Here is a 56,755-nt window from a genome sequence, read left to right as displayed (position 1 = left end):
AAATGACCGGAAATACATAAGCGCTCCCATCCGGAAGAACCGGTCTGGAGCACTTGAAGTTTCGGGAACCACAACTGCAACTGAGATCGACAGTAGCACACGGGAACAGCCCGTGCGCGTTATGCAATTCCGCTCTGTTCAGTGCGGCAAAAACTCTCACTACGCGGTCCGCCAAAGCCTCACCTCGCGAGCACAGATATTGTTCCACTCGGAGTGCCAAGTTTCAGGAAGAGCGCCCACGACTGAACGGATGTGACGGGGTTCATCCGACTCCACGGGCAGGCCCTGCGGACGACGCGGCGCCCTTGCGGCGCCTGGGCGCGTCAGCGGAAGTTTATCGTGGACACGACATAGACCACGGGGTGGTCAGGGTTGGAGAAGTCGACCGTGATGTTGTGGTCCGGCTTGTCACCGTGCTGCTTGAGCCGGAGGCCGGCCCATTTGCGGTCCGTGCCGAAGGTCCAGCGCACCGTGCGGGCCTGCTTCGGGCTCACGGTCACGTCGCCGTCCTTGAGGGCCGCGCGGCTCCGGCCGTACTGGGCGAGGAAGGTGTCCAGGCCGCCCTGGTTGGTGCGGAACTGCACGTAGAAGGAACTGGCCGCCCAGTTGTTGGTCTCCAGGTACGCCACCGGCGTCGAACCGGACGGGATCATCACCTCGTAGATGCGCCGCTGCACCTTGGTGGGCCACAGGTAGGTGAGGGTGGTGGCGGCCGCCTGTTCCTGCTTCTCCTCGCCGCTGTCGCGGCTCTGCTCCGCCGAGATGATCACATAGCCGATGGGCACCAGGATCAGCAGCGGGACGACCGTCCACTGAACCCAGCGCGGCGGCTTCCTCGGGGGCATGGCACTCACTTGCCGACAACCTTCGCGTAGCGCTCGTAGCGCTCGACCCGCCGCCGGTTGGCCCGCCGGAAGCGGCGCGCGACCAGCCGCGCCAGGTCCGCGGCGCCGACCATCCCGGCCTCGGGGCCGAGCTGCGCCTTGACGATACGCGCCTCCGGCCGGTAGCCGCGCCCGGTCAGATGGCGCCGGAAGGCGTCGCGGGCCGGAGCGATCAGCAGGTCGTCGGCCGCGCTGACGCCGCCGCCGATGACGAAGCAGGAAGGATCCAGGGCGGCGGCGAGGTTGGCGATGCCGACGCCCAGCCACTGGCCGATGTCCTGGAAGAGCTCGACGCACATCGCGTCACCCTCACGGGCGAGCTCCGTGATGAGCGGACCGGTGATCTCCTGCACCTGGCCGTCGACCCGGTCGATGATCCCGTACGCCACCGGGGACTCGGCGGCCGCCAGTTCGCGGGCCTCGCGCACCAGGGCGTTGCCCGAGCTGTACTGCTCCCAGCAGCCGCGGTTGCCGCAGGGGCAGCGGTGCCCGCCGGGCACCACCTGCATGTGGCCGAACTCGCCCGCGACGCCGTAGCGGCCCCGCTTGACCTGGCCGTCCTCCAGGATGGCGCCACCGATGCCGGTGCCGAGCGTGATCATGACGAGGTCGTTCTCGCCGCGGCCGGCGCCGAAGCGCCATTCCGCCCAGGCGGCGGTGTTCGCGTCGTTGTCCACCATGACGGGGACCCGCAGGCGCTCGGTGAGGCGGGCCTTCAGTGGCTCGTCACGCCAGGACAGATGGGGGGCGAAGAGCACCCGGGAGCGGTCCGCGTCGACCCAGCCGGCCGCGCCGATGCCGACGGCGTGCACGTCGTGTCGCTCGGACAGGTCGAGGACGAGCTCGGTGATGGTGTCCTCGACCACCTTCGGGCTCTTGCTCTTGTCCGGCGTCTCGGTGCGCAGCTTCTCCAGGATGTTGCCGTCCGCGTCCACGACGCCGGCCATCACCTTGGTGCCGCCGATGTCGATTCCGACGGTGGGGACACGGGGCGCGGTGAGGTGCGAGCGGCGCTCGCGGCGGCCCACCGTGCTCAGGAGTGTGGAGCTGCTGGAGGAGCGGGCGGCACCCCGGTACATGCTCATCGGTTCACCCCCGTGGATCCGATCCCGGACTCGGTCCCGAACTGCTGCTCGGTCGTCGCTCGCAAGGCTCGTCTCTCCGGGGTCGGGGGCGTTTCTCCGAGTGATTCTAAGTGCCGGGGATCTCGGGGGGTGTGGCCCCGGGCCCGCGGCGGGAACCGGACGGTGCGGGGCGGGCGGCCGGGGCCGCCCGTCCGCCGTCACTGTGCCGGGCGACGCAGCTCGTGGGCGAGGGTCTCGAGGTCCGTGCCGCCGGCCATCTCCCGGGTGAGCTCGTCCACCGTGATCGCGTCCCTGGTGTAGGTGCCGGTCATCGTGCCGCGGCGCAGCAGGACGAAGCGGTCGCCGACGAGGTGGGCGTGATGGGGGTTGTGCGTGATGAGGACCACGCCGAGCCCAGCGTCCCGCGCGGCGGCGACGTACTTGAGGACGACGCCGGACTGCCGGACGCCGAGCGCCGCCGTGGGCTCGTCGAGGATCAGCACCTTGGCCCCGAAGTGCACCGCCCGGGCGATGGCGACGCACTGCCGCTGCCCGCCCGACAGGGTGCCGATGGGCTGGTCCACGTCGCCCAGGTCGATGCCCATGTCGCGCAGTGCCGTACGCGTCGTCTCCCGCATCATGGCGACGTCCAGGCGCTTGAAGGGGCCGCGGCCCTTCCTCGGCTCGGAGCCGAGGAAGAAGTTCCGCCACACCGGCATCAGCGGGACGACGGCCAGGTCCTGGTAGACCGTGGCGATGCCATGGTCGAGCGCCTCGCGGGGGGACGCGTGGCGCACCGGCACACCGTCGATCTCGTAGCCGCCCCCGTCGTGCTGGTGCAGCCCAGCGATGATCTTGATCAGAGTGGACTTCCCGGCGCCGTTGTCACCGAGGACGCAGGTGATCTCCCCCGCGTGCACCTCCAGGGAGACGCCCTCCAGGGCGCGCACGTGCCCGTACGACTTGCTGACGTCGGTCAGCTTCACCAGGGCCGTCACTTCGCCGCCTCCGCCCGCTTGCGCACCCAGGCGTTCAGCAGCGTCGCCAGCAGCAGCATGGCGCCCAGGAAGAACTTGAACCAGTCCGGGTTCCACTCGGCGTACACGATGCCCTTGCTGGTCATGCCGAAGATGAACGCGCCGACCGCCGAGCCGATGGCCGAGCCGTAGCCACCGGTCATCAGGCAGCCGCCGATCACGGCGGCGATGATGTACAGGAACTCGTTGCCGATGCCCTCTCCCGACTGCACGACGTCGAAGGAGAACAGCAGGTGCTGCCCGGAGATCCACGCGCAGAAGGCGACGGCCATGTAGAGGCCCGTCTTCGTACGGGTGACGGGAACGCCGACCGCGCGGGCCGCGTCGGGGCCGCCGCCGGAGGCGAAGATCCAGTTTCCGGCCCGGGTGCGCAGCAGCACCCAGGTGGCGACGGCGACCAGGGCGACCCACCACAGGATGGTGACCTGGAGGTCGACGTCGCCGATGGTCAGGTGCGAGGCGAACAGTGCCCGCGCCGAAGGAAAGCCCTCCATGTCGGAGATCGACTTGGTGCTGACCGTGCCGTCGATGAGCTTGGTGAAGCCCAGGTTGAGCCCGGTGAGCATCAGGAAGGTGCCCAGCGTGATGATGAAGCTCGGCAGCTTCGTGCGGGCCAGCATGATGCCGTTGAAGAAGCCGAAGGCGAGGGTGACCAGCAGCGAGACGCCGACGCCGACCCAGACGTTCGCCGTCAACTGGTAGCTGAACATCGACGACACCAGGGCGGAGGACGTGACCAGCACGCCCGCCGACAGGTCGAACTCGCCGCCGATCATCAGCAGCGCCACCGGCACCGCCATGATCCCGATGGTGGACGCCGCGTACAGGACGGTGCCCAGGCTCGCCGGCCGCAGGAAGGAGTCCGCCGTCACGGAGAAGAAGACGAAGACGGCCACGGCGCCGACTGCCGCGCCCAGCTCGGGGCGGCTGAACAGGCGGTGCCCGAGCCGCCGCGGCGGCGCGAGGCTGTCCGCGGTCATCGGGTGCCCCGCTTCGCGTAGTCCTTCAGCGCGGCCGCGTCGTCCTTGGTGACGATCTGCGGGCCGGTGAGCACGGGCTTGCCGCCGCCGAGCACGTCGGCGTTGTAGCGGTGGAGCCACAGCAGGTCGACGGCCTCGTAGCCCTGCAGGTACGGCTGCTGGTCGACGGCGAAGCCGATGGTGCCGGCCTCCAGCGCACTCGCGACCTGGCCGTTGAGGTCGAAGGTGTCGACCTCGGCCTGGCTGCCCGCCTGCTCCTTCGCCTTGGCGGCGGTGGCGGCGTAGGGCGCGCCGAGGGTCACGACGGCGTCGATGGAGCGGTTGGCGGCCAGCTTGGCCTGGAGGGCGGACTGGACGTCGGGCATGTTGGTGCCGTTGACGTAGAGGTTCTCCGTCGTGCCCTTGAAGGTGTTCTTCACGCCCGCGCAGCGCTGCTCGTGGCCGACGTTGCCCTGCTCGTGGAGCACACACAGGGTGTGCTTCTTGCCGCGCGCCGTGAGTTCGTCGCCGACGGCCTCGCCGGCGATGGTCTCGTCCTGGCCGATGTGCGCCAGGGCGCCGTACTCCTCGGACTGGGCGGACCCGGAGTTGATGGTGATGACCGGGATGCCCGCCTTCTCCGCCTTCAGGACGACGTCCTTCATGGCCTCGGGCTTGGCGAGCGTGACGACCAGGCCGTCGACCTTCTGATCGATGGCCGTCTGCACCAGCTGCGCCTGGTCCTTGCCCTGGTCGCTGTTGGAGTACAGGAACTTGATGTTGTCCTTGGCGGCAGCCTGCCGGGCGCCCTTCTGGACGATGTCCCAGAAGCTGTCGCCGGCGCCGGCGTGGGTGACCATGGCGACCGTCCACCTCGGTGTGTCGACGGCCGAACCGTTGGCCTGCGCCTCCTTGGCCCGCTGCTCCGCTCGCAGGCCCCCGGTGCTGCTGCAGCCCGCCAGCGCCACACCGATGACCACTGTCAGTAGCGCACCGAGCGCACGCTTTCCCCTGGTCGCGCTCTCCACGTCGTGCCTTTCCCTGCAGGTCTTGGAACCGACCAAGTATCCGTCACAGGGTGCGATGCTTGCGGAAGGGGGGGTTCCGTAGCCGTTCAGGCCCGTACGAGCAGCTGGAACTCGAAGGCGTAGCGGGAGGCGCGGTAGATGTGCGTGCCGTACTCGACGGCCCGTCCCGTGTCGTCGTAGGTCGTCCGGCTCATGGTGAGCAGGGCGGCCCCGGGGTCCTCGGCGAGCAGTTCGCCCTCCGCCTCGGTGGCGCAGCGGGCGCCGACCGACTGACGGGCGCTGTGCAGGGTGATCCCGGCGGCGCGCATCATGCGGTACAGGCCGGTGGACTCGAGCTTGGCGTTGTCCAGGGAGAGCAGTCCCGGCGGCAGATAGTTGCACATGTGGGCCATCGGCTCGCCGTGGGTGAAGCGCAGGCGTTGCAGGACGACGACGTCGCTGCCCTCGGCGATGCCCAGCGCGGCGGCGACCTGGGCGGAGGCCGGCTCGGTCTCGTTGCGCAGCACCCGGGTGGCGGGGCTCTGCCCGGCGGCCTGGAGGTCGTCGAAGAGGCTGCTCAGCTCCAGGGGCCGCTTGACCTGGCTGTGCACGACCTGGGTGCCCACACCGCGACGGCGCACCAGCAGCCCCTTGTCCACGAGGGACTGGATGGCCTGCCGGACGGTCGGCCGGGAGAGCCCGAGCCGTCCGGCGAGTTCGATCTCGTTGCCCAGGAGGCTGCCGGGGGCGAGCCTGCCGTGCTCGATGGCACCCTCCAGCTGCTGGGCGAGCTGGTAGTACAGCGGCACCGGGCTGGAGCGGTCCACCTCGAACTCGAGCGGCGCGGACTCTGCTTTGGACACAGGGGGAGCGTATCCGCCGGTCTCGATCTCAGGAAACTCTGACATCACATTGTCCGAACATTTGGGTCCATGACTTCTCGAGGGCCCGCGGACGGGCCGGTGCGGTCGATGGTGCCGGGTTCCGGGAGCGGGATACGAGGAGCCTCCTCACAGGTGGCGGCGGCGGTCGCCCAGGTGCCGCTCGTAGGACTTACGGGCCTCGACGGCCGCCTCTCGGGAGGCGGTCTCGGCAACCGGAACGTCCCACCAGGCCTGGGCGGCGGGGGCCGTCGGCGTGGGGTCGGTCTCCACGTACACACAGGTCGGACGCTCGGAGGTACGGGCGGCGGCCAGCGCCTCGCGCAGCCCGCGCACCGTTTCGGCGCGCAGCACGTCCATCCCGAGGCTGGCGGCGTTGGCGGCGAGGTCCACCGGGAGCGGGTCGCCGGTGAAGGAGCCGTCGGCGGCCCGGTAGCGGTAGGCGGTGCCGAAGCGCTCGCCGCCGACCTCGGAGGACAGGCCGCCGATGGAGGCGTAACCGTGGTTCTGGATCAGGAGGAGGTTGACCTTCACGCCCTCCTGGACGGCGGTCACGATCTCCGTCGGCATCATCAAGTAGGTGCCGTCCCCGACGAGCGCCCACACGGGCCGGTCGGGCGCCGCCATCCGCACGCCGATGGAGGCCGGGATCTCGTATCCCATGCAGGAGTAGCCGTACTCCAGGTGGTACTGGCGCGGGGAGCGGGCGCGCCACAGCTTGTGCAGGTCACCAGGGAGGGAGCCGGCGGCGTTGATGACCACGTCGTCGTCGCCGACCACCGAGTCGAGCGCGCCCAGCACCTGGGTCTGAGTGGGGCGCTCCGCGTCGTCCGCGGCGTACGCGGCCTCGACGACGCGCTCCCAGCGCTCCTTGCCGGCGCGGTACTCGGCCTCGTACTCCGCGGCGACGCGGTGTCCCGCCACGGCCTGGGCGAGGGCTTCGAGGCTCGCGCGGGCGTCGCCTACCAGGGTGCGGGCGCCGAACTTGTGGGCGTCGAAGCCGGTGATGTTGAGGTTGAGGAAACGCACCCCGGGGGCGGCGAAAAGCGTGGAGGAGGCGGTGGTGAAGTCGGTGTAGCGGGTGCCCACGCCGATGACCAGGTCGGCGGTCCGCGCGATGTCGTCGGCGACGGCGGTGCCGGTGTGGCCGACGCCACCGAGGTCGGCCGGGTGGTCGTGGCGCAGCGAGCCCTTGCCTGCCTGGGTGGAGGCCACGGGAATGCCGGTCGCCTCGGCCAGTGCGCGGAGGGCGGGCTCGGCCTCGCTGTGGTGGACGCCGCCGCCCGCGATGATCACCGGGCGCCGCGCGGCACGCACCGCGTCGGCGGCGGCGGCGAGTTCGGCGGCCTCGGGAGCCGGGCGGCGTACGTGCCACACGCGTTCGGTGAAGAACTCCTCCGGCCAGTCGCACGCCTCGGCCTGGACGTCCTGGGGCAGGGCGAGCGTGACGGCGCCGGTCTCGGCCGGGTCGGCGAGCACCCGCATCGCCTGGAGCGCGGACGGGATCAGTGCCTCGGGCCGGGTGACCCGGTCGAACCAGCGGGAGACCGGGCGCAGCGCGTCGTTGACGGTGACGTCGCCGTACTGGCTGTGCTCCAGCTGCTGGAGCACCGGGTCGGGCACGCGGTTGGCGAAGGAGTCGCCGGGGAGCAGCAGCACCGGCAGCCGGTTGACGGTCGCGAGCGCGGCGCCGGTCACGAGGTTGGTGGCGCCGGGGCCGATGGAGGTGGTGACGGCCTGTGCGGACAGCCGGTTGAGCTGGCGGGCGTACCCGACCGCGGCGTGCACCATGGCCTGCTCGTTGCGGCCCTGGTGGTAGGGCATCTCCCGCCGGTACTCCACCAGCGCCTGGCCGATGCCGGCGACGTTGCCGTGGCCGAAGATGCCCCACGTCCCGGCGACGAGACGGCGGCGGACCCCGTCGCGCTCGGTGTACTGCGCGGACAGGAACCGCACCAGCGCCTGGGCGACCGTGAGGCGGCGTACGGACTGGCTGCTCATCAGGACCTCGCGGGGGCTTCGTCGGTGGCGGCGGGGGCGGTGTACAGGGGCAGGCGCGGGTCGACCGGCTGGTCCGGCCAGGTGTCGCGGACCCAGGCGTGGTCGGGGTGGTCGCGGATCAGCCAGGCACGCTCTGGCCCCGGGCCCGCCATGACGTTGAGGTAGTACATGTCGTGGCCGGGGACGGCCATCGAGGGGCCGTGCCAGCCGTCGGGGATGAGGACGACGTCGCCTTGCCGGACCTCGGCGAGGACGTCGGTGTTGCGGCCGTTGCCGGAGGGCGAGACGCGCTGGTAGCCGATGCCCTCCTTGCCGTGCGCCGCGGCGATCTCGAAGTAGTAGATCTCCTCGAGGCGCGACTCGCCCTCGCGGTCCTCGTCGTGCTTGTGCGGCGGGAAGGACGACCAGTTGCCCGCCGGGGTGAGCACCTCGACCGCGATCAGGCGGTCGCACTCGAAGACCCCGGCGGCGCCGAAGTTGTTGACCTGACGGCTGCAGTTGCCGCTGCCCCGCAGCTCGACGGGAACGGCGGAGGCCGGTCCGTACCGCGCGGCCAGCCGCCGTTCGCAGCGGGCACCGGTCAGGGCGAAGCGACCGCCAAAGGCGCTGGTGACAGTGACGGATTCGTCGCGCGGGACGTACGCGAAGTCGCTGACCCCCGCGAACACGCTCTCGCGCCCGGCGAGCCGGAACGTCAGGCCCGCGGCGGAGACCTCGCAGCCGCCGGCCAGCGGGAGCACGATCCACTCGCTGTCGCCCGCGGCGAACTCGTGCCGTCCGCCGGGCGGCAGTTCCAGGATCCGCAGGGAGGAGTGGTCCCAGCCGGCCCGTCCGGGGTCGACGTCGACGGCGTACGGGCCGGCGGCGGCCTTCCCTGCGGCCAGGTGGTTCTCGGTGCTGGTCATGGCGTGAGCCTCGCACTTCTCGCGGTTCGACCGGGACTTCACAGCAGCCCGACGGCGGTGTCGACGGCGGTCTCCACGCTGCCCTCGGCGGGATAGAGCAGGGTGCGGCCGACGACCAGCCCCTGGACGGTGGGCAGGCGCAGCGCCTTGCGCCACTTCTCGTAGACCGCCTCCTGTTCCCCGCCCACCTCTCCCCCGAGCAGGACGGCCGGGAGGGTGGAGGTCTCCATGACGGTGGCCATGTCGTCGACGTCCTCGGTGACGGGCACCTTGAGCCAGGTGTAGGCGGAGGTCCCGGCGAGCCCGGAGGCGATGGCGATGGACTTGGTGACGGCCTCCGCGCTGAGGTCGTTGCGCACCCTGCCGTCGACGCGGCGGGATATGAAGGGCTCGACGAAGACCGGAAGCCGGCGCTCGGCCATCTCGTCGATGGTGCGGGCGGTGGCGACCATGGTGCTCAGCGAGCCGCTGTCCTCGTAGCTGATGCGCAGCAGCAGCTTGCCCGCGTCGAAGCCGAGCCGGGCTATGTCCTGGGCGCGGTGGCCGGTGAAGCGGTCGTCGAGCTCGAAGGAGGCGCCGGCCAGACCGCCGCGGTTCATGGACCCCATGACGACCTTGCCCTCGAGCGCGCCGAGCAGCAGCAGGTCCTCCAGGATGTCCGCGGTGCCGAGGACCCCGTCCACTCCGGGGCGGGAGAGCGCGGTGCACAGCCGCTCCAGCAGGTCGACGCGGTTGGCCATGGCGAACTCGCGGTCACCCACGGCGAAGGCGCCCCGCGCGGGGTGGTCCGCGGCGACGATCATCAGCCGGCCGCTGTCACCGACGAGCGGGCGGCGGGCGCGGCGCGCGGCGGCCTCGGCGATCGCCTCGGGGTGGTGGGTCCGCACCTTCACCAGGTCGGAGATGCTGATGCTCAAGAGGAGCTCGCTTTCGGGCAGAGGACGGACCGTCAGCCGCGGCCGAGGAGGTCCCGGACCTCCGACGCGGTGGGCATCGCGGAGGAGCAGGCGAGACGGGAGGCCACGATCGCGCCGGCGGCGTTGGCGTGGCGCATGATCCGCTCCAGGTCCCAGCCGGCGAGCAGACCGTGGCAGAGGGAGCCGCCGAAGGCGTCACCCGCGCCGAGTCCGTTGACCACCTCGACGGGAACCGGCGGGACCTCGGCGGTGGTGCCGTCGCGGTGGACGGCCAGGACGCCCTTGGGGCCCTGCTTGACGACGGCCAGTTCGACGCCCGCGGCGAGCAGCGCCTCGGCGGCTGCGCGCGGTTCACGTACCCCGGTGGCGATCTCGCACTCGTCGAGGTTGCCGACGGCGACGGTGGCCGAGGCCAGCGCCCGTGCGTAGTAGGGGCGGGCCTCGAAGGGGTCCTTCCAGAACATGGGGCGCCAGTCGAGGTCGAAGACGGTGGTGCCGCGCCGCGCCCTGGCCTCGAGCGCCACCAGGGTGGCGGTGCGGCTGGGCTCCGCGCACAGGCCGGTCCCGGTCATCCAGAAGATGCGGGCGCTCCGGATCGCCTCGAGGTCCAGCTCGTCGGCGTGGATCTCCAGGTCGGGGGCCTTGGGGAGCCGGTAGAAGTAGAGCGGGAAGTCGTCCGGAGGGAAGATCTCGCAGAAGGTGACCGGCGTCGGGTACGCGGCGACCGGGGTGACGTAGCGGTCGTCGACCCCGAACTCCTTGAGCGCCTGGTGGCAGTAGCTGCCGAAGGGGTCGTCGCCGGTGCGGGTGATGACCGCGGTGCCGCGGCCGAGGCGGGCCGCGGCGACGGCCACGTTGGTGGCGGAGCCGCCGAGGAACTTGCCGAACGTCTCGACCTGGGGCAGCGGCACACCGGTCTGCAGGGGGTAGAGGTCCACCCCGATCCGGCCCATCGTGATCAGGTCGTACGGCTCGGTCATGGGCGTGACTCCTCGTCGTGCGTCACCGGGGGCCGCTCTGCGGCCCTGTCAGGTCTAGCCCGCCCGGTCGCGCGATGTCAACGCTATGTCCTTACATACGAACGTACCGCCCCGCCCAGAGCCCGGCTCGTTACCTTGTCGTTACGTAGATATGAATTGATGTCTTGACAAAGTCTTGACAGGGACCCCCGGGAGGGGTTTGCTCCCGTGCAGCACCCGGCCATGTGAACACGTCCGTCCCCTTCTCCCTCCCACCGCAGTGAGGTGCAGGAACATGGAACGCTCTCGCAGAAACCCTCGGATCTTCGCCGTCGCCGCGCTCTCCACCGCCGCGGTCCTCCTCGCAGCCGGCTGTTCCAGCAGCTCAGGCGGGAAGAAGGCCGAGGAGTCGGCGGACACCGCCGCCGCGGGCAAGGCCGGTACACCGCAGATGAAGATCGCGATGGTCACCCACGCTCCCCCCGGCGACACCTTCTGGGACCTGATCCGCAAGGGCGCCGAGGCCGCCGCCGCCAAGGACAACGTGAAGCTGGTCTACTCCAACGACCCCAACGCCGCCACCCAGGCCAACCTGATCCAGAACGCGATCGACCAGAAGGTCGACGGGATAGCCGTCACCCTGGCCAAGCCGGACGCCATGAAGGACGCCGTCGCCAAGGCCGAGGCCGCGGGCATCCCGGTGGTCGGCTTCAACGCGGGTCTGGACGACTGGAAGGACCAGGGGCTGCTGGAGTACTTCGGGCAGGACGAGAGCGTCGCCGGCGAGGCACTGGGGAACAAGCTCAACGACCTGGGTGCCAAGCACAACATCTGCGTGATCCACGAACAGGGCCACGTCGCCCTGGAGGCCCGCTGCGCCGGCGTGAAGAAGACGTTCAAGGGGAAGACCGAGAACCTCTACGTCAACGGCACGGACATGCCGTCGGTGAAGTCCACGATCACGGCGAAGCTCAAGCAGGACTCCGGCATCGACTATGTCGTCACCCTGGGCGCGCCCTTCGCGCTCACGGCCGTCCAGTCGGTCGCGGACGCCGGCAGCAAGGCCGAGGTCGGCACGTTCGACCTCAACAAGGACCTGGTCAAGGCCGTCCAGGACGGTGGGGTGCAGTTCGCCGTCGACCAGCAGCCGTACCTGCAGGGCTATCTCTCCGTCGACTCCCTGTGGCTGTACAAGACCAACGGCAACGTCAGCGGCGGCGGAGTGGCCCCGATCCTGACCGGTCCGGCCTTCGTCGACAAGGACAACGTGGAGTCCGTGGCCTCGTTCGCCGCGAAGGGCACCCGGTGATCCCAGTGTCCCAGGCAGCCGCCCCCGCGGCGTCCCCCTCACCACCTGCGGCACCGGCGTCCGAGGCGGACGGCCGCACCGCCGAGCGCTCGCTCCTGCGCAGGACACTGGCCCGCCCGGAGATCGGGGCGCTCATCGCCGCCGTCGCGGTGTACCTCTTCTTCTTCGCGGTGGCGCCGTCCTTCCGCGAGGCGGGCTCGCTGGCGACCGTGCTCTACCAGGCGTCGGTCATGGGCATCATGGCGCTGCCCGTGGCCCTGCTGATGATCGGCGGCGAGTTCGACCTCTCGGCCGGCGTCGCGGTCACCGCGTCGGCCCTGACCGCGAGCATGTTCAGTTTCCAGCTGAGCATGAACGTGTGGACCGGTGTGGCCGTCGCCCTGGTGGTGTCCCTGGGCATCGGGGCGCTCAACGGCTACATGCTGGTGAAGACCGGACTGCCCAGCTTCCTCATCACCCTGGCCACCTTCCTGATGCTGCAGGGCCTCAACCTGGCGGTCACCAAGATCTTCACCGGCAACGTCGCGACCGACTCCATCAGCGACATGGACGGCTTCGACCAGGCCCGTGCGCTGTTCGCCTCGGAGATCGGCATCGGCGGGGTCCGGCTCAAGGTGACCGTGCTGTGGTGGCTCGGCTTCGCGGCCCTGGCCACCTGGGTGCTGCTGCGCACCAGGTTCGGCAACTGGACCTTCGCGGTCGGCGGCAACAAGGACAGCGCGCGGGCGGTCGGCGTTCCGGTGGCTTTCACCAAGATCGCGCTGTTCATGGCCGTGGGCCTCGGTGCCTGGTTCACCGGCATGCACCTGCTGTTCTCGTTCAACGCGGTGCAGTCCGGCGAGGGTGTCGGCAACGAGTTCCTGTACATCATCGCGGCGGTCATCGGCGGCTGCCTGCTCACCGGCGGCTACGGTTCGGCGATCGGCTCGGTGATCGGCGCCTTCATCTTCGGGATGGTCTCGCAGGGCATCGTGTACGCCAACTGGAACCCCGACTGGTTCAAGTTCTTCCTCGGCGTGATGCTGCTGATCGCGACCCTCGTCAATCTGTGGGTCCGCCGCACGGCGACCCGGAGGTGAGCCCGATGACCACCGCCACCACCACCCCCGGCGGCACCACCGCCGTCCCCGAGCCCGTCGTCGAACTCGACCGGGTGGGCAAGAGCTACGGCAACGTCCGCGCCCTGCACGGGGTCGGCCTGGCCGTCCGCCCTGGGCAGGTCAGCTGCGTCCTCGGCGACAACGGCGCGGGCAAGTCCACCCTGATCAAGATCATCTCTGGGCTGCACCAGCACACCGAGGGCGAGTTCCGCATCGACGGCACACCCGTACGGCTGAACACCCCGCGGGAGGCCCTGGACCGCGGTATCGCCGCCGTCTACCAGGACCTGGCGACCGTTCCGCTGATGCCGGTCTGGCGGAACTTCTTCCTGGGCTCCGAGCTGACCCGCGGGCCCTGGCCCGTACGCCGCCTGGACATCGCCCGGATGAAACGGACCGCGGACGAGGAACTGCGGGCGATGGGCATCGTCCTGGACGACCTGGAACAGCCCATCGGCACCCTCTCCGGCGGCCAGCGGCAGTCCGTGGCCATCGCCCGCGCGGTCCACTTCGGCGCGCGGGTGCTGATCCTGGACGAGCCGACCGCGGCGCTGGGCGTCAAGCAGTCGGGAGTCGTCCTGAAGTACATCGCGGCCGCGCGCGACCGGGGTCTGGGCGTCGTCTTCATCACCCACAATCCGCACCACGCGTTCATGGTGGGTGACCACTTCTCGGTGCTGCGGCTGGGCACCCTGGAGCTGAGCGCGGGCCGGGAGGAGGTCTCCCTGGAGGAGCTCACCCACCACATGGCCGGCGGCGCAGAGCTGGCCGCGCTCAAGCACGAACTGGCCCAGGTCCGCGGTGTCGACGTGGAGGAACTGCCCGAACCAAACGGCCCGGGCGAAGGCTGCCCCGCCTCATGAGGGCCGGCCCTGCCCCCACTCTGACATGACGTCCGTATGTCAGGACCAACTCTTGACGGCTGCCCGGCCGGACGGCGAAGCTTCCAGCGGGACCACGGAGCTTCGCGGGCATCCGTACCACCGCCCTGACGGGCCGCCCTACCGAACCACGACCGGTCCGCGGCGACCGGTGAGAGGAGCCCTCCTCATGACTGCCCCCTCCCCCGTTCTGGACCGGATCCGGATCGGCTCCGCGCCCGACTCCTGGGGTGTCTGGTTCCCCGACGACCCTCAACAGGTGCCCTGGCAGCGGTTCCTCGACGAGGTCTCCCAGTCCGGCTACGAGTGGATCGAGCTCGGCCCGCACGGCTACCTGCCGACCGACCCGGCCCGGCTCACCGAGGAGACCGCGCGCCGGGGTCTGAAGGTCTCCGCGGGCACCGTCTTCACCTCCCTGCACCGCGGCCCGTCGGTGTGGGACGCCACCTGGGAGCACGTCGGCCAGGTCGCCGCGCTCGCCCAGGCGATGGACGCCCGGCATCTGGTGGTCATCCCGTCCTTCTGGCGCGACGACAAGACCGCCGAGATCATCGAGCCGCGCGAACTCACCGCCGAGCAGTGGGGGCACCTCGCCACCGGCATGGAGCGGCTGGGCCGCCAGGTCCGTGACACGTACGGCCTGGACATCGTGGTCCACCCGCACGCCGACACCCACATCGACACCGAGGAGCACGTCGAGCGCTTCCTCGACGCCACCGACCCCGCACTCGTCAGCCTCTGCCTGGACACCGGCCACTACGCCTACTGCGGCGGCGACAGCGTAAAGCTCATCGAGACCTACGGCGAGCGGATCGGCTACCTGCACCTGAAGCAGGTCGACCCGGAGATCCTCGCCGACGTCGTCAAGAAAGCGATCCCCTTCGGCCCGGCCGTGCAGCGCGGGGTCATGTGCGAGCCGCCCGCCGGGGTGCCCGCCCTGGAGCCGGTGCTGGCCGCGGCGCAGGGCCTGGGCGTCGACCTGTTCGCCATCGTCGAGCAGGACATGTACCCCTGCGAGCCGGAGCGGCCGCTGCCCATCGCGCAGCGCACCCGGAAGTTCCTACGCTCCTGCGGTGCCTGACGCACCGCCCACGAAAGGGAAGACACGCATCATGACGCAGCACGGACCGCTCGGGGTCGCCGTCATCGGGACCGGCAAGATGGGTGCCGACCACGTACGCCGTATCAACGACGTCGTCAGCGGCGCCCGGGTGACCGCCGTCGCCGACGTCGACGCCGAGCGGGTGAAGGCGGTCGCCGACGGCGTCGAGGGCTGCACCGCGTACACCGATCCGGCGGCGGCGATGGCCGCGGCCGACGTGGACGCCGTCCTCATCGCCTCCCCCGGCCCCGCCCACGAGGCGGCGCTGCTCACCGCCTTCGAGCACGACCTGCCGGTGCTGTGCGAGAAGCCGCTCACGCCGGACGCGGCCTCCGCGCTGCGCGTGATGGAGGCCGAGCAGCGACTGGGGCACCGGCGGGTGCAGGTCGGCTTCATGCGGCGCTACGACGCGGAGTACGTGAAGCTCAAGGCCCTGCTGGACAGCGGTGAGCTGGGCCGGACGCTGATGCTGCACAACAGGCACCGCAACGCGAGCATCCCGCCCGGCTTCACCAACGCCAACCTCGTCAACGACTCGCTCGTGCACGAGATGGACGTGACCCGCTGGCTGCTCGGCCAGGAGATCACCGCCGTCACCGTGCTCCGCCCGCGTCCGTCGGCGAACGCGCCGCAGGGCCTGGACGACCCGCAGTTCGTGGTGTTCGAGACCGACGGCGGGGCGGTCGTCGACGTCGAGGTCTTCCTCAACTGCGGCTTCGGCTACCAGGTGCAGGCCGAGGCGGTCTGCGAGCGCGGCAGCGCCCGCATCGGCGACGCGCACGACCTGCTCGTCAACGCCGCGGGCCGCTGGGGCGGCACGATCGCCCAGGACTTCGTGGAGCGCTTCGCCGACGCCTACGACCGTGAGGTCCAGGCATGGGTCGACGCCACCCGGCGCGGCGAGGTCACCGGCCCCAGCGTCTGGGACGGCTACGCCGCGGCAGCCGTCTGCGAGGCGGGAGTCCGCTCGCAGGAGGCGGGCGGACGCGTCGAGGTCGAGCTGGTCGGCCGCCCGGCGTTCTACCGCTGAGGGACGCACGTCCCCGGTCACCCCGGATCCGGCGCGGGCGGGGCGGTTACTCCCTGGCCGTCTCGCCCGCGCCTTCACCGCACCCGTGAGAAAGGCACCCCGTACATGCGCGTTGTCCTCTTCGGCGTCGGGCGCCTCGGTTCCTTCCACGCGGCCACCCTGCACGCCCACCCCGAGGTCTCGGAGCTGGTCCTCGCGGACGCCGACGCCGCGCGGGCCGCCGAGGCCGCCGCGCGGCTCGGTGCCGGGGCACGGGCGGCGGCCTCGGTCGACGCGGCGTTCACGGACGGCGCGGACGCGGTCGTCATCGCCTCGACGACCTCCGCCCACGCCGGGCTGATCTCGCGCGCCGTGCGGGCCGGGCTCCCCGCGTACTGCGAGAAGCCCGTCGCCCTCGACCTGGAGTCGACGGTCACCGCCCTGCGGGAGGTCGAGGAGGCCGGCACCGTCCTCCAGATGGGCTTCCAGCGCCGCTTCGACCCCGGCTACCGCGCCGCCCGCGAGGCCGTGCGGGCCGGCCGGCTCGGACGGCTGCACACCGTACGGGCCCTGACCTCCGACATGGCGCCCCCGCCGCCGGAGTTCGTCCCCCTGTCGGGCGGCCTGTACCGGGACTGCCTGATCCACGACTTCGACGCGGTGCGTTGGGTGACCGGCCGTGAGGTCACCGAGGTGTATGCCATGGGCGCCAACGGCGGGGCCGGATTCTTCCGCGAGGCGGGCGACGTGGACACCGCGGCGGCCCTGCTCACCCTCGACGACGGCACCCTCGCGACCGCCACCTCCACCCGCTACAACGGCGCCGGTTACGACATCCGCATGGAACTCGCCGGATCGCTGGACCAGATCGCGGTCGGCGTCGGCCCCCGTACGCCGGTCACGTCGGTGGAACCGGGCGCGGCGCCCGGCGTGCCGGACCCGTGGACCGGGTTCGTGGACCGCTTCGGGGACGCGTACCGTGCGGAGATCGACGCCTTCCTGCGGGTGGTGTCGGGCCGGTCGCAGAACCCCTGCGACGGGCGCGAGGCTCTCGACGCGCTGCTCGTGGCGGAGGCGTGCGAGGTCTCCCGCAGGGAGCGGCGGCCGGTCACGATCGCCGAGATGGCCGAGGTCGCGGAGCGCGCCGCGAAGCGCGCGGAGTGACCTCACGGGGCGACGCGGGCACGTCACCCCCGCGGTCCGCCCCGGGTGGCGTGAACAGGTACGCCGGTGCTTCCTGGGATGAGTCGGTCCGGGCTGTCCACGAGGAAGGACCTTTCATGGCGATGAAGGTCCAGGCGCTGCGCACGCCCCGAGCGGCGGGACTGGCGGGAATCGCGTTCGCGGTGCTGATCGGCGCCGCCATCGTCCTGGTCCGGGCCTCCATCCCCAGCGGTGAGGGCGCGCTGACCGGCTCGTCCCTCACCGTCTCCTCGCGCGGCGGGGTGCAGACGGCGCTGGCCCTCATCCCCTTCGCCGGCATCTTCTTCCTGTGGTTCATCGGCGCGGTGCGCGCGCACGTCGGCCCGGGCGAGGACAAGTTCCTCTCGACGGTGTTCCTCGGCAGCGGCCTGGTGTTCGTCGCGACGCTCTTCGGCGCCGCCGCCGCGGCCGGCAGCCTGCTGGCCACGACGGAGGTCGCCTCGCCCGGCACGCCCAGGGCCGAACTGTCCTACTTCGGGCAGCACCTCACCTACAGCCTGCTGACGACGTACTCGATGCGGATGGCCGCGGTGTTCGTGCTGTCGGCCTCCACCGTCGCCCTGCTGCTGGGGTCGTTCCCGCGCTGGCTGGTGCTGCTGGGCTACCTCGTGGGTGTCACCCTGCTGTTCGTGGTGCCGAACGTGCGGTTGGCCGAACTGGTCTTTCCCCTGTGGGCGCTGGTCGTCAGCCTCCACATCGTGGTGGCGAGCTTCCGTTCCCGGCCGGCGGGACCGGAGACCACCTGAGCGGTCGCGGTCAGGCCGTCAGGCGGTCGTGCGGCGCAGCAGCAGCGTGACGAAGCCGAACGTGCCGCGGTAGCCGTGCAGCCACTCGGCACGGTGGACGGCGGCGGCTTCGAGGGCGGCGCCGCTGTCGGGGTCGGCGGGGTGGTCCAAGGCCCATTCGGCGAGCGAGCCGGTCCAGGACCACTCGTATTCGTCCCACTCCCGGATGGAGCTGACGTGGGCCAGGACCGGGGTCCAGCCGTCCGCGACGATCCGGTCCACGGTGCTCGCCAGGTCCTCGTACTCCCCCAGCACGTCGACGAGTTCCGGGGTCGGTTCGCGCTCCCAGAAGCCGTCGCCGACGAGCACGGTGCCCCCGGGAGCGAGGTGGGCGCGGGCCGCGGCGAGGGTCGGCAGGAGGCCTCCGAAGGCGTGCGCGGCGCCGACGCTGAGGACGACGTCGAATGGGTGCGGCGAGGTGAAGTCGCCCGCGTCGCGTTCGTGGAGCGTCAGCCGGTCGCCGACGCCGAGCGCGGCGGCCTCGTGGGCCGCCTTCTCCAGCGCCCCGGTGTCCAGGTCGACGCCGTCCGCGGTGACGCCCGGGTGGTCGCCCAGGGCCCGCAGAAGCCAGGCACCCTCCCCGCAGCCGAGGTCGAGGACGCGTTCGTCGCCACGGCGCAGCGACCTGCCGAGCAGACGGCGAACGGTGGCGTCGTCGAGCGGTGCGGCGACGGGGTGGTGGGTGTGCGCGATGCGCGAGATACGGCGTCGGTCCATGCGCGCAGCTTCGCAGGGCCGGCGGTTCACCGCATCCGGTTAATTCGGCGCGGGCGTGCAACACGAACCGCGGCGGTGGCGGTTTCCCGGTGAGAAGGGCCGTCAGGGAGCACGGCCATCGCGGCCTCGGGGCCGTCACGGAGAGAGGACGACCGGCATGGACAGGAAGATCGTCACGACGGCGGGCCGGTGCGCTCAGCCGCCACTACATGCCCCACTCCTCGCGGAGCGCGCCGAACACCTCGTGGAATTCGGGGAAGGTCTTCTTCACACAGCCGGGCTCGTCGAAGGTCACCCCCTCCGTGCGGAGCGCGGCGACGGCGAAGCTCATCGCGATGCGGTGGTCGCCGTGGCAGGCGATCTCGACCGGGGCGGCTCGCGTCGAGGTCGAGCGCGCCGCCCTCGATGCCGTCCGCGGTGACGGTCAGCGGCAGGTGGCCCTCCGCCTCCTCGTGGCGCAGGTCGACACCGAGCGTCCGCAGGGCGGTGGTGAGCGGGGCGACGGGACGCCGGCGCATCTGGGCGGAGGCGTCGAAGCGGTAGGATCCGTGCCCGGCCGCGGCGAGCGCGGGCAGGAAGCGGGCCGCGGTGGCGGCGTCGCGGCAGTGGAGGTCGGCCTCGGGGACCGCGGGCCCGGCGGGGCGTCCTTCGACGCGCCACACGTCCGGACCGCGGTCCACGCGGTAGCCGAGCCTGAGCAGGCCCTCGGCGAAGCCGTCGGTGTCGTCGGAGAGCAGCGGCCGCCGCAGTGTGGTCGTCCCCTCGGCCGCCGCCGCCAGGAACAGCGCCCGGGCGGTGACGGACTTCGAACCGGGGACGGCGACGACGGTCACGGTGCTCTCCTGTGCTGCCTGACGTTCGGGAACGCCCTGGTGAGGGGCACCGTCATTCTAGGCGCCGGGGGTACCGGGGCCGGTGGGCGCGAAGCGCACGGGGAGCTGGCGCACACCGCGCATGAGCAATCCGGGCAGCCAGTCCAGCTTCGCCGGATCGACGTCGAGGGCGAGGTCGGGGCAGCGCCCCAGGAGGGCGCGGATGGCGACGCGGCCTTCGAGCCGGGCGAGCGGGGCGCCGAGGCAGTAGTGCAGGCCGTGCCCGAAGGCCACATGGCCACGGGTGTCCCGGCGGATGTCGAAGCGATCGGCCTCGGCGAAACGGCCCGGGTCGCGGTCGGCGGAGGCAAGGGCGACGAGGACGGGTTCGCGGGCGGGGATGACCGTGCCGGCGACGTCGACCGGTTCCGTCGTGAAACGGAAGGTGGCGGTCTCCACCGGGCCGTCGTAGCGGAGCATCTCCTCCACCGCGCCGTCGATCAGGCCCATGTCGGCCCGCAGGAGCGCGAGTTGGTCCGGGTGGGTGAGCAACGCGCGGACACCGTTGGAGATCAGGTTGACCGTCGTCTCGTGTCCGGCGATCAGCAGCAGGAAGGCCATGCCGCTGAGCTCGGAGCGCGAGAGCCGGTCGCCGTCCTCGGAAGTGGTACGGATGAGCGCGCTCATCAGGTCGTCGCCGGGCGCGCAGCGCTTGTCCTCGATCAGCTCGTGGAGGTAGGCGGCCAGTTCCTCGAAGGCCCTGCGTTCGGCCTCCGCTCCGGTCGGTGCGACGACCTCGTTCGACCAGGCGCGGAAGGCCGCCCGGTCCAGGTCGGGCACTCCGAGCAGCTCGCAGATGACCGTGATGGGCAGCGGGTAGGCGAGCGCCTCGACGAGGTCGGCGGTGCCGTCCGGGCGGGCCAGCATCGTGTCGAGCAGGGCGGCCGTGATCTCCTCCACGCGCGGCGCCAGCTCCTCGACCCGGCGGCCGGTGAACTCCCGGGCCACCAGCTTGCGCAGCCGGGTGTGCTCCGGCGGATCGGAGACGAGCATGTGGCGGCCGAGGAGTTCCTCGTCGTAGGAGGTCCAGCCGAGTGCTCGGGAGTCCTTGGCGAACCGGGTGTCGGCGAGCGCGGCCCGGGCCTGGTCGTAGCCGACGATCAGCCACAGCTCCCCGACGTCGGCTGTGCGTACGCGGTGCACGGGCCCCTTCTCGCGGAGCCTGGCGTAGACGGGATAGGGATCGGCGGTGAACTCCTCGCCGTAGACCGTGAGATCGACCGTGTCCATGTACCGCACGTTAACCCGGCGGCCCGCCGCGACACGTCACCCTGCGGGACGAGACACCCCGGAAGGTCTCATCCGAAGGACTCACCCCAACGTGGCGGCACGCCAGGTCTCCTCGTCGGCCTCCAGCAGCGCGGCGACGACGGAGGGGTCCGGCAGCGGTCCGTGGTCGGCGGCGACGCGCAGGGCCGAGGCCGCGGTCAGATGGCCGAGCCGCAGGGCGCGCTCCATGGGCAGGTCCCGCAGCAGACCGCTGAGGAAGCCGGCGGCGAAGGCGTCCCCGGCGCCGACCGGTTCGGCCACCCGGACCGTGAGGGCGGGCACGCTGTGCGCGTCGGAACCGGTGAAGGCCGTGGCGGCCCGGGATCCGTCCTTGACCACGAGGACGCCGGGCCCGGGCAGCAGCTCGCGGACCGAGCGTGCGTCGGTGATCCCCGCGCCCCACAGCACCTGGGCCTCGTCGAGGCCCACGAGGACGATGTCGGCCCGGTCGGCGAGCGGCCGCAGGACGTCGGCGGCGGAACGACCGGTCCACAGCGCGGGGCGGTGGTTGACGTCGAAGCTGACGGGCCACGGGCGGTCGGGGCGCAGCGCCCGTTCGACGAGGGCGTGGCAGCCGGGCGACAGCGCGGGCGTGATGCCGCTGAGGTGGACGAGCGCGGCCCCGTCCAGGGCCGGGTCGTCGAGCACGTCGGGGGTGAGCGCCGAGGTCGCGGACCCCGTGCGGTGGTAGTGGACCCGGGTGCCGTGCGCGCCCGGGTCCTTGAGCAGGAGTCCGGTGGGCCGGGTGGGGTCGGTGCGCACCCCGCCGATGTCGACGCCGCCCGCGGCGATCCGCTCGCGGACCCGCCGGCCGAAGGGGTCGTCGCCGACCGCGGACACCCATCGGGCGGGGATGCCGTGGTCGGCGAGGTAGAGCGCGACGTTGGACTCGGCGCCCGCGATGTCGACACGCAGCAGGTCCGCGTCGTCCAGCGGCCCGAGCGGGTCGGGGGCGAGGGCGGCCATGGTCTCGCCGACGCAGACGACGGGCCCGGGTCGCAGCGGCCGGGGGGTGCTCATGGTGGCTTCCTAGGGGGTGTCGGCGCGGCCGGGGAGGCGCGTCGGGCGGTACGGGGCGGCCGGTGTGCCGGGCACGTCCACCCGGATTGCGAAGACGGCGCCGTCGAGCGGCCCGGGCACGGAGAGGCCGATGTGGGCGCTGGTGACGAGGAGGGTGCGGCCGTCCGGACCGCCGAGGCAGAGTCCGGCGGGCTGCCCGGCCGGCAGGTCGACGATCCGGTCGAGGCTGCCGTCCGGGAGGTAGCGGTGGACCTGTCCGGTGCCCCAGACGGCGGTCCACAGCCCGCCCTCGCTGTCGGTGGTCATGCCGTCGGGGCTGCCGTCGGCGAGGGTGGCGAAGGTCTCGGGCGTGCCGGGGTCGCCGCTCGCGGGGTCGACCGGGTAACGCCGGATGATGCCCCGGGCGCTGTCGGCGAGGTACATGACGGCGCCGTCGGCGCTGAAGGCCGGGCCGTTGGGGATCGTGATGTCGCGCAGCACGCGGGTGAGGCGGCCGTCGCGGTCCAGTCGGTACAGCGAACCGGCGTCCTCGGTGGTGTCGTACGCCATGCTGCCCGCCCAGAATCGGCCGTGCGGGTCGGCGACGCCGTCGTTCATCCGGATCGCCATCGGGGCGTCGTCCTCGGGGCGGGCGATCCAGTCGACGCCCCCCGAGGGGTCGATGCGGCAGATGCCGGTGCCCGCCGCCGCGACCCAGTGGCCGGGGTGCCCCTCGACCGGGGCCACCGCGCCTAGCGGGCAGGGCAGTTGCGCGATCAGCCGGTGCGGGTCGGCGGGGCCGTCGGAAGCGGCGAGCAGCCGGCCGCTGAGGATGTCGGTGAGCACGGCGCGGCCGTCCGTCCAGCGGATGCCCTCGCCGAGTTCGAGGCGGTCGGTCCCGAGGACCGCGGGGGGCACGGTGCCGGTCATGGACGGGCCTGCGCGCGGACGACGTCCAGGAAGCCGCGGGCGCGTTCGCGCAGGGCGGTGATGCTGCCGCCCTCGGCGGCGTCCCCGATCAGGGGAGATCCGACGCCGACGGCGATGGCGCCGCCCCGCAGATATGTCATGGCGGCCGGCGCGTCCACTCCCCCGACGGGCACGAAGGGCAGGTCGGGGAAGGGGCCACGCAGGTCCCGCAGGTAGCCGGGGCCGCCCGCGCTGCCGGCCGGGAAGAGCTTGAGGGCGTCGGCGCCGAGCCGCAGTGCCTGGAGGATGTCGGTGGGGGTCATCACCCCGGCGAGCACAGGGAGTCCGAGCTCCCGGCCGGTGGCGACGCCGTCGCTGACCGCGGGGGTGACGAGGAAGGCGGCGCCGGCCTTGTGGGCGGCCCGTGCGTCCTCGGCACTGAGCACGGTTCCGGCACCGAGGGTCGCGTCCGGACCGAGCGCGGCGCGCGCCCGGGCGATGACGCCGAGCGCGTCACGTCCGCTGAGGGACACCTCGATGAGGGTGATCCCCTCCTCGACGAGGGTGAGCACGGTGGTCAGGGCGGCGTCCGGGTCACTGCCGCGGACGATGGCGAGCAGCCGGTGGGCACGCAGCGCGGCGAGCAGGTCCATCCGACATCCCTTCTGGTGATGGGCGTTCAGGGGCGGCGGGTCGCGGCGACCGTGAGCCGCCAGGCGACCTCGCCGGAGGGCGGGACGACGGCCGTGTCGCCGTCGTCGGCCCCGGTGCGGTCGAAGACACGGCCGAGCATCGGCTCGACGCCGATCGAGCGGTACGGCGCGTCCTGGGGGAAGCCGCCAAGATTGCGCCACAGCGCGACCGCGACCGGCTGTCCGCCGGCCTCGACGGACAGGTGCAGCGCGTCGGGGCCGTCGTGCACGGTCACCCGCGGGGTGAGGACGACCGCCCCTACGGCGGTCCCGTCATCCGGGCCGAGCCGGTCGAGGGGGATGCCCTCGACGCGCGGCCACTGACCGGTGATCCAGCCGGCGCCCTCGTCCGGATAGAGCCGGGTCTGCGCGCCCGCGTCGATGCCGATCCACGCGTCCGGGGAGAGCTCCAGCAGGGCGTGGGCGGCCCAGACGAAGCGGTAGCCGGGCTCGGCGGTGAGCGTGTAGTCGGCGACGGCGTCCCCCGCCTCCGCGCTCAGGCGCCGGGTCAGCCGGAAGTCGGGGCAGTCCACGACCTCCGCGTCCCCCTCCCGGTGCCAGGGCCGTGACCAGGCGTCACCGTGGTCGGGCAGCCCGCGCACGGTGGGTACGCACTCCTCCAGGCCGCCGGCGTCGGCGAAGGGGTCGCCGGGCCGGACCAGGATGCGGCGGGGCTCGTCGCGGTGCCAGAGCCATTGGCGGCCGCCCGCGGTCAGCGAGGTCCAGCAGCCGCCGTGGTCGAGGTCGGTGACCACGGCGACCGGGACCCGGTCGCCGCTCACCATTCGGCGAAGGAGCCGTCGGCGTGCCGCCACACCGGGTTCCGCCAGGCATGGCCGGAACGGTCCGCGGCGCGGACCGCGTCCTCGTCGATCACGACGCCGAGCCCGGGCAGCTCGGTGCGGCGCGCCTGGCCGTCGACGAACCGGAACGGTTCGGTGTCGACCAGGTAGGACAGCAGGTCGGCGTCCTTGTTGTAGTGGATGCCACGGCTCTGCTCCTGGATCAGGAAGTTCGGCGTGGCGAAGGCGACCTGCAGGCTGGCGGCCAGCGCGATCGGTCCGAGCGGGCAGTGCGGCGCCAGGTGCGCGCCGAAGGTCTCGGCGAGCGAGGCGATCCGGGTGACCTCCGAGATCCCGCCGGCGTGCGACAGGTCCGGCTGGGCCACGGCGATGCCCGCCGTCAGGGCCGGGAGGAAGTCGGCGCGTCCGTAGAGCCGTTCGCCGGTGGCGAGCGGCACGGACGAGGCGGCGACCAGGCCCGGCAGCAGGTGCGCCTGCTCGGGCAGGACGGGCTCCTCGACGAACAGCGGGTGCAGCGGGGCTATCTCGTGCAGCACGCGCCGCGCGTTGGCAGCGGTGAACCGGCCGTGGAAGTCGACGGCGACGTCCCGGTGCGGGCCGAGTGCCTCGCGGGCGGCCGCGACGCGCTCCACGACGGCGGCCGTCTCGGCGGGGCTGCCGAGCGGCGGGGTGCGCCCGGCGGCGTTCATCTTGACGGCCGTGAAGCCCGCCTCCACCTGGGCGGTGATCTCCTCCTTGAGCCGGTCCGGCTCGTCGCCGCCGACCCAGGCGTACACCCGGACCGAGTCGCGGACGGGGCCGCCGAGCAGGGTGTGCACCGGCACTGCGAGGGCCTTGCCCGCGATGTCCCACAGGGCCTGGTCGATGCCGGCCACGGCGCTGGAGAGGACGGGCCCGCCCCGGTAGAAGCCGCCCTTGCTGAGCACCTGCCAGTGGTCCTGGATCCGCAGGGGGTCCTGGCCCACGAGGTGTTCGGCGAGCACCTCCACGGCGGTCCGCACCACCTCGGCCCGGCCCTCCACCACCGGCTCGCCCCAGCCGACGACGCCGTCGTCGGTCTCGATGCGGCAGAACAGCCAGCGGGGCGGGACGAGGAAGGTCTCGACGCGCGCGATCTTCACTGTGCCTGGCCGTCCTTCTGCTCGGCGGAGCCGTCCGCGCCCTCGGGCGCCTGCGGGCCGCTGACCTTGTCGAGGTCGCGCGTCGCCTGGTCGAGCAGGGCGCGCATGGCGTGTTCCGCGGCGTCCGGGTCCCGGTCGCGCACGGCGTCGAGGACCGCGCGGTGGCTGGGCACCGGGTCCTCGCTGTGCGGGGCGCTGTGCACCAGCTGGTCACGCTGGGCCAGGCCCGACTCGATGACCACCTCCATGCGCTCCAGCAGTTCGTTGTGGGTGGCCGCGAGCAGCGCCCGGTGGAAGGCGAGGTCGGCCGCGACGGCGTGGTTCGCGCCGCCCTCCTCGCCCATGGCCCTCAGGGCCGTCTCCAGCGCTTCCAGGTCGGCGTCGGTGCGGCGCGCCGCGGCCAGCCGTACGGCGGCGGGTTCGATGATGCCGCGGACCTCACCGAGGTTGTGCAGCAGCGCCGAGTCGGCGCCGGTGCCGCTGTTCTCGGAGAACTGCCAGCGCAGCACGTCGGCGTCGAGCAGGTTCCAGTCCGAGCGGGGCCGGACGAAGGTGCCGCGCTTCTGCCGGGCGTCGACCATGCCCTTGGCCGCGAGCACCTTCAGCGATTCACGCAGGGCCGTCAGGCTGACGTCCAGCTCGCTCTGCAGGGCCGCCATGTCGAGCGTCGCTCCCTCGGGGATCTCGCCGCTGAGCACTCGGCGGGCGAGGGTCTCCACGGTCTGGCCGTGCACTCCGCGGCGCGCGTATGGCGTCATGTGTTTGCCTTTCTTGCTGTTCGGTGGTGGCCGGTGCGTCCGGTGCCGTCAGGCCGAGGCCTTGGTGACGCTCCAGCCACCGTCCACGAGCAGGCTCGATCCGGTGATGTAGGAGGCTTCGTCGGCGGCGAGGAAGGCGACGGCGGCGGCGACCTCCTCAGGGGTGCCGAAGCGGCGGGCCGCGGTCTCGGCGACGCTCGACGCACGGTCGGCCTGCGGGACGCGGTCCCAGGCGGCGGTCAGGATCGGCCCCGGCAGCACCGCGTTCACGCGGACGTCCGGACCGTACTCGACGGCGAGCTGACCGCACAGCGACAGCAGGGCGCCCTTGCTGGCAGCGTACGCCGGGTGGCCGGGGATGCCCCGGTGGGCGTGGACAGAGGAGACGAGCACCACGGCCCCCCGTTGCTCGCGCAGGTCGGGCAGTGTCGCCTTCACGCCCAGGAAGGCGCCGGTGAGGTTGACGGACAGCTGCCGTTCCCACGAAGCGAGGCTGGTCTCGTGGGCCGGCGCGACGGCCACTGTGTACGCGTTGCTGACCAGGACGCCCACGGGCCCGAAACCGTGGGCGGCGGTGACCACCCGCTGCCAGTCGTCCTCGTCCGCGACGTCGGCGGCGACGAACAGGGCCCGGGCCCCGTCCTCCCGCAGCCGCTCGGCGGTCCCCTCGCCGCGGTCGGCGGCGATGTCGACGAGGACGACGGCCGCGCCCTCCACGGCGAGACGGGCCGCGGTCGCCGCGCCGATGCCCGACGCGGCGCCGGTGACGACGGCGACGCGGTTGGTGAAGCGGGCCGCTGGGTTCATGGGGTGGGTCGTCTCCTGTTCGAGGGGGCGGGTGGGTGCAGATTCTTCCGCTGTCGTCACTGACGGGAAAGGACGGTCAACTCCGCGTCGTGATCCGCGGTCCAGGCGTACGGCAGTCCCGAGTGGAGGAGGTACGCGCCGCTGTAGCGGGTGCCGGTGGCCGTGTCGGTGTAGACGGCGTCCGGTCGCAGCCCGCGCAGTCGCAGCCGGGCGGCGCGGCCGGGCACCAGGGGCGCGCCGTCGAGGAGGCCGGTGTTCCAGGCCGTCACCACCAGGCGGTCACCGCCCGGTTCCTCGTACTGGACGCCGCAGGTCGGGTCGGCGGGGCTGCCCAGCAGGTGGACCTCGCCGTGGTGGACGACGTCGCGGATCTCCTTGTAGCGGGCGATCCACCGGGCGGCCTCGGCCCGCTGCCCGGGCGTCCAGTGGCGGATGTCGGCGCCGATGCCGAGCACGCCCGCCATGGAGCTGACGAAGCGGAAGGCGAGCGAGCGCGGCCGCGGGTCGAAGACGCCGGGGGCGTCGGTGACCCAGGAGCTCATGGTGTGCGGGGCGTGCGCGTGCAGATAGCCGTACTGGATGCGCAGCCGGTCCATGGGCGCGGTGTTGTCGCTGGGCCACACCACGTCGGTGCGCGCGATGGTGGCGTGCTCGACGCGGCCGCCGCCGCCCGCGCAGCCCTCGACGGTGACGTGCGGGTGGGCGGTGCGCAGGTGGTCCAGGACGCGGAGGTAGCCGGCGACGTGCGCGGCGTCGAGGTCCTGGCGCTCGGGATCGGCGCCCGACGCGTGCCCGGGGCGGCCCCGCTCGGTGGGCGGACGGTTCATGTCCCACTTGAGGTAGCTGATGGCGTGGGAACCGAGCAACCGGTCCAGGGTGCCGATGACGAATTCCTGGACGTCCTCGCGGCCGAGGTCGAGCAGCAACTGGTTGCGCACGAGCGTGGCGGGCCGGCCGTCGATGCGGTACACCCACTCGGGGTGCTCGGCGTAGAGCCTGGAGCGGGGGCTGATGCCCTCGGGTTCGACCCACAGGCCGAAGTCCAGGCCGAGGGAGCGGACGTCCTCGACGAACCGGTCGAATCCGGCGGGGAACTCGGCGGGGTCCGGGTCCCAGTCACCGAGGCCGCCGGTGTCGTCGGGCCGTCCGGTGAACCAGCCGTCGTCGACGACGAAGAGTTCGGCGCCGAGTTCGGCGGCGACCTTGGCGAGCTCCAGCTGGCCCTCGGCGTCGACGTCGAAGCCGGTGGCCTCCCACGAGTTGTAGAGCACCTTGCGGGGCCGGTCGATGCGCTCGCCGGTCAGGTGCCGCTCGTAGCGGTGCCAGACGCGGGCCAGGCCGTCGAGGCCGTCGGCACTGAAGGCGCAGGCCAGCCGCGGCGTGACGAGGGTGGTCCCGGGGGCGAGGCGGACGGCGCCCTCGTGGGGCACGCGGCCGGCCCGTACGCGCACCGCCCCGCCGGGCTCGGCCTCGGCGGTGATCCGCCAGTTGCCGGACCACTCCAGTGCGATGCCGTAGGTGGGCGTGGCGCCCTCGGCGGGGGTGGCCGCGTCCTGGATCGCGAGCCACGGGTGGTACGCGTGCCCGGCGGAGCCCTGTGTGCTCTCCATCTCGAAGCGTCCGCGCTCCAGCGCCACCTCCTTGAGCTGGAACTCCTGGGACCACTGGCCGGCCAGGTAGGTCAGCCGCGCGCCGCCCTGGACGGGCACGTTGACGGCGGCGGAGTCGAAGCGCTCCAGCCGCACCTCGTCCCCGCCCGTGCAGGTCAGCTCCGTCCAGCGCAGCACGACGTCGGTGCCGGGCACCGTCTGGTAGTGCAGCGCGGTGCGCAGCCCGAGGAGGTCGTCGGCGAAGTCCAGGCGCAGGGTCCGGTCGCCGTCCTGTGTGGCGCCGTCGAACCGCCACCAGCTGCCGCGGTCCCCGCCGGGGCGGGAGGCGACCAGGTCGGCGCCGGTGAACGGCCGCAGCCCGTAGGGGATGTACTCGGCCGGGGCGGCGTCGGCGGGGGTGATGAAGTGAGTGCGGCGCGACCAGTCCAGGGGCGACGGGCCGTCCTCGGCGCCGTGCGGCCCCCAGGCGGCGAGTTCGGCCCAGCGGCCGTCGCCACCGAGGGTGACGGCGTAGGTGGTGGTGTCGGTGCGCAGCAGCCACCGGTCGTGCGCGGTCACTTGACGGCTCCGAGGTTGAGTCCCGCCACGAAGTGGCGCTGGAAGCGGAGGAAGACGGCCACCGTCGGGGCGGCGGCGATCACCGAACCCGCCGCGATGACGTTCCACATGGAGACGTACTGGCCCTGCAGTCCGATGAGGGACGCGGTGATGGGCATCTGGGTGTCGGTGCGCAACACCGTGATGGCCCACAGCAGGTCGTTGAAGATCCAGGTGAACGACAGCGCGCTCAGCGCGGCCAGCGCCGGGCGGGCCAGCGGCAGGATGATCCGCCAGTAGATCTGCCAGGGGCCCGCGCCGTCGATGACGGCGGCCTGCTGGATCTCGCCGGGGATCGACCGCATGAATCCGTGCAGCACGAAGACGTAGAAGCCGACGCCGAAGCCGACCTGCACCCCGATCAGGGCGTACAGCTGGTCGTAGATGCCGAGCACTTCGCTGAGCTTGGAGACCGGGATCAGCAGGATCTGCGGGGGCAGCAGGTTGCCGCCGAGCATGAGCAGCAGCAGGACGCGCCGGAAGGGCAGGTCGTAGCGGCTGAGCGCGAAGGCGGCCATGGAGGCCAGGCCCAGCGACAGCAGCACGGTGGGGATCGTGACCAGCAGGCTGTTGATGAGGGCGCGCTGCTGGCCGCCGTCCACCCACGCCTGACGGAAGCTGTCGAAGGTGAAGGAGTGCGGCCAGCTGCCGACGCCGTGCGCGGCGATGTCGTCGAAGGTCCGGGTGCTGGTGACCAGGACGAGGACGATCGGCAGCAGCCACAGCGCGGACAGCACGGCCGCGGTGAGGTGGAAGCCCGTGGTGCGCAGGGCGCGGCCGCTCAGGAGGGGCCGGCGGGGCGCCGCGGCCGGGACCTTGGCGGCCTTGCCGTCACGGCCGGCCGGGTCCTCGACGCGCGCGGTGGCGTGGGTGGCTGTCATCAGTCGGCCTCCCGGAAGGCGCGCACGAGGTAGCTCGCGATGACGCCGAAGGCCAGCACGAAGATGACGACGGCGAGCGCGGAGCCGTATCCCAGGCGCAGGGACTGGAACGCGGTGGAGTACATGTAGGTGCTCAGCAGTTCGGAGGAGTGGTACGGGCCGCCGCGGGTGAGCGCCCACACCACGTCGAACGAGCGCAGCGAGTCGATGATGATCACCGACAGGACGACCGCGTTGACGCTGCGCAGCTGCGGCAGCGTGATGTGCCGGAACTGCTGCCGGCGGGTGGCGCCGTCGACCTTGGCCGCCTCGTACAGGGCGGGGTCGATGCCCTTGAGGCCGGCCAGGTACAGCACCATCACGTAGCCGACCTGGCGCCACAGCGCGGGCACGATCACCGCGTACAAGGCGGTGTCCTGGTCGGCGAGCCAGGCGTGCTTCCAGCCGCCGAGGCCGACGCCCTCCAGCACGTTGTTGATCAGGCCGTCCGGCTGGTACATGGCCTGCCACACCAGCGCGGTGGCGACCAGCGAGAAGACCACCGGCAGGAAGAGCGCCGCCCGGTAGAACCCGACACCGCGCCGCTCCTGCTGGAGCAGCAGCGCGGCGCCGAGTCCCAGGGCGGCGGAGAGCCCGCCGAAGAGCAGCAGCCACAGCACCGTGTTGATCGCGGCGGTGCGGAAGACCGCGTCGTGCAGCATCTCGCTGAAGTTGCCGAGGCCCACGAACTTCGGGGCCGCCAGGCCGTCCCAGGAGGTCAGGGAGAGGTAGAAACCCTGGAGGGCCGGCCAGAAGACCCAGAAGGCCTCGGCGAGCAGCGGGACGAGAACGAAGGCCAGGACCACCGGGGGCACCCGAGTGGCCCTGGACCGACGTGTGGAGCCGAGCAGCGCCATCGTCACTGGCTCCAGATCTTCTGCGCGCTGCGCTGCCAGGTGGTGAGGATGGAGCCGATCTCCTTGGGCTTCGCCAGGTAGTGCACCAGGGCGGTGTCGGCGGTCGGCTGGAGGGCGTCGCTGGAGTCGCGGTTGAAGAACTGCGTCACGTCGGCGGCGCTATCGATGAGCTTGCGGCCCTTGACCACCAGCGGGGTGCCGGCGTCCTTGGCGTCCGGGTGGGTGGGAAGCGCGGTGCCGGAGGAGTTCTTGAGGTAGAGCTCCTGCGCCTCGGCGGTGGCCAGGTAGCTCAGCAGCTCCTTGACGCCGTCGGTGCGCTTGCTGCGGGCGCTGGCGAAGTAGCCGTCGGTGGGCGCCTCCTCGGCGACCGGCACCTTGGGGTCGATGATCGGGAACTGGAAGAAGTCCAGGTCGCCCAGGGCGTCCTTCGGCGCGGCGTCGGCGAAGAAGGTGCCGATGAGCATCATGCCGGTGCGGCCCTGAAGGAGGGCGGTGGTGGCGTCCTGGAACGGTATCGCCGTGCCGTTCGGGTCGAAGAACGGCCGGGCCTGGTCCCAGGTGTCGAAGACCTTGCGGACCTCGGGGTCGTCGAAGCGGTGCTTGCCCGCCAGCAGTTCGCGGTGGTAGGCGGCACCGTTGACGCGGATGTTGAGGTAGTCGAACCACGCGGAGGCGACCCACGGGGTGTCGCCGCCGGCGCCGAGGCCGACCGGGGCGACGCCCTTGCTCTTGAGCTTGTCGCACAGGTCGAGGAACTCGTCCCAGTTCTTAGGCTCCTGGACGCCCCACTTGGCGAAGTTGGACTTCCGGTAGAACATGCCCCACCAGTAGTAGCTGGTGGGCACGAAGACCTTCTTGCCGCTGGAGGCGGAGGTGCACAGTTTCTTCAGGGCGTCGGTGTAGCCGGACAGCTCGGGCTTGCCCCAGATGTCGTCCAGGTCGAGGAGCAGGTCCTTCTTGGCGTACGACTCGGCGACGGAGCCCGGGTACCAGGTGTAGATGTCCGGCGGGTTGGCCGAGGTGAGGTACGTCGGCAACTGCGTGCGGAAGGTCTCCGACGCGACGGTGTTGAGCTTCGCCTCGGCGCCGCCACGCTTGTTGAAGGCGGCCACGAGCTGCTGCATCGAGGTCTTCGCCTGCGGGGAGGAGAGGTTGGACTGCAGGGTCACCGGGCCGCCGGACTTTCCTCCGGAGGCGGACGGGCTCTGGGTGACGCAGCTGCTGAGCAGCGCGCCGGCGCCGACGGCGCCGGACACGGCGAGGAACCGGCGGCGGCTGGCGTTGAAGGCGGTCATCTGTGCACTCCCTTAGTGCCCACGGAACGGAGCTGAGGCCCCCTGACGGCCCGGCTCTGGGTGCGGCAGGCACAGCCTGTCGCAGGGGTCAGCATCCCGTCAAGATTAATTACTAATTTATTTTCCGGGCGGTGCACCCCTCACCGAACAAGGCCTGGAGGCACGCCCGTTGGCGCCGTATGAGGCGGGTTGACGCCGGTGGAACGCAGGTGGAACGAGGTGGAGCGGGGTGCCGCGAGACGCGGCGAACGGGTCGCGCGCGGCCCGGAGCGCGTCCTGATGGACGCGGCCGTCCACCCTGCGGAAGACGGCGTGCCGGGCGCCGGTGCCACGGCGGAAACTGTGTCCGGACCCCCGAAGTCTGTCAATATTAATTGCTAATTAACTTAAAAACGCGATCTTTCGGTGACCTGAGTCCGTCACGGCACCGCGCTCCGCGGGGTTCCGTAGAATGCGGCGATGCCCCGCCCCCACCTGGTCGCCACCGATCTCGACGGCACGCTCCTGCGGAAGGACGGCACGCTCTCCGCCCGCACGCTGGACGCCCTGCGCGCCACGGCCGACGCGGGCGCGGAAATCGTCCTCGTGACCGCCCGGCCGCCCCGCTACCTCGACACGCTCGCCGCGGCCACCGGGCTCACCGGCACCGCGGTGTGCTCCAACGGCGCGATCGTGTACGACATCGGCCGCCGCACCGTCATGGGAACCAGCCCGCTCGCCGCCCCCGTCGCACGAAGGGTGGCCGCCGCCCTGCGGGACGCGGCGCCGGGCGTCGGCTTCGCCGTGGAGACGGGCCACCGGCTGCGCTGGGCCCCGGGATACGGACATCGCCTGCCCGAGGACGCCGGCGCCGAGGTCCCCGTACCCTCGCTCGCGGAACTGTGGGCGACACCGGACCCGTTCGTGAAACTGCTCGCCTGGTCGCCCGCGCTCGACGCGGACGCCCTGCTCGCCGTCGCGGAGCACGCCGCCGGCGGCCGGGCCCAGTTCACCCACTCCGGCGGCCACGGCCTGCTGGAGGTCAGCGCCCGGGGCGTCACCAAGGCGGCCGCGCTGGCGGCGCTGTGCGCGTCCCGCGGCATCGCGGCCGAGCAGGTCATCGCCTTCGGCGACATGCCCAATGACCTGCCCGTCCTGACCTGGGCGGGCACCGGCTGCGCCGTCGCCAACGCGCACCCGGCCGTGCTCACCGAGGTCGCCCACCGCACCGCCTCCAACGAGGACGACGGCGTGGCCCGCGTCCTGGAGCGGCTCTACGGGACGGGGACGGGGGAGCGCTGACACGCCAAGGGGCGGCGTCCGCCCGCACGCACCCGAGCCTTGAGAACTGGGTCCGGCAGGACACACCTCCACCAACCGGACGCGCCGCTCAGGATTCCCCGTCCCGGACTCCGCGATGAAGATGGATCTCGTCACGCGCTATCAGCGGATCAGCCACGTCATGCGTTCCCTTACTGTCTGGTGCTAACCTGTCGCAGGCGCACGTGCGCCCATCGGTCGACAGGCCAGAAGACATTTTTCCGCAATACACAACTAATGCTGGACCAGATAGTTGTAGCTCACTCAGTTCTGCTCAATGCGGGTGACCGTTCTCTTGACCCGCAAAAAGCTACAACGGGGAGGTCGGATCTGGTCGACTGGAAGGTGTGGCGCACGTGTCAGAATCCGCACGCGGTTTGCTCTCGGAGCTCATCGACCTGTCTGACTTCCGCTTGGACGATCTCGGAGGCATGACCGGTCTGGAGCATGCATGGGGAGCGCTGCGGAGCGGCTTGATGCGCGCATCGGCCCCGTTGTGCGAAGGCAGCATCGCGCCCGGATACGAGACGACTTACGGGGCCATGACGAGCGTGACCACCATTGACCTCGGCTGAACCATACCTGGTCGCTCGCGAAACACTGATCGGCGTGGCCCGCGGAGACGTCGGCCAAGCCGATATCGCGTTATTGGCATCGGCTCAGCGCAGCCGACTGCTCTTGGCGCTCACAGCACTCCTGCGTACCGCCGAGGCCTCCGCTGCTTCAGCGCCGGAACCCGGCCCATCACCCACCGGCCCGCGCGAGGTCTGGGCGACGCTTTGTGCGGTGCAGCGCGTCGCTCCCGAAGCCGTCGAGACCGTGCTGCGCGACCCGGCCGTCGGTGCCTGGGCGTTCGCGCTGGTGCGTCGACTAGCACGGCCGACGGCTGAATCAGTTTCCGATTCACCCAGATGGGCGGCGAGCGCGGTTCTCGGAACCCTCGCAGCGGCAGCCGCCATTCGTGCCGGAGTCCCCTGCTCCCTTCGCGTTCCGGTCCGGGACGGCCGGCTGTGGCTCCCGTCCCTGGGCATCACGGCAAGCGTGGGCCCTGCGCCGTGGGCCGTGGTGAGCGTGGAGGCCGGGCCGGACGGAGGCCTGGTCTCCGGCGAATGCGGGTCCGTACACGTGCCCAAAGATCCGACGGCGCCCGCCGAAGGCTGGTCGCCGCTACAGACGGTAAGCCCAGCGGGCCGGGACGGGACACAGGCAGCGGTACTCGATCACCTTTCTCCCTATCGCGACTTCCGGGCGTTGCGCGGCCCCACCGACCTGGGTCCGACGGCCGTATCAAGCTGGCGCTCACTACTGACCAAGGCGTACGAGCTCCTCCGCGAGAGCAACCCGGCCGCCCACCGCATGGTGTCGGGGACGGTACGCTCGGTCGTTCCGGTCGAGGGTGCGGGACCATTACGAGTCGTCAGCGCGTCCATCCCTGACGCCTTCGGCGCATTGACCATGTCGCTGCCCGAGGACGCACAGTCATTGGCCGCCACGCTCGTCCATGAGTCCCAGCATCAGTTGCTCACCGCTCTGGACCATCTGGTGCCCCTTCTGAAACCGACGGAGCATACGGAGCAAGGAGCCGAGGCCCTGTACTTCGCACCCTGGCGTGCCGATGCGCGCCCGCTGCGTGGTCTGCTCTTCGGAGCTCACGCCTTCGCCGGGGTCGCTGCGTTCTGGAGAGGCCGCCGCGAGGCCGATGGGGAGCGTGCGGACTTCGAGTTCGCCGTGCACAGGTGGCAGGTACGGTCGGCACTGGCCGCTCTGCGCAGTGCCGAGGGCCTCACCTACGCCGGTAACGTCGTCGTCCAGGCTGTGGCCGAGTTGGTCGGCGACTGGAGTCAGGAGTCGGTGAACAAGCCGGCGGGCTCCCTTGCCGAGCTGTGTTGCCGGGACCAGTGGGCGTCGTGGCGAGCGGCACATCTGGCAGTGGATGCCGCCGACGCAGACGAGCTCGCTCGTCGCTGGCACGCCGGCCAGCCCGCACCTCGCCACCTGCCCCCCGCCCGTATGGTCCACTCCGCCACAGCTCCAGAGGCCGGCGCCAGGACCTGGCTGGCAAGACTGTGGGTGACGCGCCCCGATGCCTTCAAACAAGTGTGGGCCGCTGCGGAGACCAGCGACGCAGACATGCTGGGGATCACGGGAGCGACCGCGGCGGACGTCGCACTGATCACCGGAGACACGGAGGGGGCGCTGGCGGCGTACCGCGAAGCGACCCCTGCACCGGCCACCTGGATTGGCCTCGGCCTGGCGTCCCCAGGAGTGTCGCTGCTTGCCGAGCGTCCTGACCTCGTCCTGGCCGTTCATGCCGCCCTGGAACGGCTGGACAGACGATCCCCAGGACCCGAACCCCTTGCCGTCTGGCTCGGTACCGGTCTCGCAGGAACCGCTCGGCCATCAGACACCCAGTAGGTCGATGTCAACGTTGGCCCGGCGATTGCGCTCCGCATCGATGCTCGCCGGATGTTGCGGGCCGTGCACCTGCCGGATGGCCGCCAGCGCTCGCTCGTACAACGTGCGCGCCGCCGCGACCTGGCCCAGGGCTTTCAGGTCGTACGACAGGTTGAGCATGACCGCCAGCGTCGCGGGATGGTTCGCTCCTCGAACCGAGGTGCTCACGTCGAGCAGCACGGTGTCCAGATCATGAGCCTCCTGGAAGTGGTTCTGGGCCCAGAGGTCGCTGGCGAGCCCGGTTCGCGACACCAAGGTGCGGGGGTGATCCGCACTGAGCACGTTGCTCAGCCCGTGCACTGCCGCTTGGTCCAGCTCCCGGGCTTCATCGACGCGGCCCAACAGGCGGAGCGTGACGGCCAAGTTGTTGGCCGTCGCATAGGTGTGCGGGTGCTCACGGCCCAGCAGAGCCGTACACCGCTCCATGGTGGCCCGGCCGAGCTGGGCCGCCCCTTCGAGGTCTCCTGTCTGCCGGAGGTCCGTCGCGTGGTTCTGGGATGCGCGGACGGTCTCCAGCGAGTCCTCTCCGAACTGCGCCCTGAGAACGGACAGCACCATGAAGGACAGTTCCCGCGCGCCCGCATGGTCGCCCAGCTTGCGCAGGGTCACGGACAGTTCACGGGTGGCCCGGATCGCGAGATCGTGCTTCGGGCCGAGCATCGAGTGCGTCAGGTCCCTGAGGGACGAGAACACCTGCCTCGCCTCGTCCAGTCGGCCCAGTTCCTGAAGGTCCAGACCCATCTGATAGCGGCTGCTCAGGGTTCGCGTGTTGTAGTCCCCCAGGACCTCGACACGGCGCTCGTACGTCTCCTCGTCGATCCGAAGCGCCTCCTGGAAGTCACCGGCCAAACGCAGGCTGACGGTGTAGTTGTGGGCGGCATGCAACGTGCCGGTGTCGTACGAACCGAGTTCCAGCCGCGTCGTTTGGTATGCCTGCTGGTCCAATTCCCGTGCTCCGTAGAAGTCACCTCGCAGTCGCAGGAGAATCGCCATCACACTGACGGCTCGCTGGGTGAGTTCATGGCGTTCTCCCAGGACCCGTCGGCACCGCTCCAGCAATTCGGCCTGCAACTCATACGCCGCGTCGTACTGGTTCAGCCAGCGCAAGGTCAGGGCACGGGCCTGGTCGGCGGCGATGATGTGCTCGTGGTCCTCCCCCAGAAGGCGGCGCCAGATGTCACATGCCTCCTCCGCGAGTTTCAAGCCTTCCTGGTAGTCACTGCGCTCCCGCAGGAAGACTGCCTCGTTCAGCACCAGCTGACGGGCCCATCCGTCCTCGCACTCCACCAGCCTCGTGGCCCTCACATGCGGCAGGAGCGCCGAGTAGCGAGCCCACTCGTCCGGCTGCCCGGGATTCCTGGGGTCGGCGTTCGCGAGGATCTCATGTGCGCAGTGACGCATCTCGATGCGTTCCGCCGTATCCATCTGCTCGACGAGGACCCGCTGCACGAGACGGTGGACCTGGATGGTGGAGTTCCGGTGGTCGATGCGGGCCAGTGCGTAGCGCCCGATCTCACGGATGGCCTGGGACAGCTTGATCGGGTCGTCGAGCGCAGCCCGTAGGGCGGAAGGGGCGGTGACGCCGCGCACCGCTTCGAAGAACCCGCGTGAGATCGGCTCCGGCGCGAAGAACGCGCAGATCTGCAGCAGTTGGAGCGCAGCCGGGTGGTCCTCGCGCAGGCGGTCGAGCGACACGTTCCACGCCGCCGCCACGGGAAGGTCGTAGTCGGGGGGAGGAGATACCTCCAGGAGTTCGGCGCACTTCGTCTCGAACAGTTCCAGGTACTGTTGCGCCGGCATCCCCGTCTCGGCGAGCCACACGGCCGCCTGCTCCACGGCCAGCGGCAGGTCACCGAGCGCGTCCGCCAGTCGGTCCGCAGCCTCATCCGGGATCTGCGGACTGCGTCGCTTGATCAGCTCGACGCTTTCCGGACGGGTGAAGACATCCACTTCGAGCGAACTCGCCAGGGTGGACCACTGGGAGTTGCGGGACGTCACCAGGACTCGGCCCGGCCCGTTGCGGGGGAAGAACTGGAGGACCTCGTGCGGGTTCTCCGCGTTGTCGAAGACCAGTAACCAGTTCTTGTACGGCCGGCCCCGCCGCAGCGCCTCGAGGACGGTCGGAACGGCGCTGCGGTTGGCACCCGCGTCCAGCCCCATGTGCTCCCCCAGCTCGATGAGGGACTGCACGACGAGGTTGATCTGCTCGGCGGGTATCCACCAGATGAGTTCATACTCCTTCCCGTAGCGGTAGACGTACTCGATCGCTATCTGGGATTTCCCGACCCCGCCCATTCCGTGCAGGGCCTCGGGCAGGACCGCGGTAGTGACTCCGCTGGCAAGTCGTTGACGTAGCACGGCGAGGAGTTCTTCACGCCCTGTGAAATTGCGATTTCGCAGTGGAAGATTGCCGCCGAATTGCGGCTGAGGCGGCAGGAACTGCCGCGAGCTTTCCGTTCCTGAATTGGACATGGCTTCTCCCCGAACGGCTCGAGAACGTGGCTCCGTCTCCGTGGACTCGCTTGCTTTTCCTGGCCCGAAAGGACTTTCCTGCGCTCCCGCTCGACCGCCGCCGCCGTACCGCTCCGCGCCCTCCCCGTCGTCCAGGAGGCCGTCGAGCCGCGCCGCCCTCGCGAGGTAAGGACCCGAAAGAGCCTTGAAGACAGCCCGCAGAGGACGGACGAAGGGCAGCGTGTCGGGAGTCACCGGCAGGTCGACGTGATCCGCCCGCCATGACAGGGGGTCGTCGTCCTGCACGCCGGAAGCAGCCACCCGGGGACCCAGGACTTCCGACACCTGGCGCAGTACGTGCAACGTCTCGAAACGTGTGCCGAGGGCCAGCAACTCCTCCCTGACGCCCTCCACGAAATCAAAGGAAACGCGCTCGGCGTCCTCCACGTCCGCACCGTTTTCGATTCGGCGCAACAATCCGAACATCATGATTTCGGCGGTATTCCAGTTCTGCGCTCCGGGCACGGAATCCTGGATGATGCGCATCACAGGCAGGTTGAGGGGTGCGGCAGCCAGCCGGCAGGCAAGCCGGAATGCCGTCGGGGACGCCTTCGCCATGAAATTCTGCACGGATTCACGGGCGGAGTCACGCGTACGGTTCGGGTCGTTCGCCGGACGCCTGGAGCCGGAGCCCGCCGGCGCGTCGTTCCCGGCCGATTGGAGGGACGTGTGGGCCCCCAGGTCTCCTCGTCTGCCGGTGAGCAGGACCGCGGATGTGTGACGGCCGCCCGGGGACGCCACCAGGCGGGCCCAACGACCGAGCGACCCGGGGGTCATCTCCACCAGAGGTATGGGGACCGCCTGCCCTGAGCGCGACGGCAGCAGTCCACCAGGCCGTGACGGGGAGGAGGCCGACCGCATCACCGAGCACATGCGGTTCGCGGCGGCGGTGTGCGGGACCTTCAACTGGACGCGAAAGGCACTGGGAACGGTGAACTCCCACAACTCCTGCGGCAGCAGGCTGAGCACCGCCGTGGGAGAGATCCTGCCCTTGGCGTTGAGGAAGGCCGCTGCTTCACCGTTCCGCCATGTCTCGGCCACCGCGTCGGTGATGACCAGCACGGGGCAGTCCGTTCCTGACCGGAGTTCTCGAGGGCGATGCAGGGAGTGCCCGTCGCGGCGGGCACGTGGTCCCGCCTCGGACAGGTCGACTCGGGTCGTGCTGACGGTGCGGAAGAGAGCCGCGCTCTCCACCATGTCCACGAACACCGGAACGACGTCCTGCCACAGGGCCATCGACGCACTCGCGTCCACGATCAACCACAGATCATGACGGCGCTCCATGACCGGACGACGGACCGGCAGCCACCACCCCTCCGAGGCCGCGCGCTCCGCCGTTGCGTCCTCGTCCATGTCCCAGGCGTGAGGGGAGGCGCGAAACAGCCCGAGCGGCTTGAGGGACCGCGCCAGCGCGAGTGCGCCCGGCAAGCGCACGGAGGTACGCCGCCCGCGCCGGTCCGACTCGCCTTCCGGACGGTGGTGGCCCCCGCCCGGACCCCGCCGCCGGTTCTCCCCGTCCGGCTGGACGTCGTTGCCGGGGTGGTACTCGACGAGGTGGGTGGGCGACGAGCGCACCCCCTGTGGGCCGCGGCCCGAACTCGCCGGGGTCGTCGACAGGCCCTCCACATCACGTGCGCCCGGAGCCGCCGACACGGAATCCGCGTACGCTGCGAGATAGATCGCGTCCCGGACCTCCGGCCCGGTGGGCATGGACCGCTGTTCGTCCCCCGCGGCCGCCATCAGAACTTCGTCCCGGGTCCCGACCCGTTGAGACGGTGCCACACCGCTTCGACGATCTCGTACAGCGAGCCGTCCTGGCCGCCGATCCCCCCGGACGTCGCCAGGTAGAGCGAGTTGAGGAGCTGGTCCTTGGACAGTCCGCCGCGTTCCCGGCTGCGTTCGAGGAACCTGGCGATGAGGTCACCTCCCCACTGCCGTGCCGTCTCCTCCCCGAAGTGTGCGGTGAGCATGTCGGCCAGGTCGTCCTGGCCCGGTTCCGGCATGTCGAGCAGCAGGCAGCGCCGCAGGAAGGCCGGCGGGAACTCCCGCTCGCTGTTGGAGGTCATCACGATCAGCGGGAAGGCGTGGCAGGTGACCGTTCCGTCGCGCACCTCGGCCTCACCTCCGGGGTCGCTGGTCAGGACACGCACCACCGGGTGCCGGCGCCGGGCCCGCAACAACTCGGGGATGGCGAAACTGCCCTCCTCGAAGATGCTCAGCAGATCGTTGGCGAGATCGAGGTCGCTCTTGTCGAGCTCGTCGATGAGCAGGACCCGCGGTTCCGCGAACGGGAGCAGTGCCGTACCCAGCGGCCCCAGCTGGATGTACTCACCGATCCCCAGCGGTGCTGGGTCCGATGCCTCGGAGGGATCACCGTCACGGGCCGCCCGGGCAGCCGCGGTGTCCTGGACACGGCCGATCGCGTCGTAGTCGTACAACCCGCGCTGCAAAGTGGTGCGACTGGTGATGTGCCACCGCAGGACCCGCCCCAAGCGCAGTTCACGACTGATGCGGTACGCCAAGCTCGACTTCCCGGTGCCGGGTCGCCCGCTGACCAGCAAGGGCCGGCGCAGCAGCAGGGCCGCGTTCACCATGTTCGCCTCTTGTTCGGCGAACCGGGACACGGCGCCGTTGGGCAGGTGGGTTCCCAGCCGCCGGACGGTTTCGGTGTCGTCGGGCGGCGGAGGCGGGAGGACCGGGCCACCGCCGAAGGTCCGCCACGGCGGCGGTGGTGGAAGGTGCTCGGCCAGGGAGAACTCGGTGGGGGCCGGTCCAGTGCCCCGGTATATCCACCAGCGGGGCAGTGGGCCGTCCCCGGGTAATGCCGCGCTGTCGCTAGACCGTGTCATGAGTCTGTTTCTCCTCCCAACCGTCCCTGACCGATGGCGAAGAGTCCGTCGCTGCCACAGGTAGCCGATAGGGGTCGTCCCAGAGCAGGGCGACATGACGACCGACCACGGGCGCACCTTCAGAATCGCCGTCTCTCGATGTGATGCGCAAGGACTTCACCAGGGCCGGCAGCCGCCGGGGATCCCCGTCGTCCAGCACCGCGCGGATCGCCGCGCGGAACTCGGGACCGGTTCGCCCCCTTCTGTCCCACAGCACCACGGGTATCCCGGCCCTCAGGGCTTCTCCCAGCTCGTCGGGGGTGTGGCGGGACTCCTCCCCCGCGGTGGAACCGCTCCCCGGAGCGGAACTCAGCACCGCGACGGCAGGGGGTGGGTCGGACAACAGGTGGGGCAGGCCGTCATCGGCGAACCAGTGGGCACGCCCCGCCCGTCCCTCCGCGAACGCGTCCCAGCGCCTCCCCCAGCGGCCGTGCAGGTCGCGCCTGTCGAGCCGTTCCAGGCTGCGGATGACGACAGGATGGTCCTCGCCCAGCACGGCGCCGATCCCCCGGAACGACGACTTCTCCCATCGCTCCACGGGAAGGTGCAGGAGGTCCCAGGGAAGCACGAACTCGATGGCGAGTTCTCCTTTGAGGAAGTAGGCCCAGTCGCTCTCGGCCTGGTGGATCAGGGTCCTCACCTCCCGCTCCAGGTCTTGGAGGGCGATGCGCCGGTCCTCGCCGCGGACTTGGCCACCGGGGTGCACCCGGCGCCAGTAGGAGAGGATCGTCATGCCCTCCGTCTCGCCGTCGAGCAAGGGCCGAAGCCTGATGATGAGGTAGTCCGACGGCCTCCACACGCCGGTCTCGGTCTGCGAACTCCGGTACGCCGGCTCCGCCGGCCCGGCATCGTCCGGCACCGTGGGGTGCGGGTCATGCGCGTCGGCCCACTCCATGAGGGCCAACTGCCGTTCGCCTTCGGCCGCGAAGGCGAGTCGCCGCAGGAGCTGGAGACACGGCAGCGGCTGGCCGTTCCGGGCGTTGAGCGTCGATGCGTGGAGGAAGACCGCCCAAGGTTCGGTGCAGTGGACCGGCGCGGAGAATCTCCCCTGCTCCCGCAGGAAGTCTGCGTACCGCCTGCCGAGGTCCGGCACCCTGAGTCCGTCGAGGAGCCGGAAGAGCTCCTCCCACTCCTCGACGGCGAAGAGATCGACCTCCCAGGCGGCAAGGGCGATCTTGAGGTTCAGTACCGCGACCGTACTGCCCTCCCACACTTCCAGGGTCTGGACCATCGAGGTCAGTCCCCCGGGCGTCCGGGACACGCCCTCCATCAACCGCACCAACTGGGCGCGCTGCCCTCCGCCGAGTGCGGCCGGTTCCGGGTTGAACCTGTTCACCAGACGCCGGAAGGTCATCGGATCTTCCAGGCAGGTCAATTGCTGCACCGCGTCGACGAGGTACCTGGGAAGTTCGCGGCGGACGCTGTTCGCGAGGGACCCCGGATCGATCATGCATCGCCCCCCGAACCACCTTCGCCACGCCGGCAGATGCGGTCAAGGATGCCCACTGCTCGCACAACTGACACCGCATCACCGCCGAGCTGCGACACGGCGGTGCGCAACGCGGCGCAGCCGTCCCGGTGATCCGCGCACGCCTGGACGACGGAGAGGAGCTGCTGGCGTGGCCAGGGGTGGTCCCGGATGTTGCGACGAACCACCGGGGGAAGGGCTTCCCGCAGCATGCGCCCGGAGTCGTGGGCGATCTGGGGCACCTCCAGGAGCGCGTCAGCGAGTTCGTACAACTCCTCGGTGGTGGGGGAAGCGGTGGTCCGGGGCGCTGCGACACGGAGTGCGGCGCCGAGTGGAGGCCAGAGCCGGACGGCGGCCTCCGTCGGCAGCATCCAGGCGATCCTGGACGCGCGATCGGTGTAGGCGGCAGTGACGATGCCGATGACGCGGCCTCGCAGTGGATCCCACACGGCCGCACCGCTGAAGCCCCGTGTGACGGCGGCGCCCGTGGCACGGAGTCCGTCGAGTTGTACCCAGTCGGGGCAGGGGCCGCCGGTACCTGCCAGCCGTGCTGTGGCGATCAGGCCCGCCGACGCGCCGTCCGGGTAGCCGATCACCGCGACACGGCGGTCCTGCGGGGAACCGCACGCCATCAGGGGCAGGGGACCGCACCCCCCGGGAAGACGTGGGTGTCCCGCGTCGAGGGTGAGCACGGCGAAGTCGGCTCGGTCGGCGCAGGACGCACCCGCCGGCGCGTGAACGAGGTCGGGAACCTCGGACCACGCGCCCGGCACCGGACGCGCATGAGCCGACCATCCGCGCCCGGGGAGGTCTACGACGAGCGACCCCTTCGAGGCCTCGGCCATCGCGTCCGCGACGACATGCGCGCAGGTGAGGACATGTGTGCCCATTCCACCGAGGGACACCAGAATCCCGGCTCCCCACAACGCGCCGTCCCGGGACTGCACCCTCACCTGGCCACGTTCCGGTCCCACGGTGATCAGGAAGCCGGGTTCCGCCACACCACTACGACTTTCAGATGTCCCTCCCCCTCCGTGTGCGCGATGACCGCACCCGCCTTGGCATTGAACCGGACGCCGAACTCCAGGGTTATCTCCTCCGGCGGCCGGGGCAGGGTGATCAGCCGGTCCAACGCGGTCTGGGCCACCGAGCGCACGCGGTCGAAACCCGCCTCCAGCGAGCCGGTCGCCCGGGCGATGGTGTCTCCCCGCCGCGAGACCGAGACGATTCCGGGCTCGTCGTCCGCGATCTCGACCACCGCTTCACCGCCGTCCGCGGTGCGGAAACTGATCAACTGCACGGTCGCCTCCCCCTAGCGAGTACCGGATACAGGCACGTGTGCTCCATACCCATACGGACCCGCCACGGAGCATGACGTGGACGACTGATCGCTCGTGCGTCCCGGAGAGCCGGTCCCTCCGGCTCGGCCCCGGTCGAACGGAAGCCGCGCGTACGACTGCCGTCACCTGCGCCGTACCATCCGACTACCGGTGGAACCCCTGCCCGAGGTCCGCTGCGGCCCAGCCCCCGGTCCCCCGGCGAGCCGGCGTCACTCCGCCCCGCCCGCGCCCTCCGCCGCGTCGCGCAGGGCGTCCAGGACCGGGCGGAGCAGGGGGTGGTCCTCGGCGCCGCGGCGGACGGCGGCGAAGACGCGGCGGGTGGCGACGACGTCGTCGACGGGGCGGACGGCGACACCGGACAGGTCCATGTCGCGCAACGCGCTGCGCGGGACGAGGGCCACGCCCGCGCCCGCCGCCGCGAGGGCGACGACCGCGCGGAAGTCGTCGGAGGAGTGCTCAAGGCGCGGCTGGAACCCGGCGTACTCGCAGGAGAGGACCACCACGTCGTGGCAGGGGTTGCCGGGGTAGGGGCCGATCCAGGTCTCGCCGGCGAGGCCGGCGATCCGGACGGTGCCGGTCCCGGCATCGGCGAGGGGGTGGCCCGCCGGGAGGACGGCGTCGAAGGGCTCGGCGTACAGGGGGACGCGGGAGAGCCGCTGGTCGTCGGCGCGAGGGGCGCCGCGGTACTCGACGGCGACGGCGATCTCGGCGCGGCCGTCGAGCACCATGGGCAGCGACTCGTCGCCTTCGGCATCCCGGACCCGGACCCGGATGCCCGGGGCGGTGCCGCCGAGCGCGGCGATGGCCGGGGCGAGCACGAGCGCGATGCCCGTGGCGAAGGAGGCCACGGTCACCTCGCCGGCGGCGCCGGAGGTGTAGGCGGCCAGCTCGGCCTCGGCGCGTTCGAGCTGGGCGAGGACGGTGTTGGCGTGGGCGAGCAGGATCTCACCGACGGGGGTGAGCTGGACGCCGCGGCCGCCGCGCTCCAGCAGCCGGTGGCCGGTCTCGTTCTCCAGGGCCGCGAGTTGCTGGGAGACCGCGGAGGGGGTCAGATACAGCGCGGCGGCCGCGGCGGTCACCGTACGGTGGTCCGCCACGGCCCGCAGGGTCCGCAGCCGTCGTGCGTCAATCACCCATTCATCCTGCCAGGGCATCGCGCGCGGCGATGAACGCGTCCACCGCCTTCTCGACGTCCGCGGTGGAGTGCGCGGCCGACAGCTGGACCCGGATGCGGGCCTTGCCGTGCGGCACGACGGGGTACGAGAAGCCGATGACGTAGACGCCGCGCTCCAGCAGCAGCTCCGCCATGCGGCCCGCCTTCGCCGCGTCGCCGATCATGACCGGGGCGATGGGGTGCTCGCCGGGCAGGATCTCGAAGCCGGCCTCGGTCATCCGGGAGCGGAAGAGGGCGGTGTTCTCCGCGAGGCGGGTGCGCAGGTCCTCGGAGTCCTCGATCAGGTCGAGGACCTTGAGGGAGGCGGCGGCGATGACCGGCGCGAGGGAGTTGGAGAACAGGTACGGGCGCGAGCGCTGGCGCAGCAGCGCGACGATCTCCGCGCGGGCCGCGACGTAGCCGCCGGAGGCGCCGCCGAGGGCCTTGCCGAGGGTGCCGGTGATGATGTCGACCCGGTCCATCACGCCGTGCAGGGCGTGGGTGCCGCGGCCGCCGGGGCCGGTGAAGCCGACGGCGTGGGAGTCGTCGACCATGACCATGGCGTCGTAGCGGTCGGCGAGGTCGCAGATCTCGTCCAGCGGGGCGATGTAGCCGTCCATGGAGAAGACACCGTCGGTGACGACGAGGCGGCGGCGGGCGTCGGACGCCTCCTTCAGGCGCGCCTCGAGCTCGGCCATGTCGCGGTTGGCGTAGCGCAGGCGGCGGGCCTTGGACAGCCGGATGCCGTCGATGATGCTGGCGTGGTTGAGCGCGTCGGAGATGACGGCGTCGTTCTCGTCCAGGAGGGTCTCGAAGACGCCGCCGTTGGCGTCGAAGCAGGAGCTGTAGAGGATCGTGTCCTCGGTGCCGAGGAAGGCGGAAAGGCGCGCCTCGAGCTCCTTGTGGACCTCCTGGGTGCCGCAGATGAAGCGGACGGACGCCATGCCGTAGCCCCAGCGGTCCAGGGCCTCCTTGGCGGCGGCGGTGACCTCGGGGTGGTCGGCGAGACCGAGGTAGTTGTTGGCGCAGAAGTTCAGCACGTCGCCGGGGGCGCCGCCGCCGGTGACCGAGACGGAGGCGTTCTGCGGGGTGCCGATCACGCGCTCGGGCTTGAAGAGCCCGGCCTCGCGGATCTCGTCGAGGGTGCCGCGCAGGTCGTCGCGGACGGAGTCGAACATCGGGGTTCTCCCTGGAAAGCTGCGGGTGCGGGTGGGTCGTGCCTCGGGGCCGGCCCGGACGGCTCAGGAGGTCCAGTCGAGGACGATCTTGCCGCAGCGGCCGCTCGCGGCCTCGTCGAAGGCGGCGTCGAAGTCGCGGTAGGAGTAGCGGCCGGTGACCACGGGGGCGATGTCGAGGCCGCCTTCCAGCAGCACGGACATGGCGTACCAGGTCTCGTACATCTCGCGTCCGTAGATGCCCTTGATGGTGATCATCGACGTGACGATCTTCGCCCAGTCGACCGAGTAGTCCTGCGAGGGCAGGCCGAGCATCGCGATGCGGCCGCCGTTGGTCATGTTGGCGATCATGTCGCGCATGGCCTCGGGGCGGCCGGACATCTCCAGGCCGATGTCGAAGCCCTCGCGCAGGCCGAGCTCGCGCTGCCCTTCGGCGATGGTGGTCTCGGCGACGTTGAGCGCGAGGCTGACGCCGACCTTGCGGGCGAGCTGCAGGCGGTACTCGCTGACGTCGGTGATGACGACGTTGCGCGCGCCGGCGTGCTTGGCGACGGCGGCGGCCATGATGCCGATCGGGCCGGCGCCGGTGATCAGCACGTCCTCACCGACCAGGGGGAAGGACAGCGCGGTGTGGACGGCGTTGCCGAACGGGTCGAAGATCGCCGCTATGTCGAGGTCGACGGGAACCCGGTGCACCCACACGTTGGAGGCGGGCAGCGCCACGTACTCGGCGAAGGCGCCGTCGCGGCCGACTCCGAGGCCGATCGTGTTGCGGCACAGGTGGCGGCGGCCGGCCAGGCAGTTGCGGCACTTGCCGCAGACGAGGTGGCCCTCGCCGCTGACGAGGTCGCCGGTCTTGATCTCGGCGACGTCGGCGCCGACGGCGGCGACCTCGCCGACGAACTCGTGACCGAGCACGAGCGGGGTGTTCACGGCCTGCTGGGCCCAGCCGTCCCAGGCACGGATGTGCAGGTCGGTGCCGCAGATGCCGGTCCGCAGCACCTTGATGAGGACGTCCCCGGGTCCGATCTCCGGCTCCGGGACGTCCCGCAGCCACAGGCCGGGCTCGGCCTTCTCCTTCACCAGTGCCTTCACTCTTGCGACTCCTGCCGGCAGACGAGGTGGCCCGGCCCGCGCGGGGGGACGCGGACCGGGCACAGGGGGAGCCCGGGCGGAGCGGCGGCGCCCGTCGGCGCCGGCTCGCGCGATGCGCCGGGCACACAGCAATCTGCCCGGCTTCGGGCGTTCAGTCCATCGATCTTTTCTTAAGCTCGGCAACAGCGCAGCTTCACGCTCGGCCGGAAGGGTGGCGCCGGCCGCTCCGGGCCGGGGCGCCGGGGCTCAGCGCGGGGCGAGCGCGGCCAGCTGAGCGGTGATGGTGTCGGTGTCCTGGAAGGTCAGGCCGATGCGGGCGACGTGCTTCCAGCGCACGATGCCCTCGGCGTCCACGATGAAGACCGAGCGCTTCAGGCCGAGGCCCGGCATGGTGATGCCGTAGGCCTTCGCCACCGTGCGCTGGGTGTCGGCGAGCAGCGGGAAGCGCAGGTCGCGCTTGCGGGCGAAGTGCTCGTGGCTGTCGAGGTCGCTGAAGTTGATGCCCCACACCGTCGCCCCGAGGTCGCGGAAGCGGTCGAGGTCGGAGGTGTAGGAGCAGAGCTGCCTGGTGCACACGGCCGAGTCGTCCCCGGGGTAGAAGGCGAGCACGACGGGGGCGCCGCGGTGCGCGGACAGGGAGTACTCGCCGCGCTCGGCGCCCGATCCGGTGAGCAGGACTCCCGGGAGGTTGAAGTCGGGGGCGGGGGTGCCGGTCTCGGGCACGGGCATGGCGGGGTCCTCTCGCAGGGGTGTCGTGGAGCGCGTCGCGCGTGACGATACAGAACGTTCGTTCTTGTCGGGACGCTACGCGGTGCCGTCCGCTACCGTCAAGGACATGAGTGCCCCACCCGCCGTTCCCCTGGTCACGATCGCCGCCGCGGACGCGCCGCCGCGTGACCGCATCCTGGCCACCGCGGCCCGGCTGTTCTACGCCGAGGGGATCCACGCCGTGGGCATGGACCGGATCGTCACGGAGGCGTCCACGACGAGGGCGACGCTCTACCGGCACTTCCTGGGCAAGGAGCAGCTCGTCCTGAGCTACATCCGGGCCACCGACGAGCAGATCCGCAGCTTCACCACGGCCGCGCTGGAGGGTCTTGGCGCACGGGAGGCGCTGGCCGCGGTGGCCGGCGCGCTCGGCGACCAGCTGTGCTCGCCGGGCTTCCGCGGCTGCCCGTTCCTGAACGCGGCCGCGGAGTACCCGGACCCGGCCGACCCCGTCTCGCGCGCGATCGTGGCCCACCGGGACTGGCTGCGGGGGCTGGTCGCCCGGCTGCTCGCGCAGGCGGGCGCCCCCGAGCCCGCCGAGGACGCGGCGACGCTGATGATGCTGCGCGACGGTGCCGTGATGACCGCCGCGCTGGGTGACGCGGACGCGGTGCGGGCCTCCCTGGCGCGGGCGGTTCGCCGTGTGCTGACCGACGCCGGTGTGGGCTGAGCCTGCCGGCACGACGCGCGGGTTGGTGGTCCGCCCCGGCCCGCTGCTCCCGGCCGCGTATACCCGGCGGCCCGCGACCGGTGAGGCCGGCCGCGTCGCACGGGCGCGCGTGGCGCCCCGCTCCCGCCAAACGAGCGGGGGGCGACGAGCCGTCCTGGCGAACGGCCTCGAGCCCCTCCGGCAGCCGGTGTCGGCGCCGACCGCCCGGACAGGGGCGCCGCGCGAAGGCATGCGGACCGCGGGTGGCGCAGGCACGACGCGCGTGACTGCTCCGGCCCACCGCCCCCGGCCCGTACGAGCCGCGCGGCAAAGGCCCGCCTGATGGCGGCCCGCCGGTACAACGGCGGACCGCGCCCCGGATCAGCCCGGCGCGTACCCGGCCGCCGGGCGGACGGCGGCGGACCAGGGCGTGCGGGATGGAGTGCGCGGCCGGGCAGCGGCGGTCGCGCCGTGTCGCAGCGCGCTCGCGGCTGCCGAACGGCGGGTGGGAATCAGCCGGCGTGGGTGGAGAACAGACCGCCGGTGGGGCCCTGCTTGTCACCGCCCTGGGCCTTCTTGAGGGCATTGGCCAGGCCCTCGATGGTCATGGACTGCAGGATGACGCGGCCGTCGCCCTCCAGGGTCGCCAGCGACAGCCCCTCACCGCCGAAGACGGCGTTCATGATCCCCTGCCGGTTGAGCCCGCCGATGCGCTGCACGCCGTAGCGGACGCCGTCCTCGAAGGCGACGATGCAGCCGGTGTCGACCTCGATGCGGCCGCCGAAGTCGGCGGGGTTGAGGTCGATGAAGTTGCCCGCGCCCGCGATGATCACCGTGCCGCGGCCGGTGAACTTCTCCAGGACGAACCCCTCGCCGCCGCTGGTGCCGGTGCGGCCGCCCTGAAAGGCGATGCCGAAGTCGACGGTCGACTCGGCGGCCACGAAGGCGTCCTTCTCCGCGTACCAGGCGCGCGACCCGTCCAGTTCCAGGGCGCGCATCTCGCCGGGCAGGACGCCCGCGAAGCCGACGGTGCCCTCGCCGCCGCTCGCGGTGAAGTACTGGAAGGCGATGCTCTCGCCCGCCAGCATCCGCTGGCCGACCTGCATGGCCGTGCCCATCGCCTGACGGAGCATGCCGCCCATGCCGCCGCTCCCCGCACCGTCCTGGGCCTGGCGCTGGGCGCCGGGGCCGGCCAGCCGGGTGTCCATGCTCACGTTCGCGGTCTTGAACAGGAACTTCCCCGCCTCGCAGTAGACGGTCTGGCCGGGCTGGAGGGTGCACACCGCCATCTGCATGGCGTTGCCGACGATCTGCTGCTTGAGGGTCACTGCGGTGCTCCGGGTGGTCTCGGGATGCTCTCGTTCAGACGGATGTACCCGACAACGAACGACCCGGACGATTCGGTTCCGCCTGGTCCTCCGGCCGCGCCGCGGGGGCGGGCGGCCGGCCGCCGGCGTCGAGGAAGCGGGCGAGCGGCAAGGTGGCGGCGCCGACGGTGACCGCGTCCGTCCCGAGCCGGCCCAGCTCGATGGAGGTCTGGGCGCAGGGGTGGCGCAGCGCGTACGCGGCGGTGGCCTCGCGGACGGCGGGCAGCAGCCGGGGGCCGATCATCAGGCCGGTCCAGCCGGACAGCACGATGCGCTCGGGGTTGAAGAGGTTGACGAGGTCGGCGATGCCGGCGCCGAGGTACTCGGCGGTCTCGTCGAGCAGGGCGACGGCGGCGGCGTCACCGGCCTCGGCGGCGTCGAGGAGGGCGGCGATCGCGGCCTCCTCGCTCACCCCCGTGGGCGCGTCCCAGCGTTCGATGAGCGCCTCGGCGCCCACGTAGGCCTCCAGGCAGCCACGGGCGCCGCAGCGGCAGCGCCGTCCGCCGACCTGGAGGGTGGTGTGGCCCCACTCCCCCGCGCTGCTGCTGGCACCGCGGTACGGCTTGCCGTCGGCGACGACGCAGGCGCCGACCCCGGAGCCGAGCAGGGCGATCACGGCGTTGCGGGCGCCGCGGCCGGCGCCGAACCACATCTCGGCCTGGCCGAGGGTCTTGGCGCCGTTGTCGATGTGGAGCGGCAGCGCGGTGCCCTCGGCGAGCAGCACGCCGAGGGGGACGGCGTCCCAGCCGATGGTCTGGCCGTGGACGACCGCGCCGGCGCCGCCGGCGCCCTGCTCGACGATGCCGGGGACGCCGACGCCGACGCCCAGCACGAGGGCGGGGTCCACGCGGGTGTCCTCCAGGACGACGGCGAGGCCGTCGAGGATCAGCTGGACGACGAGGGCGACGTCGTGGCCGCTGTCGGCCAGCGGGCGGTCGGTGGAGGAGAGCTCGGTCAGGGCGAGGTCGAAGAGAGTGACCCGGACGCGGGTCTCGCCGACGTCGACGCCGATGAGGAAGCCGTGACGGGGGGCGACCTTGAGCATGACGCGGGGGCGGCCGCCGTCGGACTCGACGGAGCCGGCCTCCTCGACGACGCCGTCGGCGATGAGCTCGGCCACGACGTTGCTGATGGAACCTGTGCTCAGTCCGGTGTCCCTCGCCAACTCCTGACGGCTGAGGGGTCCTTCGAAGTACAGGTGGCGCAAGAGCGCCGAACGGTTGCCCCGCCGCAGGTCGCGTACGGTCCGCTTGCCTCGGTCTGCCATGGTGCTCCCTCCGCGGCTGAATCTATCGCTGCGCCAAGTCTTGACGCCAGGTTTTCTCAGACGTTAAATCACGCCTTGAATTAAGGCGTGACGTACTTCACTTCCCGAAGGCACCCACCCCTGGAGAGGGATCCCCGGTCATGCACATCACCCGTACCACGGCCGCCGTGACGCTCGCGGCCGCGCTCATCGCCTCCGCCACCGCGTGCGGCGGCGGCTCCTCGACCGACGGCAGCGGAAACGGCAGCCCCAAGGAGCTCACCTACTGGGCCAGCAACCAGGGCGCCAGCCTCGAGGCGGACAAGGCGACCCTGACGCCCGAGCTCAAGAAGTTCGAGAAGCAGACCGGGATCAAGGTCAAGCTCGAGGTCATCCCGTGGTCCGACCTCCTCAACCGGATCCTCGCCGCGGCCACCTCCGGCCAGGGCCCCGACGTCCTCAACATCGGCAACACCTGGTCCGCGTCCCTCCAGGCCACCGGCGCGCTCCGCCCCTTCGACGCCAAGGCGTTCGACGCCATCGGCGGCAAGGACCGCTTCGTCTCCTCCGCCCTGGGCGCGACCGGCGCCGAGGGCAAGGACCCGGCCGCGGTGCCGCTGTACTCCCTGGCGTACGGCCTGTACTACAACAAGAAGATGTTCGCCGACGCGGGCATAGCCAACCCGCCCGCCACCTGGGACGAGCTCGTCGCCGACGGCAAGAAGCTCACCAAGGGCGGCAAGTACGGCCTCGCCGTCGAGGGCGGCAACCTCTCCGAGAACGTCCACCACGCCTTCGTCTTCGGCAAGCAGCACGGCGCCGACTTCTTCGACGCCTCCGGCAAGCCGACCTTCACCACGCCCGAGGCCGTCGCGGCCGTCAAGCAGTACATCGACTTCATCGCCAAGGACAAGATCGCGGCCCCCGGCAACGCCGAGTACGCCGCCAACCAGTCGGTCGCCGACTTCGCCACCGGCAAGGCCGCCATGCTGCTGTGGCAGGCCGCCGGCTCCTCCCTGAAGTCCCACGGCATGAAGCCCGAGGACTACGGCGTCGCCCAGGTGCCGTTCCAGAGCGCGGGCGCCACCGGCGAGACCGCCGTGAACTCGATGGTCGCGGGCATCAACCTGGCCGTCTTCAAGAAGAGCGACAACGTCGACGGCGCGCTGAAGTTCGTGAAGTTCATGACCAGCGACGACGAGCAGAAGATCCTCAACGGCGCCTACGGCTCGCTCCCGCCGGTCAAGGCCGCCCAGTCCGACCCGGCCTTCGCCACCCCGGACCTGAAGGTCCTCGCGGACGCGCTCGCGGGCAGCGCGGCGCCGCTCCCGCAGGTCGCCAACGAGAGCCAGTTCGAGACCGCCGTCGGCACCGCGATGAAGGACCTGTTCGCCGACGCCGCCGCCGGCAAGCCGGTCACCACCGAGAGCGTCAAGGCCGCCCTCGAAAAGGCCCAGCAGCAGATGCCGGCCTCGTGAGCGTGAAGGAACCGATGACCGCCACCGTGCCGCCCGTCCGGCACAGCTCCAAGACGCCTTCCCCTGGCGGCCGGCCGGCCGCCGGGGGAAGGGCCCCGCTGTCGCGGCTGCGCCTGCCGGCGCGGCTGCGGCGCGCGTCGCTCCCGTACGTCCTGCTGCTGCCGGCGCTCGCGCTGGAACTGCTCATCCACCTGGTGCCGATGGTCGTCGGCGTCGTGATGAGCTTCAAGGAGCTCACCCAGTTCTTCATCAGCGACTGGTCGGCCGCCCCCTGGAAGGGCCTGGACAACTACCGCGTCGCGGTGGACTTCAACGCGCCCGTCGGCGAGGACCTGCTCAAGTCCTTCCTCGTCACCTGCGAGTTCACCGTCCTGGCGGTCGGGCTGTCCTGGCTGTTCGGCACCGCCGCCGCGATCCTCATGCAGGACGCCTTCCGCGGCCGCGGGCTGCTGCGCGCGGTCTTCCTGGTGCCGTACGCGCTGCCGGTCTACGCGGCGGTGATCACCTGGTCGTTCATGTTCCAGCGGGACACCGGCATGATCAACCACGTCCTCCACGACCAGCTGCACCTCACCGACGGCCGGCCCTTCTGGCTGATCGGCGACAACAGCTTCTTCGCGCTGGTGACGGTGTCGGTGTGGCGGCAGTGGCCGTTCGCCTTCCTGTGCCTGATGGCCGGCCTGCAGAACATCCCGCGCGAGCTGTACGAGGCGGCGGCGATGGACGGCGCCGGGATCTGGCAGCAGATCCGCGCGATCACCCTGCCGTCGCTGCGCCCGGTCAACCAGGTGCTGGTGCTGGTGCTGTTCCTGTGGACGTTCAACGACTTCAACACGCCCTATGTGCTGTTCGGGCGGGCCGCGCCGGACGCCGCGGACCTGATCTCGATCCACATCTACCAGTCGTCCTTCGTGACCTGGAACTTCGGCTCCGGCTCGGCGATGTCCGTGCTCCTGCTGCTGTTCCTGCTCGTCGTGACGGTGCTCTACCTGCTCGCGACCTCCCTGAGGAGGAAGGATGCCTGACGTCCGCAGCCCCATGGCCGCGCCGCGCTCCTTCGTGTGGACCCGGCGGATCGTGCTGACCGTGCTGACGGCCTTCGCGCTGGCGCCGGTGTTCGTCATGGTCGTCTCCTCGCTGAAGCCGCTGCAGGACGTGCAGGGCCCGTTCCGCTGGTTCCCCAGCGGCTTCACCCTGCGCCCGTACGCGGACATCTGGCACACCGTGCCACTCGCCCGGTACTTCGTGAACTCGCTGCTCGTGGCGGGCGGGGCGACCCTGTGCTCGGTCGCGGTGGCGGTCTTCGCGGCGTACGCGGTCAGCCGCTACGACTTCAAGGGGCGCCGCTTCTTCTCGGTGACGATCCTGTCCACCCAGATGTTCCCCGGCATCCTCTTCCTGCTGCCGCTCTTCCTGATCTTCGTGAACCTCGGGAACGCAACGGGCATCGCCCTGTACGGCAGCCGCGGCGGCCTGATCCTGACCTACCTCACCTTCTCGCTCCCCTTCTCCATCTGGATGCTGGCGGGCTACTTCGACTCCATCCCCCGGGACCTGGACGAGGCCGCCATGGTCGACGGCTGCGGGCCGCTGGGCGCGCTGTTCCGGGTGGTCGTCCCGGCCGCCGTGCCCGGCATCGTCGCGGTGTGCGTGTACGCCTTCATGACGGCCTGGGGCGAGGTGCTGTTCGCCTCCGTCATGACCAACGACACCAGCCGCACGCTCGCCGTCGGCCTGCAGGGCTACGCCACGCAGACCGACGTGTACTGGAACCAGGTCATGGCCGCCTCGCTCGTGGTCAGCGTGCCCGTCGTCGCCGGGTTCCTGCTCCTGCAGCGCTACCTCGTCGCCGGGCTGACCGCCGGCGCCGTCAAGTGAGCCCCACAGCCCCTCAGAGTCCCCCGAACGAAAGGCAGTCCGTGACCCTCGACCTCAGCGCCCTCCCCGACGGATTCGTGTGGGGCGCCGCGACGGCCGCGTACCAGATCGAAGGAGCCGTGGCCGAGGACGGCCGCGCGCCCTCCATCTGGGACACCTTCTCCCGCACGCCGGGGAAGGTCGCGAACGGCGACACCGGTGACGTCGCCTGCGACCACTACCACCGCGTGCCGGAGGACATCGGCCTGATGCGCCGGCTCGGCCTGGACGCCTACCGCTTCTCCCTCGCCTGGCCCCGCGTGTTGCCGCAGGGCGGCGGGCCGGTCAACCCCGCGGGCCTGGCCTTCTACGACCGCCTGGTCGACGCCCTGCTGGAGGCGGGCATCACCCCCTTCCCCACCCTGTACCACTGGGACCTGCCGCAGGCCCAGCAGGACCGCGGCGGCTGGCCGGAGCGGGAGACCGCGCTGCGCTTCGCCGAGTACGCGTCCGTGGTGGCCGAACGGCTGGGCGACCGGGTGACCCACTGGGCGACGCTCAACGAGCCCCTGTGCTCGGCCTGGATCGGCCATCTGCAGGGCGTGATGGCCCCCGGCCTCACCGACATCACGGCCGCCGTACGCGCCTCGTACCACCTGCACCTGGGTCACGGCCTGGCGGTTCAGGCGCTGCGCGCCGCGGTCCCGCACGCCCGGGTCGGCATCGTCAACAACCTCAGCCCCTGCGAGCCGGCCTCCGACCGGCCCGAGGACGTCGCCGCGGCGCTGCGCGCCGACGGCCACACCAACCGCTGGTGGCTGGACCCGATCCACGGCCGCGGCTACCCCGAGGACATGCTGGAGCTGTACGGGGTCGAACTGCCCGTCCAGGCGGGTGACATGGAGACCATCGCAGCCCCGCTGGACTGGCTGGGCCTGAACTACTACTTCCGTGACATCGTCGCCGACGACCCGTCGGGGCCGGTCCCCCACACCCGCGCCGTGCGCGTCCCCGACGTCCGCCGCACCGCGATGGACTGGGAGGTGCACGCCGACGGCCTGGAGCGGCTGCTGCTGCGGCTGACCGAGGAGTACGGCGCCCGCAAGATCTACGTCACCGAGAACGGCTCGGCGTACGAGGACCGCGTCGGCCCCGACGGCCAGGTCCACGACCCCGAGCGCACCGCCTACCTGGAGGAGCACCTGGCGGCCTGCGCCCGCGCCGTGCGCGGCGGTGCCCCGCTCGCCGGCTACTTCGCCTGGTCGCTGCTGGACAACTTCGAGTGGGCGTACGGCTACGACAAGCGCTTCGGCCTCGTCCACGTCGACTACGAGACCCAGCGCCGGACCGTGAAGGGCAGCGGGCGCCGCTACGCCGAGATCATCACCGCCCACCGGAGCCGCGCCCGCAGCGCGGCCTGACCTCCCCCGCCATCCCGTCTCCACCCCCCACACAGGAGATCCGCGATGCCACACCACCCCCACATCGGACGCCTGATCGCCGTGCTCGCGGCGGTCGCGGCGGCCTTCGCCGGGTTATTGCTCGCCGGACCCGGGGCGGCCGCCGCCGCCAACCAGCAGTGGAAGCCCGTGCTCCAGGCGGACGGTTCGTACGTCCTCACGGCCCGGCACAGCGGCAGGTGCCTGGACGTCGCGTCCGCTTCGGCGGCCGACGGCGCCCTGCTGCAGCAGTACACCTGCAACGGCACCGCGGCCCAGTCCTTCCGGCTGACGCCGTCGGGCTGACCGGCTCAGGGGGGGGGGGGGGGGGGGGGGGGG

50 protein-coding genes and 1 pseudogene are annotated in these 56,755 nt (G+C 71.4%); 16 read left to right on the top strand and 35 right to left on the bottom strand.

Going from position 1 to position 56,755, the window contains the following annotated elements:
• Positions 1 to 323: 323 nt before the first annotated feature.
• The 10 genes from AC3EUJ_RS25270 to iolC form a co-directional block, all read right to left on the bottom strand.
• Complete coding sequence (locus AC3EUJ_RS25270; RefSeq protein ID WP_431965136.1) at positions 324 to 845, bottom strand: hypothetical protein; 522 nt, start codon at positions 843 to 845, stop codon at positions 324 to 326.
• Between the two features lie 5 nt (positions 846 to 850).
• Entirely contained in the window at positions 851 to 1,969 is a 1,119-nt protein-coding gene (locus tag AC3EUJ_RS25265) for an ROK family glucokinase (protein ID WP_431965083.1), read from the bottom strand.
• A gap of 197 nt (positions 1,970 to 2,166) precedes the next feature.
• Complete coding sequence (locus AC3EUJ_RS25260) at positions 2,167 to 2,946, bottom strand: ATP-binding cassette domain-containing protein (RefSeq protein ID WP_431965081.1); 780 nt, start codon at positions 2,944 to 2,946, stop codon at positions 2,167 to 2,169.
• Complete coding sequence (locus AC3EUJ_RS25255; protein ID WP_431965079.1) at positions 2,943 to 3,965, bottom strand: ABC transporter permease; 1,023 nt, start codon at positions 3,963 to 3,965, stop codon at positions 2,943 to 2,945. Before AC3EUJ_RS25255 ends, AC3EUJ_RS25260 begins: the two co-directional genes overlap by 4 nt.
• Positions 3,962 to 4,972 carry a sugar ABC transporter substrate-binding protein gene (locus AC3EUJ_RS25250; RefSeq protein ID WP_431965077.1) on the bottom strand — a complete coding sequence of 337 codons (1,011 nt, stop codon included), beginning with the start codon at positions 4,970 to 4,972 and terminating at the stop codon, positions 3,962 to 3,964. The genes AC3EUJ_RS25255 and AC3EUJ_RS25250 overlap by 4 nt, the downstream gene beginning before the upstream one ends.
• An 86-nt stretch (positions 4,973 to 5,058) precedes the next feature.
• Complete coding sequence (locus AC3EUJ_RS25245; protein WP_431965075.1) at positions 5,059 to 5,814, bottom strand: GntR family transcriptional regulator; 756 nt, start codon at positions 5,812 to 5,814, stop codon at positions 5,059 to 5,061.
• 147 nt (positions 5,815 to 5,961) lie between these two features.
• A complete protein-coding gene (iolD, locus tag AC3EUJ_RS25240; protein WP_431965073.1) occupies positions 5,962 to 7,833 on the bottom strand; it encodes a 3D-(3,5/4)-trihydroxycyclohexane-1,2-dione acylhydrolase (decyclizing) in 1,872 nt (623 codons plus the stop codon).
• Positions 7,833 to 8,738, bottom strand: a complete 906-nt coding sequence (gene iolB / locus AC3EUJ_RS25235) for a 5-deoxy-glucuronate isomerase (RefSeq protein ID WP_431965071.1) — start codon at positions 8,736 to 8,738, stop codon at positions 7,833 to 7,835. Before iolB ends, iolD begins: the two co-directional genes overlap by 1 nt.
• A gap of 38 nt (positions 8,739 to 8,776) precedes the next feature.
• Complete coding sequence (locus tag AC3EUJ_RS25230) at positions 8,777 to 9,655, bottom strand: Cgl0159 family (beta/alpha)8-fold protein (protein ID WP_431965069.1); 879 nt, start codon at positions 9,653 to 9,655, stop codon at positions 8,777 to 8,779.
• 32 nt (positions 9,656 to 9,687) lie between these two features.
• Complete coding sequence (gene iolC, locus AC3EUJ_RS25225) at positions 9,688 to 10,635, bottom strand: 5-dehydro-2-deoxygluconokinase (protein ID WP_431965067.1); 948 nt, start codon at positions 10,633 to 10,635, stop codon at positions 9,688 to 9,690.
• A 274-nt stretch (positions 10,636 to 10,909) separates the two neighbouring features.
• On the opposite strand from iolC, the gene AC3EUJ_RS25220 reads away from it, so the two are divergent.
• From AC3EUJ_RS25220 to AC3EUJ_RS25190, 7 genes are all read left to right on the top strand, one after another.
• Positions 10,910 to 11,923 (top strand): sugar ABC transporter substrate-binding protein, encoded by a 1,014-nt coding sequence (locus tag AC3EUJ_RS25220; RefSeq protein WP_431965065.1) that lies wholly within the window; start codon positions 10,910 to 10,912, stop codon positions 11,921 to 11,923.
• 5 nt (positions 11,924 to 11,928) lie between these two features.
• Complete coding sequence (locus tag AC3EUJ_RS25215) at positions 11,929 to 13,002, top strand: ABC transporter permease (RefSeq protein ID WP_431965134.1); 1,074 nt, start codon at positions 11,929 to 11,931, stop codon at positions 13,000 to 13,002.
• Between the two features lie 5 nt (positions 13,003 to 13,007).
• Positions 13,008 to 13,886: an ATP-binding cassette domain-containing protein gene (locus AC3EUJ_RS25210; protein ID WP_431965063.1), complete on the top strand. Its 879-nt coding sequence runs from the start codon at positions 13,008 to 13,010 to the stop codon at positions 13,884 to 13,886.
• A 187-nt stretch (positions 13,887 to 14,073) separates the two neighbouring features.
• Complete coding sequence (locus AC3EUJ_RS25205) at positions 14,074 to 14,985, top strand: sugar phosphate isomerase/epimerase family protein (protein ID WP_431965061.1); 912 nt, start codon at positions 14,074 to 14,076, stop codon at positions 14,983 to 14,985.
• 31 nt (positions 14,986 to 15,016) lie between these two features.
• Positions 15,017 to 16,036, top strand: coding sequence for a Gfo/Idh/MocA family protein (locus tag AC3EUJ_RS25200; RefSeq protein ID WP_431965060.1), 1,020 nt, complete (start codon positions 15,017 to 15,019; stop codon positions 16,034 to 16,036).
• Between the two features lie 105 nt (positions 16,037 to 16,141).
• Positions 16,142 to 17,179, top strand: a complete 1,038-nt coding sequence (locus AC3EUJ_RS25195; RefSeq protein WP_431965058.1) for a Gfo/Idh/MocA family protein — start codon at positions 16,142 to 16,144, stop codon at positions 17,177 to 17,179.
• A 116-nt stretch (positions 17,180 to 17,295) separates the two neighbouring features.
• Positions 17,296 to 17,964: a hypothetical protein gene (locus AC3EUJ_RS25190; RefSeq protein ID WP_431965056.1), complete on the top strand. Its 669-nt coding sequence runs from the start codon at positions 17,296 to 17,298 to the stop codon at positions 17,962 to 17,964.
• A gap of 18 nt (positions 17,965 to 17,982) precedes the next feature.
• On the opposite strand, the gene AC3EUJ_RS25185 is transcribed toward AC3EUJ_RS25190, so the two are convergent.
• The 14 genes and pseudogenes from AC3EUJ_RS25185 to AC3EUJ_RS25120 all read right to left on the bottom strand — a co-directional run bounded on the left by AC3EUJ_RS25185 (position 17,983) and on the right by AC3EUJ_RS25120 (position 32,229).
• Complete coding sequence (locus tag AC3EUJ_RS25185) at positions 17,983 to 18,720, bottom strand: SAM-dependent methyltransferase (RefSeq protein WP_431965054.1); 738 nt, start codon at positions 18,718 to 18,720, stop codon at positions 17,983 to 17,985.
• A 371-nt stretch (positions 18,721 to 19,091) separates the two neighbouring features.
• Positions 19,092 to 19,553, bottom strand: a pseudogene (locus AC3EUJ_RS25180) (3-phosphoshikimate 1-carboxyvinyltransferase); the annotation flags it as partial.
• A 57-nt stretch (positions 19,554 to 19,610) separates the two neighbouring features.
• Entirely contained in the window at positions 19,611 to 20,822 is a 1,212-nt protein-coding gene (locus AC3EUJ_RS25175) for a cytochrome P450 family protein (protein ID WP_431965052.1), read from the bottom strand.
• A gap of 81 nt (positions 20,823 to 20,903) precedes the next feature.
• Positions 20,904 to 21,881, bottom strand: coding sequence for a sugar kinase (locus tag AC3EUJ_RS25170; protein WP_431965050.1), 978 nt, complete (start codon positions 21,879 to 21,881; stop codon positions 20,904 to 20,906).
• 9 nt (positions 21,882 to 21,890) lie between these two features.
• Positions 21,891 to 22,790: an SMP-30/gluconolactonase/LRE family protein gene (locus tag AC3EUJ_RS25165; protein ID WP_431965048.1), complete on the bottom strand. Its 900-nt coding sequence runs from the start codon at positions 22,788 to 22,790 to the stop codon at positions 21,891 to 21,893.
• Entirely contained in the window at positions 22,787 to 23,422 is a 636-nt protein-coding gene (locus AC3EUJ_RS25160; RefSeq protein ID WP_431965046.1) for a bifunctional 4-hydroxy-2-oxoglutarate aldolase/2-dehydro-3-deoxy-phosphogluconate aldolase, read from the bottom strand. The genes AC3EUJ_RS25165 and AC3EUJ_RS25160 overlap by 4 nt, the downstream gene beginning before the upstream one ends.
• A 26-nt stretch (positions 23,423 to 23,448) precedes the next feature.
• Positions 23,449 to 24,246, bottom strand: a complete 798-nt coding sequence (locus AC3EUJ_RS25155) for a hypothetical protein (RefSeq protein ID WP_431965044.1) — start codon at positions 24,244 to 24,246, stop codon at positions 23,449 to 23,451.
• Positions 24,240 to 25,385 (bottom strand): galactonate dehydratase, encoded by a 1,146-nt coding sequence (gene dgoD / locus AC3EUJ_RS25150; RefSeq protein ID WP_431965042.1) that lies wholly within the window; start codon positions 25,383 to 25,385, stop codon positions 24,240 to 24,242. Before dgoD ends, AC3EUJ_RS25155 begins: the two co-directional genes overlap by 7 nt.
• Entirely contained in the window at positions 25,382 to 26,143 is a 762-nt protein-coding gene (locus AC3EUJ_RS25145; protein ID WP_431965040.1) for a FadR/GntR family transcriptional regulator, read from the bottom strand. Before AC3EUJ_RS25145 ends, dgoD begins: the two co-directional genes overlap by 4 nt.
• A 48-nt stretch (positions 26,144 to 26,191) precedes the next feature.
• A complete protein-coding gene (locus AC3EUJ_RS25140) occupies positions 26,192 to 26,950 on the bottom strand; it encodes an SDR family NAD(P)-dependent oxidoreductase (RefSeq protein WP_431965038.1) in 759 nt (252 codons plus the stop codon).
• 56 nt (positions 26,951 to 27,006) lie between these two features.
• Entirely contained in the window at positions 27,007 to 29,118 is a 2,112-nt protein-coding gene (locus AC3EUJ_RS25135) for an alpha-galactosidase (RefSeq protein WP_431965036.1), read from the bottom strand.
• Positions 29,115 to 30,038 (bottom strand): carbohydrate ABC transporter permease, encoded by a 924-nt coding sequence (locus AC3EUJ_RS25130; RefSeq protein ID WP_431965034.1) that lies wholly within the window; start codon positions 30,036 to 30,038, stop codon positions 29,115 to 29,117. The genes AC3EUJ_RS25135 and AC3EUJ_RS25130 overlap by 4 nt, the downstream gene beginning before the upstream one ends.
• Positions 30,038 to 30,892 (bottom strand): carbohydrate ABC transporter permease, encoded by an 855-nt coding sequence (locus AC3EUJ_RS25125; protein WP_431965032.1) that lies wholly within the window; start codon positions 30,890 to 30,892, stop codon positions 30,038 to 30,040. The genes AC3EUJ_RS25130 and AC3EUJ_RS25125 overlap by 1 nt, the downstream gene beginning before the upstream one ends.
• Positions 30,893 to 30,936: 44 nt before the next feature.
• The gene (locus tag AC3EUJ_RS25120) at positions 30,937 to 32,229 is read right to left on the bottom strand and encodes an ABC transporter substrate-binding protein (RefSeq protein WP_431965030.1); all 1,293 of its coding nucleotides are present in this window, start codon (positions 32,227 to 32,229) and stop codon (positions 30,937 to 30,939) included.
• 459 nt (positions 32,230 to 32,688) lie between these two features.
• On the opposite strand from AC3EUJ_RS25120, the gene AC3EUJ_RS25115 reads away from it, so the two are divergent.
• The 3 genes from AC3EUJ_RS25115 to AC3EUJ_RS25105 all read left to right on the top strand — a co-directional run bounded on the left by AC3EUJ_RS25115 (position 32,689) and on the right by AC3EUJ_RS25105 (position 35,943).
• Positions 32,689 to 33,510 (top strand): HAD family hydrolase, encoded by an 822-nt coding sequence (locus AC3EUJ_RS25115; RefSeq protein ID WP_431965028.1) that lies wholly within the window; start codon positions 32,689 to 32,691, stop codon positions 33,508 to 33,510.
• 374 nt (positions 33,511 to 33,884) lie between these two features.
• A complete protein-coding gene (locus tag AC3EUJ_RS25110; RefSeq protein ID WP_431965026.1) occupies positions 33,885 to 34,103 on the top strand; it encodes a hypothetical protein in 219 nt (72 codons plus the stop codon).
• Positions 34,090 to 35,943, top strand: coding sequence for an HEXXH motif domain-containing protein (locus tag AC3EUJ_RS25105; RefSeq protein WP_431965024.1), 1,854 nt, complete (start codon positions 34,090 to 34,092; stop codon positions 35,941 to 35,943). The genes AC3EUJ_RS25110 and AC3EUJ_RS25105 overlap by 14 nt, the downstream gene beginning before the upstream one ends.
• Here AC3EUJ_RS25105 and fxsT read toward each other — a convergent pair.
• The 9 genes from fxsT to AC3EUJ_RS25060 all read right to left on the bottom strand — a co-directional run bounded on the left by fxsT (position 35,929) and on the right by AC3EUJ_RS25060 (position 48,341).
• Positions 35,929 to 40,233, bottom strand: a complete 4,305-nt coding sequence (gene fxsT, locus AC3EUJ_RS25100) for an FxSxx-COOH system tetratricopeptide repeat protein (RefSeq protein WP_431965023.1) — start codon at positions 40,231 to 40,233, stop codon at positions 35,929 to 35,931. The genes AC3EUJ_RS25105 and fxsT overlap by 15 nt on opposite strands.
• Positions 40,233 to 41,087, bottom strand: a complete 855-nt coding sequence (locus AC3EUJ_RS25095) for an AAA family ATPase (protein WP_431965021.1) — start codon at positions 41,085 to 41,087, stop codon at positions 40,233 to 40,235. Before AC3EUJ_RS25095 ends, fxsT begins: the two co-directional genes overlap by 1 nt.
• A 241-nt stretch (positions 41,088 to 41,328) precedes the next feature.
• Positions 41,329 to 42,831 carry a VMAP-C domain-containing protein gene (locus tag AC3EUJ_RS25090; protein ID WP_431965019.1) on the bottom strand — a complete coding sequence of 501 codons (1,503 nt, stop codon included), beginning with the start codon at positions 42,829 to 42,831 and terminating at the stop codon, positions 41,329 to 41,331.
• The gene (locus AC3EUJ_RS25085) at positions 42,828 to 43,796 is read right to left on the bottom strand and encodes an effector-associated domain 2-containing protein (protein ID WP_431965132.1); all 969 of its coding nucleotides are present in this window, start codon (positions 43,794 to 43,796) and stop codon (positions 42,828 to 42,830) included. Before AC3EUJ_RS25085 ends, AC3EUJ_RS25090 begins: the two co-directional genes overlap by 4 nt.
• 32 nt (positions 43,797 to 43,828) lie before the next feature.
• Positions 43,829 to 44,149 carry a CU044_2847 family protein gene (locus tag AC3EUJ_RS25080; RefSeq protein ID WP_431965017.1) on the bottom strand — a complete coding sequence of 107 codons (321 nt, stop codon included), beginning with the start codon at positions 44,147 to 44,149 and terminating at the stop codon, positions 43,829 to 43,831.
• A gap of 249 nt (positions 44,150 to 44,398) precedes the next feature.
• Positions 44,399 to 45,322, bottom strand: coding sequence for a LysR family transcriptional regulator (locus AC3EUJ_RS25075; RefSeq protein WP_431965015.1), 924 nt, complete (start codon positions 45,320 to 45,322; stop codon positions 44,399 to 44,401).
• 4 nt (positions 45,323 to 45,326) lie between these two features.
• On the bottom strand, positions 45,327 to 46,520 hold the full coding sequence (locus tag AC3EUJ_RS25070) for a glycine C-acetyltransferase (RefSeq protein WP_431965013.1): 1,194 nt from the start codon (positions 46,518 to 46,520) through the stop codon (positions 45,327 to 45,329).
• Between the two features lie 63 nt (positions 46,521 to 46,583).
• Positions 46,584 to 47,612 (bottom strand): L-threonine 3-dehydrogenase, encoded by a 1,029-nt coding sequence (gene tdh / locus AC3EUJ_RS25065; protein ID WP_431965011.1) that lies wholly within the window; start codon positions 47,610 to 47,612, stop codon positions 46,584 to 46,586.
• A gap of 246 nt (positions 47,613 to 47,858) precedes the next feature.
• The gene (locus tag AC3EUJ_RS25060; RefSeq protein WP_431965009.1) at positions 47,859 to 48,341 is read right to left on the bottom strand and encodes a peroxiredoxin; all 483 of its coding nucleotides are present in this window, start codon (positions 48,339 to 48,341) and stop codon (positions 47,859 to 47,861) included.
• A gap of 106 nt (positions 48,342 to 48,447) precedes the next feature.
• Between AC3EUJ_RS25060 and AC3EUJ_RS25055 the strand changes: the two genes are divergently transcribed.
• Entirely contained in the window at positions 48,448 to 49,050 is a 603-nt protein-coding gene (locus AC3EUJ_RS25055) for a TetR/AcrR family transcriptional regulator (protein WP_431965008.1), read from the top strand.
• A gap of 491 nt (positions 49,051 to 49,541) precedes the next feature.
• Here the strand turns inward: AC3EUJ_RS25055 and AC3EUJ_RS25050 are convergent, their stop codons facing one another.
• A complete protein-coding gene (locus AC3EUJ_RS25050; protein ID WP_431965006.1) occupies positions 49,542 to 50,357 on the bottom strand; it encodes an AIM24 family protein in 816 nt (271 codons plus the stop codon).
• A gap of 34 nt (positions 50,358 to 50,391) precedes the next feature.
• On the bottom strand, positions 50,392 to 51,663 hold the full coding sequence (locus tag AC3EUJ_RS25045; protein WP_431965004.1) for an ROK family transcriptional regulator: 1,272 nt from the start codon (positions 51,661 to 51,663) through the stop codon (positions 50,392 to 50,394).
• A 140-nt stretch (positions 51,664 to 51,803) separates the two neighbouring features.
• On the opposite strand from AC3EUJ_RS25045, the gene AC3EUJ_RS25040 reads away from it, so the two are divergent.
• Genes AC3EUJ_RS25040 through AC3EUJ_RS25020 form a run of 5 tightly spaced genes read left to right on the top strand, consistent with a single transcriptional unit; the run spans position 51,804 to position 56,722 of the window.
• Positions 51,804 to 53,120 (top strand): ABC transporter substrate-binding protein, encoded by a 1,317-nt coding sequence (locus AC3EUJ_RS25040; protein ID WP_431965002.1) that lies wholly within the window; start codon positions 51,804 to 51,806, stop codon positions 53,118 to 53,120.
• A gap of 14 nt (positions 53,121 to 53,134) precedes the next feature.
• Complete coding sequence (locus AC3EUJ_RS25035; protein WP_431965000.1) at positions 53,135 to 54,145, top strand: carbohydrate ABC transporter permease; 1,011 nt, start codon at positions 53,135 to 53,137, stop codon at positions 54,143 to 54,145.
• A complete protein-coding gene (locus AC3EUJ_RS25030; RefSeq protein WP_431964998.1) occupies positions 54,138 to 54,998 on the top strand; it encodes a carbohydrate ABC transporter permease in 861 nt (286 codons plus the stop codon). The genes AC3EUJ_RS25035 and AC3EUJ_RS25030 overlap by 8 nt, the downstream gene beginning before the upstream one ends.
• A gap of 41 nt (positions 54,999 to 55,039) precedes the next feature.
• Positions 55,040 to 56,398, top strand: a complete 1,359-nt coding sequence (locus AC3EUJ_RS25025) for a GH1 family beta-glucosidase (protein ID WP_431964996.1) — start codon at positions 55,040 to 55,042, stop codon at positions 56,396 to 56,398.
• 45 nt (positions 56,399 to 56,443) lie between these two features.
• Positions 56,444 to 56,722: an RICIN domain-containing protein gene (locus AC3EUJ_RS25020; protein ID WP_431964994.1), complete on the top strand. Its 279-nt coding sequence runs from the start codon at positions 56,444 to 56,446 to the stop codon at positions 56,720 to 56,722.
• Positions 56,723 to 56,755 lie beyond the last annotated feature (33 nt).

It is taken from the genome of Actinacidiphila sp. bgisy160, assembly GCF_057707815.1.
Note: the sequence above shows the minus strand (reverse complement) of the source record. Positions and strands in the feature narration are given on the sequence as shown.

Coding starts and splice junctions, on each gene's coding strand:
- AC3EUJ_RS25270 (WP_431965136.1), bottom strand. CDS start 845: ATGCCCCCGAGGAAGCCGCCGCGCTGGGTTCAGTGGACGGTCGTCCCG.
- AC3EUJ_RS25265 (WP_431965083.1), bottom strand. CDS start 1,969: ATGAGCATGTACCGGGGTGCCGCCCGCTCCTCCAGCAGCTCCACACTC.
- AC3EUJ_RS25255 (WP_431965079.1), bottom strand. CDS start 3,965: ATGACCGCGGACAGCCTCGCGCCGCCGCGGCGGCTCGGGCACCGCCTG.
- iolD (WP_431965073.1), bottom strand. CDS start 7,833: ATGAGCAGCCAGTCCGTACGCCGCCTCACGGTCGCCCAGGCGCTGGTG.
- iolB (WP_431965071.1), bottom strand. CDS start 8,738: ATGACCAGCACCGAGAACCACCTGGCCGCAGGGAAGGCCGCCGCCGGC.
- iolC (WP_431965067.1), bottom strand. CDS start 10,635: ATGACCGAGCCGTACGACCTGATCACGATGGGCCGGATCGGGGTGGAC.
- AC3EUJ_RS25220 (WP_431965065.1), top strand. CDS start 10,910: ATGGAACGCTCTCGCAGAAACCCTCGGATCTTCGCCGTCGCCGCGCTC.
- AC3EUJ_RS25210 (WP_431965063.1), top strand. CDS start 13,008: ATGACCACCGCCACCACCACCCCCGGCGGCACCACCGCCGTCCCCGAG.
- AC3EUJ_RS25205 (WP_431965061.1), top strand. CDS start 14,074: ATGACTGCCCCCTCCCCCGTTCTGGACCGGATCCGGATCGGCTCCGCG.
- AC3EUJ_RS25200 (WP_431965060.1), top strand. CDS start 15,017: ATGACGCAGCACGGACCGCTCGGGGTCGCCGTCATCGGGACCGGCAAG.
- AC3EUJ_RS25195 (WP_431965058.1), top strand. CDS start 16,142: ATGCGCGTTGTCCTCTTCGGCGTCGGGCGCCTCGGTTCCTTCCACGCG.
- AC3EUJ_RS25190 (WP_431965056.1), top strand. CDS start 17,296: ATGGCGATGAAGGTCCAGGCGCTGCGCACGCCCCGAGCGGCGGGACTG.
- AC3EUJ_RS25185 (WP_431965054.1), bottom strand. CDS start 18,720: ATGGACCGACGCCGTATCTCGCGCATCGCGCACACCCACCACCCCGTC.
- AC3EUJ_RS25175 (WP_431965052.1), bottom strand. CDS start 20,822: ATGGACACGGTCGATCTCACGGTCTACGGCGAGGAGTTCACCGCCGAT.
- AC3EUJ_RS25170 (WP_431965050.1), bottom strand. CDS start 21,881: ATGAGCACCCCCCGGCCGCTGCGACCCGGGCCCGTCGTCTGCGTCGGC.
- AC3EUJ_RS25165 (WP_431965048.1), bottom strand. CDS start 22,790: ATGACCGGCACCGTGCCCCCCGCGGTCCTCGGGACCGACCGCCTCGAA.
- AC3EUJ_RS25160 (WP_431965046.1), bottom strand. CDS start 23,422: ATGGACCTGCTCGCCGCGCTGCGTGCCCACCGGCTGCTCGCCATCGTC.
- AC3EUJ_RS25155 (WP_431965044.1), bottom strand. CDS start 24,246: ATGGTGAGCGGCGACCGGGTCCCGGTCGCCGTGGTCACCGACCTCGAC.
- AC3EUJ_RS25145 (WP_431965040.1), bottom strand. CDS start 26,143: ATGACGCCATACGCGCGCCGCGGAGTGCACGGCCAGACCGTGGAGACC.
- AC3EUJ_RS25140 (WP_431965038.1), bottom strand. CDS start 26,950: ATGAACCCAGCGGCCCGCTTCACCAACCGCGTCGCCGTCGTCACCGGC.
- AC3EUJ_RS25130 (WP_431965034.1), bottom strand. CDS start 30,038: ATGACAGCCACCCACGCCACCGCGCGCGTCGAGGACCCGGCCGGCCGT.
- AC3EUJ_RS25120 (WP_431965030.1), bottom strand. CDS start 32,229: ATGACCGCCTTCAACGCCAGCCGCCGCCGGTTCCTCGCCGTGTCCGGC.
- AC3EUJ_RS25115 (WP_431965028.1), top strand. CDS start 32,689: ATGCCCCGCCCCCACCTGGTCGCCACCGATCTCGACGGCACGCTCCTG.
- fxsT (WP_431965023.1), bottom strand. CDS start 40,233: ATGGCGGCCGCGGGGGACGAACAGCGGTCCATGCCCACCGGGCCGGAG.
- AC3EUJ_RS25095 (WP_431965021.1), bottom strand. CDS start 41,087: ATGGTGAACGCGGCCCTGCTGCTGCGCCGGCCCTTGCTGGTCAGCGGG.
- AC3EUJ_RS25090 (WP_431965019.1), bottom strand. CDS start 42,831: ATGATCGATCCGGGGTCCCTCGCGAACAGCGTCCGCCGCGAACTTCCC.
- AC3EUJ_RS25070 (WP_431965013.1), bottom strand. CDS start 46,520: ATGTTCGACTCCGTCCGCGACGACCTGCGCGGCACCCTCGACGAGATC.
- AC3EUJ_RS25060 (WP_431965009.1), bottom strand. CDS start 48,341: ATGCCCGTGCCCGAGACCGGCACCCCCGCCCCCGACTTCAACCTCCCG.
- AC3EUJ_RS25055 (WP_431965008.1), top strand. CDS start 48,448: ATGAGTGCCCCACCCGCCGTTCCCCTGGTCACGATCGCCGCCGCGGAC.
- AC3EUJ_RS25045 (WP_431965004.1), bottom strand. CDS start 51,663: ATGGCAGACCGAGGCAAGCGGACCGTACGCGACCTGCGGCGGGGCAAC.
- AC3EUJ_RS25040 (WP_431965002.1), top strand. CDS start 51,804: ATGCACATCACCCGTACCACGGCCGCCGTGACGCTCGCGGCCGCGCTC.
- AC3EUJ_RS25035 (WP_431965000.1), top strand. CDS start 53,135: ATGACCGCCACCGTGCCGCCCGTCCGGCACAGCTCCAAGACGCCTTCC.
- AC3EUJ_RS25030 (WP_431964998.1), top strand. CDS start 54,138: ATGCCTGACGTCCGCAGCCCCATGGCCGCGCCGCGCTCCTTCGTGTGG.
- AC3EUJ_RS25020 (WP_431964994.1), top strand. CDS start 56,444: ATGCCACACCACCCCCACATCGGACGCCTGATCGCCGTGCTCGCGGCG.